The 57,671-nt window shown below is 51.9% G+C and carries 52 protein-coding genes and 1 tRNA gene (1 of these 53 running past the window's edge); 31 read left to right on the top strand and 22 right to left on the bottom strand.

The window, feature by feature from the left end:
- From recQ to cydD, 4 genes are all read right to left on the bottom strand, one after another.
- Window positions 1–1,326 carry the 5' portion of a DNA helicase RecQ gene (recQ, locus tag CPA56_RS03350; protein ID WP_407645646.1) on the bottom strand. 510 nt of this gene lie to the left of the window's left edge, so 1,326 of the gene's 1,836 nt are visible here — the first part of the coding sequence; the start codon lies at window positions 1,324–1,326; its stop codon lies beyond the left edge, outside the window.
- Window positions 1,327–1,379: 53 nt separating this feature from the next.
- Complete coding sequence (locus tag CPA56_RS03345) at window positions 1,380–1,796, bottom strand: OmpA family protein (protein ID WP_229707368.1); 417 nt, start codon at window positions 1,794–1,796, stop codon at window positions 1,380–1,382.
- 98 nt (window positions 1,797–1,894) lie between these two features.
- Window positions 1,895–3,532, bottom strand: coding sequence for a thiol reductant ABC exporter subunit CydC (cydC, locus tag CPA56_RS03340; protein WP_182040643.1), 1,638 nt, complete (start codon window positions 3,530–3,532; stop codon window positions 1,895–1,897).
- Window positions 3,529–5,208 carry a thiol reductant ABC exporter subunit CydD gene (gene cydD / locus CPA56_RS03335; RefSeq protein WP_229707365.1) on the bottom strand — a complete coding sequence of 560 codons (1,680 nt, stop codon included), beginning with the start codon at window positions 5,206–5,208 and terminating at the stop codon, window positions 3,529–3,531. The genes cydC and cydD overlap by 4 nt, the downstream gene beginning before the upstream one ends.
- A gap of 152 nt (window positions 5,209–5,360) precedes the next feature.
- On the opposite strand from cydD, the gene CPA56_RS03330 reads away from it, so the two are divergent.
- Window positions 5,361–7,178 carry an ABC-F family ATP-binding cassette domain-containing protein gene (locus CPA56_RS03330; RefSeq protein ID WP_182040641.1) on the top strand — a complete coding sequence of 606 codons (1,818 nt, stop codon included), beginning with the start codon at window positions 5,361–5,363 and terminating at the stop codon, window positions 7,176–7,178.
- A 45-nt stretch (window positions 7,179–7,223) separates the two neighbouring features.
- On the opposite strand, the gene CPA56_RS03325 is transcribed toward CPA56_RS03330, so the two are convergent.
- Both CPA56_RS03325 and CPA56_RS03320 read right to left on the bottom strand, forming a co-directional pair.
- Window positions 7,224–7,679, bottom strand: coding sequence for a superinfection immunity protein (locus tag CPA56_RS03325; protein ID WP_182040640.1), 456 nt, complete (start codon window positions 7,677–7,679; stop codon window positions 7,224–7,226).
- On the bottom strand, window positions 7,672–8,622 hold the full coding sequence (locus CPA56_RS03320; RefSeq protein ID WP_326831295.1) for a Gfo/Idh/MocA family protein: 951 nt from the start codon (window positions 8,620–8,622) through the stop codon (window positions 7,672–7,674). The genes CPA56_RS03325 and CPA56_RS03320 overlap by 8 nt, the downstream gene beginning before the upstream one ends.
- Window positions 8,623–8,808: 186 nt before the next feature.
- On the opposite strand from CPA56_RS03320, the gene secD reads away from it, so the two are divergent.
- Both secD and secF read left to right on the top strand, forming a co-directional pair.
- The gene (gene secD, locus CPA56_RS03315; protein ID WP_182040638.1) at window positions 8,809–10,347 is read left to right on the top strand and encodes a protein translocase subunit SecD; all 1,539 of its coding nucleotides are present in this window, start codon (window positions 8,809–8,811) and stop codon (window positions 10,345–10,347) included.
- Window positions 10,348–10,352: 5 nt separating this feature from the next.
- Window positions 10,353–11,282: a protein translocase subunit SecF gene (gene secF, locus CPA56_RS03310; RefSeq protein WP_182040637.1), complete on the top strand. Its 930-nt coding sequence runs from the start codon at window positions 10,353–10,355 to the stop codon at window positions 11,280–11,282.
- An 87-nt stretch (window positions 11,283–11,369) separates the two neighbouring features.
- On the opposite strand, the gene CPA56_RS03305 is transcribed toward secF, so the two are convergent.
- Both CPA56_RS03305 and mscL read right to left on the bottom strand, forming a co-directional pair.
- Window positions 11,370–11,687 (bottom strand): hypothetical protein, encoded by a 318-nt coding sequence (locus CPA56_RS03305; protein ID WP_182040636.1) that lies wholly within the window; start codon window positions 11,685–11,687, stop codon window positions 11,370–11,372.
- Window positions 11,684–12,136: a large conductance mechanosensitive channel protein MscL gene (gene mscL, locus CPA56_RS03300; protein WP_182040635.1), complete on the bottom strand. Its 453-nt coding sequence runs from the start codon at window positions 12,134–12,136 to the stop codon at window positions 11,684–11,686. The genes CPA56_RS03305 and mscL overlap by 4 nt, the downstream gene beginning before the upstream one ends.
- Before the next feature lie 231 nt (window positions 12,137–12,367).
- Between mscL and rpmE the strand changes: the two genes are divergently transcribed.
- The 4 genes from rpmE to CPA56_RS03280 all read left to right on the top strand — a co-directional run bounded on the left by rpmE (window position 12,368) and on the right by CPA56_RS03280 (window position 15,098).
- Window positions 12,368–12,595, top strand: a complete 228-nt coding sequence (rpmE, locus tag CPA56_RS03295; protein ID WP_077395507.1) for a 50S ribosomal protein L31 — start codon at window positions 12,368–12,370, stop codon at window positions 12,593–12,595.
- 243 nt (window positions 12,596–12,838) lie between these two features.
- Window positions 12,839–13,450: a DUF1013 domain-containing protein gene (locus CPA56_RS03290; RefSeq protein ID WP_182040634.1), complete on the top strand. Its 612-nt coding sequence runs from the start codon at window positions 12,839–12,841 to the stop codon at window positions 13,448–13,450.
- Window positions 13,451–13,470: 20 nt separating this feature from the next.
- A complete protein-coding gene (purE, locus tag CPA56_RS03285) occupies window positions 13,471–13,965 on the top strand; it encodes a 5-(carboxyamino)imidazole ribonucleotide mutase (RefSeq protein WP_182040633.1) in 495 nt (164 codons plus the stop codon).
- Window positions 13,962–15,098: a 5-(carboxyamino)imidazole ribonucleotide synthase gene (locus tag CPA56_RS03280; RefSeq protein WP_182040632.1), complete on the top strand. Its 1,137-nt coding sequence runs from the start codon at window positions 13,962–13,964 to the stop codon at window positions 15,096–15,098. Before purE ends, CPA56_RS03280 begins: the two co-directional genes overlap by 4 nt.
- Here CPA56_RS03280 and CPA56_RS03275 read toward each other — a convergent pair.
- Entirely contained in the window at window positions 15,077–15,730 is a 654-nt protein-coding gene (locus CPA56_RS03275) for a JAB domain-containing protein (RefSeq protein WP_326831287.1), read from the bottom strand. The two genes, CPA56_RS03280 and CPA56_RS03275, sit on opposite strands and share 22 nt — an antisense overlap.
- Before the next feature lie 4 nt (window positions 15,731–15,734).
- Window positions 15,735–16,358 carry a RadC family protein gene (locus CPA56_RS03270; RefSeq protein ID WP_182040630.1) on the bottom strand — a complete coding sequence of 208 codons (624 nt, stop codon included), beginning with the start codon at window positions 16,356–16,358 and terminating at the stop codon, window positions 15,735–15,737.
- A 99-nt stretch (window positions 16,359–16,457) separates the two neighbouring features.
- Between CPA56_RS03270 and CPA56_RS03265 the strand changes: the two genes are divergently transcribed.
- The 3 genes from CPA56_RS03265 to CPA56_RS03255 are packed head-to-tail and all read left to right on the top strand — an operon-like array spanning window position 16,458 to window position 21,400.
- Entirely contained in the window at window positions 16,458–18,671 is a 2,214-nt protein-coding gene (locus CPA56_RS03265; protein ID WP_182040629.1) for an ATP-dependent helicase, read from the top strand.
- Window positions 18,668–19,594, top strand: coding sequence for a 50S ribosomal protein L11 methyltransferase (locus CPA56_RS03260; protein WP_182040628.1), 927 nt, complete (start codon window positions 18,668–18,670; stop codon window positions 19,592–19,594). The genes CPA56_RS03265 and CPA56_RS03260 overlap by 4 nt, the downstream gene beginning before the upstream one ends.
- Window positions 19,595–19,633: 39 nt before the next feature.
- Entirely contained in the window at window positions 19,634–21,400 is a 1,767-nt protein-coding gene (locus CPA56_RS03255; protein WP_182040627.1) for an aminopeptidase P family protein, read from the top strand.
- 61 nt (window positions 21,401–21,461) lie between these two features.
- On the opposite strand, the gene CPA56_RS03250 is transcribed toward CPA56_RS03255, so the two are convergent.
- Entirely contained in the window at window positions 21,462–21,686 is a 225-nt protein-coding gene (locus tag CPA56_RS03250) for a DUF3126 family protein (RefSeq protein ID WP_182040626.1), read from the bottom strand.
- A gap of 139 nt (window positions 21,687–21,825) precedes the next feature.
- Here CPA56_RS03250 and CPA56_RS03245 point away from each other — a divergent pair, with 139 nt between their 5' ends.
- Window positions 21,826–22,533: a hypothetical protein gene (locus tag CPA56_RS03245; RefSeq protein WP_229707361.1), complete on the top strand. Its 708-nt coding sequence runs from the start codon at window positions 21,826–21,828 to the stop codon at window positions 22,531–22,533.
- A gap of 54 nt (window positions 22,534–22,587) precedes the next feature.
- Here the strand turns inward: CPA56_RS03245 and CPA56_RS03240 are convergent, their stop codons facing one another.
- Genes CPA56_RS03240 through CPA56_RS03225 form a run of 4 tightly spaced genes read right to left on the bottom strand, consistent with a single transcriptional unit; the run spans window position 22,588 to window position 28,966 of the window.
- Window positions 22,588–23,283, bottom strand: coding sequence for a pyridoxine 5'-phosphate synthase (locus CPA56_RS03240; protein ID WP_182040625.1), 696 nt, complete (start codon window positions 23,281–23,283; stop codon window positions 22,588–22,590).
- 19 nt (window positions 23,284–23,302) lie between these two features.
- Window positions 23,303–24,307 carry a 4-hydroxythreonine-4-phosphate dehydrogenase PdxA gene (pdxA, locus tag CPA56_RS03235; RefSeq protein ID WP_182040624.1) on the bottom strand — a complete coding sequence of 335 codons (1,005 nt, stop codon included), beginning with the start codon at window positions 24,305–24,307 and terminating at the stop codon, window positions 23,303–23,305.
- A 20-nt stretch (window positions 24,308–24,327) separates the two neighbouring features.
- Complete coding sequence (locus tag CPA56_RS03230) at window positions 24,328–25,743, bottom strand: M20/M25/M40 family metallo-hydrolase (protein ID WP_182040623.1); 1,416 nt, start codon at window positions 25,741–25,743, stop codon at window positions 24,328–24,330.
- Entirely contained in the window at window positions 25,736–28,966 is a 3,231-nt protein-coding gene (locus CPA56_RS03225; RefSeq protein ID WP_182040622.1) for a glycosyltransferase family protein, read from the bottom strand. Before CPA56_RS03225 ends, CPA56_RS03230 begins: the two co-directional genes overlap by 8 nt.
- Window positions 28,967–29,173: 207 nt before the next feature.
- Between CPA56_RS03225 and CPA56_RS03220 the strand changes: the two genes are divergently transcribed.
- The 4 genes from CPA56_RS03220 (at window position 29,174) to CPA56_RS03205 (ending at window position 31,001) form a co-directional block, all read left to right on the top strand.
- Entirely contained in the window at window positions 29,174–29,506 is a 333-nt protein-coding gene (locus CPA56_RS03220; RefSeq protein WP_182040621.1) for a LapA family protein, read from the top strand.
- A gap of 9 nt (window positions 29,507–29,515) precedes the next feature.
- Window positions 29,516–30,235: an orotidine-5'-phosphate decarboxylase gene (gene pyrF / locus CPA56_RS03215; RefSeq protein WP_182040620.1), complete on the top strand. Its 720-nt coding sequence runs from the start codon at window positions 29,516–29,518 to the stop codon at window positions 30,233–30,235.
- Window positions 30,232–30,885 carry a phosphoribosylanthranilate isomerase gene (locus CPA56_RS03210; RefSeq protein ID WP_182040619.1) on the top strand — a complete coding sequence of 218 codons (654 nt, stop codon included), beginning with the start codon at window positions 30,232–30,234 and terminating at the stop codon, window positions 30,883–30,885. The genes pyrF and CPA56_RS03210 overlap by 4 nt, the downstream gene beginning before the upstream one ends.
- A 25-nt stretch (window positions 30,886–30,910) precedes the next feature.
- Window positions 30,911–31,001, top strand: a tRNA-Ser gene (locus CPA56_RS03205).
- A gap of 100 nt (window positions 31,002–31,101) precedes the next feature.
- Here the strand turns inward: CPA56_RS03205 and nfsB are convergent.
- Entirely contained in the window at window positions 31,102–31,758 is a 657-nt protein-coding gene (nfsB, locus tag CPA56_RS03200; protein ID WP_182040618.1) for an oxygen-insensitive NAD(P)H nitroreductase, read from the bottom strand.
- Between the two features lie 322 nt (window positions 31,759–32,080).
- Here nfsB and bfr point away from each other — a divergent pair, with 322 nt between their 5' ends.
- The gene (bfr, locus tag CPA56_RS03195; protein ID WP_081563135.1) at window positions 32,081–32,575 is read left to right on the top strand and encodes a bacterioferritin; all 495 of its coding nucleotides are present in this window, start codon (window positions 32,081–32,083) and stop codon (window positions 32,573–32,575) included.
- 37 nt (window positions 32,576–32,612) lie between these two features.
- Here the strand turns inward: bfr and CPA56_RS03190 are convergent, their stop codons facing one another.
- Window positions 32,613–32,876: a (2Fe-2S)-binding protein gene (locus CPA56_RS03190; RefSeq protein ID WP_154981458.1), complete on the bottom strand. Its 264-nt coding sequence runs from the start codon at window positions 32,874–32,876 to the stop codon at window positions 32,613–32,615.
- A gap of 444 nt (window positions 32,877–33,320) precedes the next feature.
- On the opposite strand from CPA56_RS03190, the gene CPA56_RS03185 reads away from it, so the two are divergent.
- Entirely contained in the window at window positions 33,321–34,616 is a 1,296-nt protein-coding gene (locus tag CPA56_RS03185) for an MFS transporter (RefSeq protein WP_154981459.1), read from the top strand.
- A gap of 169 nt (window positions 34,617–34,785) precedes the next feature.
- Window positions 34,786–35,538, top strand: a complete 753-nt coding sequence (gene gpmA / locus CPA56_RS03180; RefSeq protein WP_154981460.1) for a 2,3-diphosphoglycerate-dependent phosphoglycerate mutase — start codon at window positions 34,786–34,788, stop codon at window positions 35,536–35,538.
- Window positions 35,539–35,605: 67 nt separating this feature from the next.
- On the opposite strand, the gene CPA56_RS03175 is transcribed toward gpmA, so the two are convergent.
- Window positions 35,606–36,976, bottom strand: coding sequence for an LTA synthase family protein (locus CPA56_RS03175; RefSeq protein ID WP_182040617.1), 1,371 nt, complete (start codon window positions 36,974–36,976; stop codon window positions 35,606–35,608).
- 328 nt (window positions 36,977–37,304) lie between these two features.
- Between CPA56_RS03175 and CPA56_RS03170 the strand changes: the two genes are divergently transcribed.
- The 3 genes from CPA56_RS03170 to CPA56_RS03160 are packed head-to-tail and all read left to right on the top strand — an operon-like array spanning window position 37,305 to window position 41,002.
- Entirely contained in the window at window positions 37,305–38,426 is a 1,122-nt protein-coding gene (locus tag CPA56_RS03170) for a capsular polysaccharide export protein, LipB/KpsS family (RefSeq protein WP_154981462.1), read from the top strand.
- Window positions 38,419–39,768 carry a capsule biosynthesis protein gene (locus CPA56_RS03165; protein WP_182040616.1) on the top strand — a complete coding sequence of 450 codons (1,350 nt, stop codon included), beginning with the start codon at window positions 38,419–38,421 and terminating at the stop codon, window positions 39,766–39,768. Before CPA56_RS03170 ends, CPA56_RS03165 begins: the two co-directional genes overlap by 8 nt.
- Before the next feature lie 4 nt (window positions 39,769–39,772).
- Window positions 39,773–41,002, top strand: coding sequence for a glycosyltransferase family 4 protein (locus CPA56_RS03160; RefSeq protein ID WP_182040615.1), 1,230 nt, complete (start codon window positions 39,773–39,775; stop codon window positions 41,000–41,002).
- On the opposite strand, the gene CPA56_RS03155 is transcribed toward CPA56_RS03160, so the two are convergent.
- The gene (locus CPA56_RS03155; RefSeq protein WP_182040614.1) at window positions 40,996–42,240 is read right to left on the bottom strand and encodes a glycosyltransferase family 4 protein; all 1,245 of its coding nucleotides are present in this window, start codon (window positions 42,238–42,240) and stop codon (window positions 40,996–40,998) included. The two genes, CPA56_RS03160 and CPA56_RS03155, sit on opposite strands and share 7 nt — an antisense overlap.
- A gap of 158 nt (window positions 42,241–42,398) precedes the next feature.
- On the opposite strand from CPA56_RS03155, the gene CPA56_RS03150 reads away from it, so the two are divergent.
- Genes CPA56_RS03150 through CPA56_RS03140 form a run of 3 tightly spaced genes read left to right on the top strand, consistent with a single transcriptional unit; the run spans window position 42,399 to window position 47,180 of the window.
- On the top strand, window positions 42,399–44,828 hold the full coding sequence (locus CPA56_RS03150) for a glycosyltransferase (RefSeq protein WP_182040613.1): 2,430 nt from the start codon (window positions 42,399–42,401) through the stop codon (window positions 44,826–44,828).
- 13 nt (window positions 44,829–44,841) lie between these two features.
- Window positions 44,842–45,834 (top strand): UDP-glucose 4-epimerase GalE, encoded by a 993-nt coding sequence (galE, locus tag CPA56_RS03145; RefSeq protein WP_154981466.1) that lies wholly within the window; start codon window positions 44,842–44,844, stop codon window positions 45,832–45,834.
- Window positions 45,835–45,839: 5 nt separating this feature from the next.
- On the top strand, window positions 45,840–47,180 hold the full coding sequence (locus CPA56_RS03140; protein ID WP_154981467.1) for a glycosyltransferase family 4 protein: 1,341 nt from the start codon (window positions 45,840–45,842) through the stop codon (window positions 47,178–47,180).
- Window positions 47,181–47,185: 5 nt separating this feature from the next.
- Here CPA56_RS03140 and CPA56_RS03135 read toward each other — a convergent pair whose 3' ends face one another.
- From CPA56_RS03135 to CPA56_RS03125, 3 genes are read right to left on the bottom strand one after another with little or no spacing between them, the layout of a single operon-like run.
- Window positions 47,186–47,839, bottom strand: a complete 654-nt coding sequence (locus tag CPA56_RS03135; RefSeq protein WP_154981468.1) for an ABC transporter ATP-binding protein — start codon at window positions 47,837–47,839, stop codon at window positions 47,186–47,188.
- Window positions 47,840–47,848: 9 nt separating this feature from the next.
- Window positions 47,849–48,694: an ABC transporter permease gene (locus CPA56_RS03130; RefSeq protein WP_227656546.1), complete on the bottom strand. Its 846-nt coding sequence runs from the start codon at window positions 48,692–48,694 to the stop codon at window positions 47,849–47,851.
- Window positions 48,681–49,934 (bottom strand): capsule biosynthesis protein, encoded by a 1,254-nt coding sequence (locus CPA56_RS03125; protein WP_182040612.1) that lies wholly within the window; start codon window positions 49,932–49,934, stop codon window positions 48,681–48,683. The genes CPA56_RS03130 and CPA56_RS03125 overlap by 14 nt, the downstream gene beginning before the upstream one ends.
- Before the next feature lie 305 nt (window positions 49,935–50,239).
- Between CPA56_RS03125 and CPA56_RS03120 the strand changes: the two genes are divergently transcribed.
- The 7 genes from CPA56_RS03120 to CPA56_RS03090 all read left to right on the top strand — a co-directional run.
- On the top strand, window positions 50,240–51,412 hold the full coding sequence (locus CPA56_RS03120) for a polysaccharide biosynthesis/export family protein (RefSeq protein ID WP_227656547.1): 1,173 nt from the start codon (window positions 50,240–50,242) through the stop codon (window positions 51,410–51,412).
- A gap of 151 nt (window positions 51,413–51,563) precedes the next feature.
- Window positions 51,564–52,253 (top strand): sterol desaturase family protein, encoded by a 690-nt coding sequence (locus tag CPA56_RS03115; protein ID WP_182040611.1) that lies wholly within the window; start codon window positions 51,564–51,566, stop codon window positions 52,251–52,253.
- Between the two features lie 1,038 nt (window positions 52,254–53,291).
- Complete coding sequence (locus CPA56_RS03110) at window positions 53,292–53,834, top strand: hypothetical protein (RefSeq protein ID WP_182040610.1); 543 nt, start codon at window positions 53,292–53,294, stop codon at window positions 53,832–53,834.
- A gap of 20 nt (window positions 53,835–53,854) precedes the next feature.
- The gene (locus CPA56_RS03105) at window positions 53,855–55,006 is read left to right on the top strand and encodes a major capsid family protein (protein ID WP_182040609.1); all 1,152 of its coding nucleotides are present in this window, start codon (window positions 53,855–53,857) and stop codon (window positions 55,004–55,006) included.
- 264 nt (window positions 55,007–55,270) lie between these two features.
- A complete protein-coding gene (locus CPA56_RS03100) occupies window positions 55,271–55,840 on the top strand; it encodes a hypothetical protein (protein WP_182040608.1) in 570 nt (189 codons plus the stop codon).
- A gap of 448 nt (window positions 55,841–56,288) precedes the next feature.
- Window positions 56,289–56,861 (top strand): hypothetical protein, encoded by a 573-nt coding sequence (locus CPA56_RS03095; protein ID WP_182040607.1) that lies wholly within the window; start codon window positions 56,289–56,291, stop codon window positions 56,859–56,861.
- Between the two features lie 116 nt (window positions 56,862–56,977).
- A partial coding sequence (locus tag CPA56_RS03090; protein ID WP_182040606.1) for a glycoside hydrolase family 19 protein occupies window positions 56,978–57,671 on the top strand: 694 nt, incomplete at its 3' end.

Here is a 57,671-nt window from a genome sequence, read left to right as displayed (position 1 = left end):
GCCTTTAAGGACGGCGATCAGCTGCATGGCACCAAAGCGTTCACCTGTCCTGTAAACAGTGGAAAGAACCTTCTGAGCCGCCTCGGTAGCATCAAAGGTAGATGGCGGATGCAGACAGTTGTCACAATGACCGCAGGGTTCATGAAGATTTTCCCCAAAACAGGCCAGAACGGCCTGCGTCCGGCAGCCCGTCGTTTCCGTCAACGAGATCATGCTTTCCAGACGCCCCTGCATCGCCCGTTTCTCACTCTCCGGCACCTGGGATTCTTCCAGCCAGTATCGTGCCCTGGCAACTCCTTCACCGCTATATAGCAGAAGTGTATGCGACCGTTCTCCGTCCCGGCCAGCACGGCCAATCTGCTGGTAATACCCTTCCGGTGAGGTCGGCATGTCAAGATGTATGACCGTCCGCACATCAGGCCGATCTATGCCCATGCCGAAAGCAATGGTGGCTGCAACGACCATTGGTTCACCAGACCGGAACCGCATCAGGACGTTCTTCTTGTCCGCCGGAGACATGCCGGCGTGAAATGGGAAGGCCGTATATCCCTTCTCCCTGAGCTGGCGAGCCATGCTCTCTGTCTTCTTGCGGCTGCCACAATAAATGATGGCCGCCCCCTGCCCCATGTGAAGACGCAGTGCATCCATGACCTGCCGCATTTCAGAAAGTTTCGGCTGAGCCTGAAGGAACAGGTTCTCCCTATGAAAACTGCCCATAAGGATGCGGGCCTGCGGCATATCCAGCGCAGACAGTATGTCCCGCCGTGTCCGAGGATCAGCCGTGGCCGTCAGAGCAATTCTGGGAACCTGAGGAAACAGTTTCTTCAGATTCGCCAACTCCCGGTACTCTGGCCGGAAATCGTGTCCCCATGCCGAAACACAGTGCGCCTCGTCGATGGCAATGAGTGACAGTGCGCACCGTCCCAGCAGACCAAGAATATAAGGGGTAAGCAGACGTTCGGGAGAAATATAGAGAAGATCAAGCTGATCACACGTCAGATCCTCACGAACCGTCAGTTGATCCTGATACTCCATCTCCGAGTGAAGAGCGGCCGCCCTCACACCCAGCTGCCGTAACCCGGCCACCTGATCCTCCATGAGGGCAATCAGGGGGGATACGACCAGCCCCACACCTTTACGACACAGGGCCGGAACCTGATAGCAGAGACTTTTTCCGCCTCCTGTAGGCATGAGAACGAGAACGTCCTCATGTTCCATGACAGCCTGAACAGCTTCCGCCTGTAATCCTCGAAACGCCGGGAAACCAAAGACACGATGAAGAACGGTCTCCGGAGTCTCTCCAACGTAACGGGGAAAACGGTCAATCGGGTTGCCTATCCCCTCATGGAACTCATCGTCAGGCTGTTCATGGTCAGGAATCAATGTGAACCCAGATGGACCGTGACACGACGGAGAGCCACGCGTGATTCTTCAACCGACGTCGGGACGAAGGCTTCCTTGCGGATGTCATCACGACCAATCCCATCCTTTACCAGCACATCGATCACATTCTCCGCACGGGCATCGGCCAGCTTCTTCAATACGTCAGGATCTTCATTTTTCCCGGCAGAACCGGAAACGGTGATCTGGGAGATATGACGCTTCTGTGCCGCACTGACAGCACTCGCCACAATCGCCTCACCGGTCGGGCTGAGTGTCACGGAATCCTTGTCAAAGAAGACAACATAATCATCCCGCGGCGGATGGGAGACACAGCCAGCCAGCAGCCCTGTTGCCATGAGGGAAACAGCTCCCAAGGAAGCATAACGACGCACAAAAGCAGAGACCCTCTTCATGGGGCATCCTTTCCATCAACCATAGAGAATACCTCCCCTAACTGCCCTTGCTTTGCCCCGTGGTCAATATGCTCCGAAGCAAAGCGGCAAAAACACACCTACAGGCTCCGGGAGGTCAAACTTCCATCCTGGATGGTCCAGAGATGATCAAGCTGTTCCACTCCTGTCAGACGATGCGTGATCAGGAGAATGGAACGGGAACGGTCCAGTCCGTTCAGGGTGGACAGGAAGGCTCTTTCGGTTTCCGCATCCAGCCCAGTTCCCGGCTCATCAAGTATCAGGACCGGAGCTTTCGACAGCAGAACTCGTGCCAGGGCGATGCGCCGCCCCTGCCCACCAGAAATATGTGAGCCATTCTCACCTATCCAGCTGTCCAGACCATCAGGAAGGGAACGAACAAAATCAGCAATCTGGGCCTGCTCCAGAGCAGCCCACATGGCATCATCAGAAATGTCATCCCTGCCAAGAAGCAGGTTGGACCGGATCGTATCATCGAACAGATGACTGGCCTGGGACAACCAGGCCACCTTTTCCCTCACCATCTCGGTTCTGACGTCTGCAATGTTCTCCCCGCCGAGCGTGATGCTACCCTGCCCGGGAGACATCACCTTGAGCAGCAGAGCAGCTAGGCTGGACTTCCCAGCTCCCGAAGGACCGATCAGGGCCGTGCGCTCCCCCTCTCTCAACCGAAGACTGACATTTTTCAGAACAGGCCTGTCCTCTGTCCAACCAAACGTGACATTCCGGACCTCAATCTCATGCCCGGCCGGTGCAGGAAGCGTCCCTTCATCCGGTGTCCCCTGTGGCATGGCAGTCGCTTCTGCCACACGCTCCGCTGCATGAAGCACCTGACCACAGAGAAGACCAGCCCGCGGTAGATCGACGATATTGTCCAGAGCTGTCATGACCACGAACAGGACGGTAATACCCATCACGGCCTGTTCCTTCGGGAATACCAGCCCGGCGCAGCCACAGAGGGCACAGACGACACCAAGACGTGTCAGCAGAAGAGCCAGAGCATGAACATGCGCCATGGCCCGATCCCGACGACGCTGCATCCTGTAGAAAGCCTCTTCAGCAGCCAGAAACCGCTCTGTGGCCACATCTTCCTGTCCGAAAATCCGAAGCTCTCTCATTCCTCCTACTAGATCGAGAGCCTGACTGTTCATGTCAGCCTGCGTCCGTTGGAGTTCTGGTCCCCAGCGATAGGAAAGCCTCGCCATGAGAGCAGGCAGCACGAAAGCGGTCAGACAGAACAGAAGACCGATACAGAGTGCCAACAGGAAGCTTCCTCTCAGGCAGATCAGAATGACGATGGGCAGGCTGAGCAGAGCCGCTGCCAGAGGCACCAGTATGCGCAGATAGAGACTGTCCAGGCTCTGCACGTCAGCCACCAGGCGGGAAAGCATATCGCCGGACCTGCGGAACCCGAGACCTGCGGCGGCACCACCGGCCAGCTGACGATAGAACCATAACCTGATGTCTGCCAGCACATGGAATGTAGCATCATGTGTGACCAGCCGTTCAAAATAGCGGAGGATTACACGCAAGCCCCCGGCAAAACGCAGAAGCCCGAAAGCAGCGGCTCCCCCCACAGCAATCAGCCCCAGCCTGGACCCTGTCTGCCCCATGAGGAGAAAAACGGAACAGACAGACAGTTCTGTCAGTATCAGCCCGACGAACAGACGAACCCAACGACCTTTCCATACATTCCACAGAGAGCGCAGCTGCGTCATGACAATGTCTCCTGTACCGTGACCTTTCCACGTTCAATGATGAGACGTTTTGTCTCACCAATGGTATGGAACTGGGAGGAATGGGTGGAAATCAGGGCCGTACGCCCCTTCAGGAGCCGCCGCAGGGATACGAGAATGTCCCGCTCCGTTGCCGGATCAAGATGGGCTGTCGGTTCATCCATGATGAGCAGAGGAGCATTTTTCAGAAAAGCCCTGGCAATGGCAACACGCTGTGCCTGTCCGCCAGAGAGTCCAAAACCTCCCTCTCCCAGTCTGGTGTCCAGCCCATCAGGCAGAAGTGGCAGGTAATCCCTGACGGACGACGCCTCAAGAGCATCCCTCAGCTGATCTTCGGAGGCCTCTGGAGCTGCGAACATGATGTTGTCACGCAGCGTACCGGCGAAGATGACGGGTTTCTGTCCAATCCAGCTTATCTGGCGTGTCACGTCGGACGGATGAAGAGTCTGAAGATCAGCACCGCCCAGCAGTATCTCTCCCTGAGAAGGGCGGATGAAGCCCAGAAGCATTTCTATCAGGGTCGACTTACCAGCACCGGAAGGACCGGTAAGCACGGCCACATCTCCAGCTTCAAGATGAAACGATACATCATCCAGAGCCAGAGGATGATCATTCACCCATCGGTAAGACACGCCCCGCACATCCAGTGCAATTCCATGACGGGTATGTTCCGGAACGGCCTGACCGGAAACCACCTGGTTCATACTTTCGGGCAAGGCAGGGAGCTTCTGTATGGCCTCACCACTGTTGGTGATCTGTGCCCTGTCCTGATAGGCAGCAGAAAGAGCACGGAATGGTGCAAAAGCTTCAGGCACCATGAGAACGGCAAAAAGAATGCCCGCCATCTGATGGACGGAACCCGCATGGAGAAGACCATGACGCTGATCAATCACGATCCAGACCAGAGCAACGATCATGGCAATATCAGTTGAGGCGGAGGTCAGGAACGCAACTCGCAGCACCTTCATGGTCCGGCGACGCAGCTCGTCCGCAGCCTGCCCAAGCCCCTGGGCATCCTTCTCCGCATTACCGGACAGTACGATGGTGGCAATACCACGGATACGATCCAGAAAACGTACCTGAAGACGGTTAAGTGCCAGAATCTGCCGACGGGAAGCGATAGCTGTAGCAATACCAAAAACGGCCTGGAAAACCGGAAGGACAAGACAGCATCCGCCAAGAATGAAACCCGCCCTATGATCCTGCCAGAACACCACCAGCACCACAGACCACTGGGCCACAACCCAGAGGGAAGAGGCAGGTAACCAACGGGCAAAATACCCTTCCAGAGCCTCGACACGATCCGTCAACATTGCAGCCAGGGACGCACTATGCTGGTGCCGGAGAAGCGCAGGTCCCTGCGCAAAGAAACGGGCGAGCAGCTCACGCCGCAGGCGTTTACGGGCTTTCTCACCACTGGCCGCAGCAAGAAGTTCCTGCACATATCCCAGAATGATGCGGGCAACAGATGCGAGAATGAACAGGAACAGATGGGACATCCCCACCTTCTGTCCACCAGCCAGCACCTCGGCAAGAATGATAGCCAGATTCCAGACCAGCACCATTCCGGCAAGGACATTGAACATCCCTACCAGAGCCAGCAACAGGGTAGCCGAGCGATTGGCGCGATTTTGCTGCCGCACCCAGCTTTTTAGCATTTTCTTGTCTGCCTTCATGCGGAGACATATACAGGCGAAGCAGACAAAAGAAAAACAGACAGAGTAAAAGTTTTCCATCGGAAAAATCTTTCTCCACTCTACTGCCTGTTTTGTATTGCAAATCCTGTCCGTCTTCCTCACATCAGGGGACCATGTCTGCACCAATTCTCAATCTACAGAACATTTCCTACACGCTTGGCGGTCGTCCCCTGCTGGATGGAGCCGACATCTCGGTATCAGCTGGTGAAAGGCTCTGTCTCGTCGGACGGAACGGTTCTGGCAAATCCACCCTTCTGCGCATTGCCGCAGGAGAGCTGGAACAGGACAATGGCGAGCGTTTTCTTCAGCCCGGCCTGAAGGTTCATTATCTTCCACAGGAACCGGACCTCTCCGCCTGGGAGACAGTCTTCGACTACGTGACGGCAGACCTGGATGAAACGACCCATTACCGTGCCCGGGCCATGCTGAGTGAACTGGGCATGGAGGGCACGGAAAGCTGTGCCAGTCTCTCAGGAGGAGAAGCCCGCCGCAGTGCACTGGCACGTGCCTTGGCCGTAGAGCCGGACCTTCTACTGCTGGATGAACCGACCAATCATCTGGATCTCCCCTGCATTGCCTGGCTGGAAAAAGAACTTCTGGCCTCCGGGGCCGGCATGATCATCATCAGCCATGACCGCCGCTTTCTTGAAACCCTGTGCAGGGCCGTCATCTGGCTCGAACAGGGCCGGACACAGAGGCTTGACGCCAGTTTCGTCCATTTCGAGGCCTGGCGGGATGAACAGATCGAACTGGCAGAACGGGCAGCTCATAAGCTGGACCGGCAGATTGCCCGTGAGGAAGACTGGATGCGCTATGGTGTCACCGCCCGGCGCAAACGGAACGTCCGACGTGTGGCGGAGCTTGCCAACCTGCGGGCTGAAAGACGTGACATAGCGTCCCGGCAGCGTGGCACCCTGAAGATGGAGGCCAGCGAAGCCGAGAACACCAGCAAGATTGTCGTCGCTGCAGACGGGATAGGCTGGGCCTATCCTGAACGGTCTCTCATAAACGGCCTGACACTCAAAATCACCAAGGGAGACCGGCTTGGCATCTGCGGAGCCAATGGTGCCGGGAAAACCACCCTTCTCCGCCTTCTGACAGGCGATCTTGAACCACAGAAAGGTGACATACGCCGCAGTCCATCCATCAGGATGGTCACACTCGATCAGCAGCGCAGTGCTCTGGACGGGAATCAGAGCGTTGCGGACTTCCTGACCGATGGACATGGTGAGCTGGTAGAGGTTGGCACGGAAAAGCGTCATGTCATCGGCTACATGAAAGACTTTCTGTTCCGTCCGGAGCAGGCCCGCACACCAGTCAGCCACCTTTCCGGCGGGGAGCGGGGAAGGCTGGCTCTTGCCTCCGCTCTGGCCCGTCCTTCAAATCTGCTGGTGCTGGACGAGCCTACCAACGATCTGGACCTGGAAACTCTGGACCTGTTGCAGGACATGCTGGGGGATTACACAGGTACGGTTCTGCTCGTCAGCCATGACCGTGACTTTCTGGACAGGCTGGCAACCTCCACCCTTGTGGCTGAAGGTGACGGCAGCTGGATAGAATATGCTGGCGGTTATTCCGACATGCTGGCCCAGCGCAGAGGCCGCACTCCTGCCGAACGTCAGCAGAAAGAAGCCAATCCTTTTTCCCCCGAGAATGGACAGAAGCCATCTTCCCGCCCAATGAACAGGAGCTCGACCAAACTGAGCTACAAGGAACAGAGGGAACTGGACCAGCTGCCTGAGCTTCTTGAAAAGCTGGAAAAGGACGCAGCTCTATGCCGGAACGCACTGGCTGATCCTGAACTCTATAACCGTGATCCTGCCCGGTTTGAAAAAATCACGGCTGCCTTGAGCAAAACGGAAGAAAAACTCAGCCAGGCAGAAGAACGCTGGGTAGAGCTGGAAAGCAAACGGGAAGAACTGGAAAACTGACATGTCCTTCCCGGCCTGTCCCACAGACCGGGAGGACAACAGACATCAGAGCCGGTTGATGATACGTTCCTTGGCCTTGACAAATTCTGCCTCTGTCAAAGTTCCACGCTCTTTCATCTGATGCAGCTGTTCAAGAGTATATTCAGGGCGAACAAATGTCTCACCGAGGGACTGTGACCGGTCATGGGCCTGATAGGGCCCCCAGTTCTGACTTCCATCAGAAGAAACCAGTTTCTCCCTTGGCCACAAGGACCAGATGAGCAGGCCAATCCAGAACAGCCCGGTCCATCCTGCAAGGATATTGAGGGCAACAAGCAGCCATTTCTGCGGGTGCTGCCGCATGATGGCAATGATGCTGGGCAGGCAGTACATGGCCAGCATGGAAAGCATCAGAATGGCAAAAATAAGCAGACTCAGATACGGATTGATCGCATTGACCTGCTGTGTGTACTCCGTCACGTTCATGACGATATTCCTTATGATCGTGGTCTGGTCAGTCAATCAGGCCTGAACGCCGGATCATCTCCTGCGCAGCCTTTATTTTTCTCCCCACCAGTAGGGCGGCTTCAAGTGCTCTCAATCCGGCCCGTCCGTCAACAACAATTCGTTTACCATCGAGACATGAGGCTACAAAGGCATCATGCTCGGCTGCCAGATTGTCATGCTCTTTCCAGTGAACACTCTCCCGCCGAAAGCCGTTGGCCTCTGGTAGAGTAAGGCCTGTCTCACGGTTGATGAAAACCAGCTTACGCCCTACAAAATCTGCCGAAAGATATCCTTCCTGTGCAAAAAGACGCATCTTCCGTTCCGTCTTGAAGGAAATACGACTGGCCGTGATGGAGGCAACACATCCATTCTCAAAACGCACGCGGGCATTCGCAATATCTTCACTGGGACTGGAAACAGTAGCCCCCATCGCATCGATATCCAGAATGGGACTGTCCACGAGTGACAAGATGAAATCGAGATCATGTATCATGAGATCAAGAACGACCGATACATCCGTCCCACGTGTCTTGTATGGAGCAATCCTTGTTGCTTCGATGTAGAGCGGGTGCTTTATGCGGCTCCTGATGGCGGCATGTTCTGCTGAATAACGCAGCAGGTGCCCCACCTGGAGAACACGTCTCTGCCTACTCGCGCAACGGACCAGTTCCTCCCCTTCTTCCTCCGTGGACGCCAAAGGTTTTTCAACCAGAACATGACACCCGGCCTCAAGAGCCTGCCGTGCCAGACGATGATGCGTCTCGGCCGGGGAAGCTATGATGACCGCCTTGCAGCGTTCCAGAAGACTTTCATATGTCCTGAAGACGGCCGCACCGACCTCTTGGGCAACCGTCAGGGCACGTATCTGGTCCGGGTCATAAAGCCCGACCAACTGTTCCCTTTCATGCCGGGCAGCCTGAAGGGCATGAAAACGACCAAAATATCCCGCCCCTACAATGGCTACATCAAGGACCTGTCTGTTCTTCATGGCTCTGAGCATAGCACCGACACGAAGCGGTGCAAGGCACCAGCCAACCCGGCATAATGGTTGCAATAAAACCCTTAAAAGGGCATGGTCAGCACCCAATTGTGAGATTGGTCCTGACCTCTCCATTTCCACATTTTTGAGGTTCTCTAACCCCCTATGTTGTATTACAGCCGCCTCAGGATGTTAGGCGTGGTGGGCATCTGCCTGATAAGTGTCCTGCTCTGCCTGCCTAATTTCATTAAAGCCCCTTCACAATCCCTACCCTGGCATCAGGTGCATCTTGGCCTTGACCTGCGGGGAGGCTCCTATCTCCTGTTGCAGCTGGATACCAAGACACTCCAGCACGATCGGCTACAGTCCCTTGAAGGTGAAATCAGACAGGGGCTGCTCAGTGCCCATCTGGGATATCGTGATATCCAAAGGGATGATGCGGCTGCCGCCGTACTGGTCACCCCACGCTCCGACAGTGAAAAAGAAAATGACCGGAAGGTCCTGAACGACCTGACACCCTCCATTCCCGGAGAGCTGGCGGTCGATGAGAAAGACGGGCATTTCATCGTCAGCCTGACAAAAGAGGCTGTCCGCGCCCGGGCCCGGGAAGCCGTTTCCCGCTCCATCGAGATCGTCCGCCGCCGCATCGACAGCACCGGTGCCATCGACCCGAGCATCGCCCGTGAGGGGGAAGACCGTATCGTCCTGGAACTGCCAGGCATCAGTGACCCACAGCGCATCAAGACCCTGCTGGGTACGACCGCCCGCATGACGTTCCACCTCGTGTCCCCGGATCCGACTCATGCAGGACCGGGCACGACCATGCTCCCCCTGCCCAACGGGCGCGGAGAGATTGCCGTCGAGGATCGGATCGATGTTGATGGGGCCAACCTGACCGACGCCGCCGCCACTATGAGCGAAGGACAGTGGGTCGTCGAGCTGAAATTCGACAACAAGGGAGCGGATGACTTCGCCCGCATCACGACACAGAACGTAGGGAAGCCTTTCGCCATCGTACTGGACGGTCATATCCTGACAAGTCCGGTCATCAATGGCCCCATCACGGCCGGCCGTGGCATCATCACCGGCAGCTTCACCGCCCAGTCTGCCTCTGACCTTGCCGTATTGCTGCGGGCTGGTGCCCTGCCCGCCCCGCTGACCGTCGTCGAACAGCGGAGCATCGGGCCCAGCCTCGGCGTGGCCTCCATTCATGCAGGCGTCATCAGTCTGGCCGTTGGCTTCGTGCTGGTCGTCCTGTTCATGCTGCTTTTCTATGGCCGTTTCGGCCTGTATGCGGACATCGCCCTTTTTGCCAACCTCGTCATGATACTGGCCATCCTGTCACTCTTTGAGGCAACCCTGACTCTTCCGGGCATGGCAGGCATCCTGCTGACCCTCGGCATGGCCGTGGATGCCAACATCCTCATCAACGAGCGCATCCGGGAAGAAGTCCGGCAGGGGCGCAAACCACTTCAGGCTCTCCAGGCTGGCTTCCAGCGGGCAACAGGCACGATCATCGACAGCAATGCGACGGCCTTTCTTGCCCATGTCATGCTCTTCGTTTTCGGTACGGGAGCTGTCCGAAACTTCGCCCTGACCATCACCATCGGCATTGCCACCACGCTCTTCACGACGCTGGTCCTCTCCCGGATGCTGATTGTCCGCTGGTATGCCCATAAACGCCCACAGGAACTGCCGGTCTGATCGCCATGTTTTCTCGTCCTCTTCTCCGTTTCGTACGTGATGACCGACAGATACGCTTCATGCGTGGGCGTCATGCCGGTCTGATCATTTCCGCCCTTCTTTCCATCGCCTCGGTGGTGCTGTTCTTCACACCAGGCCTCAATCTGGGCCTGGATTTCCGTGGTGGCGTCATCGTGGAGACCCACTCCCCCACTGCTGAAGACCCGGCGCACATGCGGGAAATCCTCAAGGCCGGACATGTCAATGCCGCTTCCGTGCAGACCTTCGGATCTCCACAGGACATGCGCATCGCCATCAACCTTCCCCGAGGTGGTGAGGATGAACACGTCACCCAGCAGCTGGTGGATCATGTCCGCACCATAATCGTTCAGGCCATCCCGGGCGTACAGATACAGCGGGCCGATGCTGTTGGAGGCTCCGTGTCTTCCGAACTGTTCCGGGATGGCGTGCTGGCCCTCCTGTTCAGCCTCGGGATGATCCTCATCTACATCTGGTTCCGCTTTGAACGTGAATTTGCCCTGAGTGCCGTCATCACGCTGGTTCTGGACCTGACCAAAACCATCGGCTTTCTGGTGGTCACCCGCTTCGAGTTTGACCTCGTCATGGTAGCAGCACTGCTCACCATCTTGGGTTATTCCACGAACGACAAGGTCGTCGTCTATGACCGTGTCCGTGAGAACCTGCGCAAATACCGTACCATGCCACTGCGGGAACTGCTGGACCTTTCCATCAATGAAACCCTGAACAGGACATTGGGAACCTCCATGACCGTCTTCCTTGCAGCCCTCCCCTTGGCCCTGTTTGGTGGCAGCACCCTGACTGGCTTTGCCACCGTCATGCTGTTCGGCATCGTGGTGGGAACGTCTTCTTCCATCTTCATCGCAGCCCCGCTGCTGCTTCTGATGGGCCAGAAAAGACTGCGTCGGGGAAGCTGAGCTTCCAGAGTTCTGACCACCATGAAAAAGGGGGGACACCTGAGTGTCCCCCCTTTTTCATGCAGATGAAATGTAGGCTTATGGAAGCTATTTCTGTATCAGACCAAGATAACGGGTCAGTATCTGATCCGCCCGAAAGTCGGATCGTATGGTCTGGGAGTCCAGATTGTGTACAACCGCCTTCCGGGTTGCCTCATCCATCTGAATGAGCACGGGCATGTCCTTCTGATGGAGCTTCCCCATCAGGAAAGCTCCCCGGGCCATCCCGTTTATGATGAAATAGGAATACAGATGCGCATTCGGTGACAGAGGCACACCAAAGGCAGCATCATCCGCCCTCACATGTCCACCCCACAGGCCGACTGACAAGGCAACACCAGATAGGCTGACCAGAAAACGTTTCATTTCTCTACGGAATGTGAAGCCAGGATGTCACGAATTTCCGTCAGAAGCACCTCTTCCTTGGAAGGTTCCGGCGGAGCAACTGGCTTGGCCTCTTCCTGACGATGCAGCTTGCTGATCAGCCTCATCGCCCAGAAGATGAAGAAAGCAATGATCAGAAACTGGATGACGGCATTCAGGAACAGACCAACATTGATGGTCACGGCTCCGGCTTTCTGCGCCTCTGCCAGAGTGGCCTTGACCGGTCCCTTCAGGGTGATGAAGACATTGGAAAAATCAACGCCCCCCGTCAAGCAGCCAAGAACCGGTGTCAGAAGATCCTTCACGGCACTGTTGACGATGGAGCTGAAAGCAGCACCGACCACCACACCGATTGCCAGATCCACAACATTTCCACGCATGATGAACTTGTGAAAGTCCGTCAGCCAACCGGGTGATTTGACACGACTCATTATGAACCCTCTCCCTAGGGTGAAGAACAGATGCAATGACAGGCTGCTGTCATGAACATAAACCGCACCTTATCATACAGGACAATATGGCAAAACTGTATGACATTCTTAACCTTCGACAGACCGGAAAAAGAAGACACCCAGCCTTTATTTTTCAGGAAAAATCTTATATGAGGACACCGTCTGCTCCGGTCGGTATCGGAGCTCTCTCTTACAGATTCAGGAAATGTTATGAAATCCGGCATCCACCCCGACTACCATGAAATCACGGTCGTGATGGCTGATGGCAGCGAGTACAAGACCCGCTCCTGCTACGGCGAACCTGGCGCAAAGCTGCGTCTGGACGTTGATCCCAAGACTCATCCGGCCTGGACGGGCGTCCAGCGTATTCTGGATACCGGGGGGCAGGTTGCCAAGTTCAACAAGCGTTTCTCCGGCATCGGGAACATCAAGAAGTAAGACGGACGGTTCTTCCCGAACGCCTGAAAACCCTCCTTCTCCTGCCCGGAGACAGGAGGGTTTCTTTTTTCAGCAGTCAGACATCCTGTCTTGACCTCTCTTACACTCTGGAGCATTCTGCCCGCAATGTCGTGCATTGTGCAGGCACCGCCCCTCACGAGGGTGGCGGGTGATTCTTTTCCAGAGTGGCCCGGGCCCTGCCAGATGCCGGACCATTTTACCGCTCTGCAAAGGACTGCGTACATGACCCTGCCGCTAATGCCCAAAGCGACCGCCGTCTGGCTGATTGAAAAAACTGGCCTCACCTTTGACCAGATAGCCGTTTTCTGTGGGATGCACCCGCTGGAAATTCAGGCCATCGCAGATGGTGAGGTTGGCGGTGGGATCAACGGCTACGATCCCGTCAAGAATAACCAGCTGACCGAGGCTGAAATCAAACGTTGTGAGGCCAACCCCTCTGCCCGCCTCAAGCTGATTGCCAGCCCCAATCCTGTCGCCCGCCGGGCCAAGGGGGCCCGCTACACCCCCGTGGCAAAGCGTCATGACCGTCCTGATGCCATCGCCTTCATACTGAGGCAGTTCCCGCAGCTGAACGATACGCAGATTGTCCGTCTTCTGGGCACGACCAAAGACACGATTGCCAAGATCCGCAACCGTGAGCACTGGAACAGCACCAACATCAAACCCCGCGACCCGGTCATTCTCGGTCTCTGCACGCAGACGGACCTGAATGCTGCCGTACAGGCGGCCAATGACCGTCTTGTCAGGGAAGGCAAACCCCTTCAGGAAGGACACGAGAACCTCGATCCGAACAGTCTCTTCCCTTCCCATGACGAAACGGGCAGCAGCTTCTAAAACCGGTGGAGAACGACACCATGAATGCCTCATCAACGCCTTCTGTAGGTGTGATCATGGGCAGCCAGTCCGACTGGGACACCATGCAGCATGGTTGTGAGCAGCTGGACAGGCTGGGCATCGCTTATGAGGTCCGCATCGTTTCTGCCCACAGGACTCCTGACCGCCTTGCCGATTATGCCCGTACGGCCCGCGACCGGGGCCTGAAGGTCATCATTGCCGGTGCCGGTGGAGCCGCCCATCTCCCGGGCATGTGTGCAGCCTGGACATCCCTGCCAGTTCTGGGTGTTCCTGTAGAAAGCCGGACTCTTAAAGGGCAGGACAGTCTGCTCTCCATAGTGCAGATGCCGGCGGGTATTCCGGTCGGTACGCTTGCCATCGGAAAAGCCGGAGCTGTCAATGCGGCTCTTCTTGCGGCTTCGATCCTTTCCATCTCAGATGGGAAAGTGACAGAAGCCTTGGAGACCTTTCGCTCCGAACAGACAGCCTCAGTTGCCGAGGTACCTGCCAGATGACTGCGTCTCCTTTGGCCCCAAGGGCCAGAATCGGCATTATCGGCGGCGGTCAGCTGGGGCGTATGTCTGCTGTGGCGGCGGCTCGGCTGGGTTATGAAGTTCATATCCTTTCAGACAGCGAGGCCAGCCCCGCTTCCGAAACGGCTGCGAGGCTTACGGTCGGGTCATATGATGATCCGACCTCTCTGGAAGAATTCGCCCGCTCCTGTGATGTCATCACCTTCGAGTTTGAAAACATCAGTGCTGCCGGCCTGAAACATCTGGCCAGTTTCTGTCCTGTCCGTCCGTCTGGGCATATTCTGGAAATCAGTCAGGATCGCATTGCGGAAAAGAAGATGCTGGGGACGCATGGTCTGCCCGTAGCTCCCTGGAAAGAGGTCGCTTCTCCCGATGACCTGAAGGCCCTCCCGTCTTTCGGTTTCCCCTGTATCCTGAAAACTACCCGTTTTGGATATGACGGGAAAGGACAGTTCCGTCTTCCTGATGAAGCGGCTTTCCAAGACCTTCTACAGAGAGCCGACAGCCTCCCCTATCCACTCGTCGCTGAGCAGCATATTGATTTCGCCCGTGAGATCAGCGTGATGGTCGTCCGTGGTCTGGACGGAACCGTCCGCTGCTTTGATGTCGCAGAAAACCACCATCGTCAGGGTATCCTGCGGGTTTCTGTAGCACCCGCTCCAATCATGCCAGAACTGGCTCAGAAAGCACAGGCTCTGGCGGCCACGCTGGCCGAAAAACTGGATCTTGTTGGCATCATGGGTGTTGAGCTGTTCGAAGGCACGGATGGCAGTCTTCTCGTAAATGAGATTGCTCCCCGCCCTCACAATTCAGGGCACTGGACCATGAATGCCTGTCTGGTGGATCAGTTCGAAATGCACATCCGTGCCGTGGCAGGCCTTTCCCTACCCCCGGCCCGGCGTCACTCCGATGCCTACATGCATAATCTCATTGGCCCGGACGACATGGCTCTCCTTCCCGAGATTCTGAGGGAAGAAAATGCATCCATCCACCTTTATGGCAAGGAAGAGGCCCGTCCCGGTCGCAAGATGGGGCATGTGAACCGTATTTTCCCCCGTGGCGGCCTGCCCGGCGACATGGTACTGTCACACTATCAGCCAGAACTGGACAGCTGATCGGCTTCCAAAACTGAGGAAAGGAGCCCAAGCTGGCGCAAGCTGGTTTGGGCTTTTTTCGTAATGATGAAATGATCGATCAGCTTCACGTTTATGACCTGCAGGGCCATCTCGATATTCTGGGTCATGATGATGTCCCCCCGGGATGGATTGGGCTGTCCAGCCGGGTGATTGTGGACCATGATGATGCCTGCGGCATCCAGCTCCAGACAACGCTTGGCAATTTCCCTTGGGTAAACTGAAACATGGTTGATCGTCCCACGGCCTTGTATCTCATCCCGGATAAGATGATTTTTTACATCCAAAAACAGAAGACGGAACTGTTCAACCCGCTCTCTGGCCATATGGACCATAAGATAATCCCGCAGCAGTTCAGGCTGCTGGAGCAGATCTCCTTCAGGGAGCAGGGACCGCCCGTAACGATGCGCCAGTTCTTTCAGAACGGCGCAGAACACGACCAATGAAACATTATCTTTCGATACATGATCTCGGTCTGAAGGATGTGAAAAAATGAGCTGGGACAGCGATGAATGATGTCTGAGAAGCTCCTTCGTCAATTCCTCTCTCGCCTCCTCCCCGGAGACAATGAATGAAGCAATTCTGTGAAATGTCTCTCGTGTCGTTGCCGTCACGGTATCACAGAAGCCCCGCTTCACTCATGCTGACATACCACCCCTCCCCTATCAGTACACTTTCATGAATAGTAATGCCCAAACTCTGCAAGGCCTGCTTCAGGCCTCGCACCTCGGGAGCCAAGGCCGTTGCCGGACTCCGTGGATGATAATAGGCGATGATCCCGGCTGTCGCATGACAGGAAAGAAGGAGGCAGGCAATCGGGCGATGAAGAGCATGAAGATTGCTGCCTGCCGGAAATGTTTTCTCAGTGATGAGACCGTTATTACTGTCCAGACAGATCACCCCGATGGTCGGGCCATCCATCCTGTGCAGGGTACCTTGCAGGTATTTCATCAAAGCCCCTGCATCGCTCAGCTGAAGAGGAACATCATCATCATTTTCCATCAGGGAGCGCGCTGCCAGAACAGGAAGTTCCAGAAGGGAGATGAGCCGTCTGCTCAGCCCATGCTTCTCTAGGGTATTAGCAGAAGACTGCAGAAGCTTTCCGAGCGTTCCGAACGTTGACAGCAATGCCTTGGCCTGCGGGTTCGTATCCCGCCTTGGAATGGCATAGAAAAGCAGAACCTCCAACAATTCATAATCAGCAAGGGTTTCGGCACCATGAACGAGAATACGTTCCCTCATGCGGGCCCTATGTCCCTGTTTGGATGAAACCGCTTTCTTCACAATCGGAGGTTATGTCCTAGCCATTGAATGTGTTGCACATTATACCAGATAATCGTGATGGATGATCTCTTTTCCCCCCGTTTTTCGTCTTCTGTTCCCGACCACCTAGTCGACCTGAATGAAGAGCAGCGTCTGGCCGTGGAGACAACGCAGGGCCCCCTGCTGATTCTCGCCGGAGCCGGCACAGGCAAGACACGTGTCCTGACAACACGTTTTGCTCACATCATTCTGGAAAAACTGGCATGGCCGGAGCAGATTCTGGGCGTCACATTCACTAACAAGGCCGCCCGGGAAATGAGAGAACGCATCAGCGTCATCCTCGACCGGCCTGTGGAAGGACTCTGGGTGGGAACGTTCCATTCCCTCTGTACCCGCATGTTGCGACAGCATGCCGTGCTTGTCGGGCTGGAGCGCAACTTCACCATCCTTGACATGGATGACCAGATACGCCTGCTGAAACAGGTCATTGAGCCGTGGAATCTGGATATCAAACGCTGGCCCCCTGCCCAGATCATGCACCAGATACAGCTCTGGAAAGATCAGGCCCTCTTGCCGGAGGCCATTACATCAGCCCAGGTGACGGAGTTTGCCAATGGTCAGACAAGGGCCATCTATGCCTCTTATCAGACACGTCTGAAAGAACTCAACGCCTGTGACTTTGGCGACCTGATGCTCCATATGGTCACTATTTTCCGTCAGCATACTGAAGTTCTGGAACAGTATCAGAATCGTTTCCGCTATCTACTTGTGGATGAATATCAGGATACCAATACCATCCAGTATCTGTGGCTGCGTCTTCTGGCCCGGCGTCAAGATGGAACGCCTGCCAACATTGCCTGCGTCGGTGATGACGACCAGTCCATCTATTCCTGGCGGGGTGCAGACATCACCAACATCCTGCGTTTTGAAAAGGATTTTCCCGGCGCCAAGACGGTCCGTCTTGAGAAGAACTATCGTTCAACACCTCGCATACTGGATGTAGCCTCACGGATCATCGCTCACAATGAAGGACGGCTTGGTAAGGTCCTTCAACCCGGCCTTGATGCGGATGATGGAGAGCTCATAGAAGTCATCAATGCACCGGATTCAGACGATGAAGCTAGGATTGTTGGCAAGCGTATTCAGGACCTGCATAAGCAGGATCACGATTATGGCTCCATGGCAATCCTGATGCGTGCCGGCTTTCAGACACGTCCTTTCGAGGATGCCCTGATGAAAATGGGTATTCCTTATCAGATCATCGGTGGCCTGCGCTTCTATGAACGGGCTGAGATCAGGGATGCCATCGCTTACATGCGGGCTGTCCTCTATCCAATGGATGATCTGGCCTTTGAAAGAATAGTCAATCTTCCCAGACGGGGCTTTGGTAACGTGGCCCTGTCCAGACTGCGGGTAACTGCAAAAGAAATGGGGCTTTCTCTTCAGCAGACACTCCAGCATCAGCTGGAACGGGGACTACTGAAGGGGAAGACGGCTGCCACGCTTGCTGATTTCATGGCCGTTCTGTCGCAGGCACGAGAAATGGTCACGCAAGAAGGTCATGTCATGGCGACAGACATGGTTCTGGAAGAAAGTGGCTACCTTACCATGTGGCGTGATGATCCCAAGACGGTGGAAGCTTCGGGGAGGCTTGAGAACATTCGTGAACTTCTCCGGGCCATTGGTGAGTTTCCCACGATGGAAGCTTTTCTGGAGCATATTGCTCTCATCATGGATACGGATACCCGGGATGATGGACAGGACAGGGTCAGTCTGATGACCCTGCATGCGGCCAAGGGTCTGGAGTTTCCGACTGTTTTTCTTCCAGGGTGGGAGGAAGGTCTCTTCCCTTCCCAACGCTCTTTGGATGAAGGTGGGAATCAAGCTCTGGAAGAAGAGCGACGACTGGCTTACGTTGGTCTTACTCGTGCCCGTGAGCGGGTGGTCATATTGCATGCCAATAGTCGAAAACTTTATGCCAACTGGCAGGATTCCATTCCCAGCCGCTTCCTTGATGAACTGCCTGACAACCAGATCACCCGAACACGTCCATCGCCTGATCGAAAGCAACAGTCAGGATCCTTCTTCAGCCGTCCGCCACGCCCAACCACGCAGCGACGTCAGCCCCTCCCTTCTGCCACAGGGCCAACGGTTCCCATCGGAGCAATGGTACGACATAATCGCTATGGGGAAGGTGTTGTCATAGCTGTGGAAGATGACCGTCTGTCCATCAATTTTGAAAATATCGGTCTGAAACGGATCATGGCCGGTTTTGTAGAGGTTATATCATGAAGACAAAGCAGAACCTCATTGCTCCGTCTCATATCGGCTCCCGCCATGCCCGTACTCTGGAAACGCTCTCGATCGTCGTCGAGGAAGCACATGTTCCGCTTTTCGAACAGGCCCTGCTGGGCGTCTGTGACACCGTAGGCATGTTTGAAGAAGATGACGAACAGCGTTACTGGCGGTTGGAAGCCGTCAAGGAAAAAGGGAGGAACGAGGAAGAGCTGGACAATGCCCTGGCCCTTGTCCGTGCCATGACAGGTGTAGAAACACCCCTACACCGGCAGCACACGGAAGCGGAAGGCTGGCTTGCCCGTACACAGGAAGCCTTCCCGCCACAGCATGTAGGCCGCCGCTTCTGCATCCGCGGCACACACCTGAAAGACACCCCCTCATCCAATCGGCTGAACATCACGCTGGATGCCGGCATTGCCTTCGGGTCTGGTGAACACGGATCAACCCGCGGATGCCTGCGGGCACTCGAGCTGATCGCCCATCGCAGACCTCACCACGTTCTGGACATGGGATGCGGCTCCGGCATTCTCGCCATGGCGGCTGCCCGCCTGCTTCATCGCCCTGTTCTGGCCGTGGATATCGAACCATGGTCGGTCCGTGTCGCAGCCTCCAACGCCCGCCTGAATGGCCTTGGCCCCCTACTTGACTGCCGCTTCGGCAATGGCTGGCATACAGAGGCTGTCAGGCAGAAAGCTCCCTACGACCTCGTCTTTGCCAACATTCTGGCTCGCCCCCTCTGCCGCATGGCCAGAGACCTTGCCAGAAACCTTCAGTCGGGCGGAACGGCCATTCTGGCCGGCCTGCTCAGTACGCAGGCCCGCATGGTACTGGTCGCCCATCAGAGACAGGGACTGGTGCTTGAAAAACAGCTCAAGGAAGGTCCGTGGAGTACACTCATCCTGCGGAAACCGGCCTGATCACCTTCACTCACAAATTTCCTCCAGAATGGTATACCCGTGCTTCTGTCATCTGTTCCACTAGAAGAACGCCCCGCTCTCGTCCGTCAGCATTTCAGCAGACTGGGCATTTCTGGTTTCATCATCACACGGGGGGATGAATATCTGGGAGAATATGTCGCTCCCCATTCTGAAAGACTGGCCTGGCTGACAGGGTTTACCGGCAGCGCAGGGCTAGCCATCCTGCTGGAAGAAAGCGGCGGTGTTTTTTCAGATGGCCGTTACACCGTCCAGATGGCCGAGCAGGCCCCTGGTTCTCTATGGACAACCCACCACAGTGGCCAGGTGTCCCCCCGGGAATGGCTAGCGCAGAAAGCACAGGGGAAAAGCATTGGCTATGATCCCCGGCTGACAAGCCAGCGAGATCTTTCCTCATGGCAGGCTGACGGGGTAACGCTCATCCCTCTGGAAGAGAACCCGATTGATCTCGCCTGGCCTGACCAGCCAGCATCTCCCGCCGGGCCAATCCACCACCAGCCACTGGATTTCACTGGAGAAACCAGCAGGAACAAACGTGACCGGCTGGCCCGACAGTTGCGGGATGCTGGACAGACCGCCATGATCCTGTCCGACTGCACATCGCTTGCATGGCTGCTGAACATAAGAGGCGATGATATCGCCATGACCCCAGTGGCACATGCGTATGGGATACTGCACGCCGACAGCACGGCCGACATCTTTGCCGAGGCCTCTCGCTTTCAGGATGATCCTGAAGATGCGGACATCCGGATACGCCCGGCGGCCAGCCTCATCCAGACGCTGAAAAGTTTCTCCAGACAGACCATCCGTCTGGATCCTGCAACGACGCCCATCTGGTTCAGAATGGTGCTGGAAGAAGCCGGAGCCATGATAGCTGATGAGCCAGACCTCTGCACCCTGCCCAAATCCATCAAGACTAGGGTGGAGCAGGATGGCAACCGTCAGGCCCACATGCTGGACAGCATCGCACTGGCACGCTTCCTCCACTGGCTGGAGGAGCATGGCACAGGACAACACGAAACTGAGCTGGCAGCCCGACTGGAGGCTTTCCGTGCCATGTCCCCTGATTATAAGGGACCCAGTTTCGAAACGATTTCAGCAGCCGGCCCCAATGGGGCTTACCCTCACTATCGGGCCGAAAAGGGCAAGGACAGTGTCCTCCACCCCAATACCGTCTATCTTGTAGACAGTGGCGCACAATATCCTTTTGGAACCACGGACATAACCCGTACCATCTGGAACGGACCGGATGAGCCTCCCCACGCCATCAGACAGGCATTCACAGCCGTCCTGAAAGGCAACATCACCCTCAGCCGTCAACGCTTTCCCGTAGGACTGCCGGGATACAGACTGGATACCCTTGCCCGTGCCTCCCTCTGGAATCTGGGGCTGGATTTCGATCACGGGACAGGACACGGAATAGGAAGCTATCTCTCCGTACATGAAGGCCCTCAGTCCATCTCGGTCGCCCCACGCCCTACCGGACTGGTGCCGGGCATGATCCTCTCCAATGAACCTGGCTATTATGAGGTCGGGGCATATGGCATCCGCATCGAAAACCTGCTTCTGGTACGGGAGAGTACCTTGGATGCACCCAGTACCGGTCTGGAGTTCGAGGTCCTGACCCATACCCCCATTGACCGCAGGCTGATCAACATAGACCAGCTGACAGATGAGGAGCGGCAGTGGCTGGACGAATACCATGCCACGGTTCGCAGGAAACTCCTGCCCCTGCTTGAGGAAGAGCTGCACCCATGGCTGGAACGCAGCTGCGCTCCTCTTTGTTAAGATACAGACGGACAGCGTGTTTTCCCATCAAAAGATAAAGACGCTGCCCGTTCGGCTCCTCTCAGGCCGGAGGCAGGTCTTCCTCCAGCACGGTCATGTTGACGGCGTAAGAGACTTCGCCCTCATCCTCATCCCTGTACACGGTCCCGACAACCTCACCAGCCACTGCAATTTCCACGCTCATTCCCTTGCGGGGCGGAACTTCCACCGTCAGCTCAGGAGAACCGAGAAGACGCCGCAATGCCTTCTGCAAACGGTGAACTTCAGCAGCTGAAATATCGGCCATAGAGCAAACTCCTAAAAGGGAAAATCTTTCTCCTCTCTAACTCATTGGCCTTGAGACTAAAACCCATCTTTCTGATAGAAAGAAAAACATGGTAGAGCATCCCGGCACAGCCTCCTTTCTACCCTCTAATGGAGAGAGAATGACGTTTCGGAAAATCCTGTACCGGCTTACCTGCCTGCTACCCGTAGGCCTGTCCGCCTGCGGATACTGGGATGCCCTGGAGGCGCACCGGGCACAGTATGAAATGGTGGGCATGACGACCTATGACCTGCAGGCCTGTGCAGGAGCCCCCAACTCGACCAAGACACTGAGCAGCGACGTAGCCATATGGGAATATGACATCAGCCGCTCGGTCGCCACGATCAGCAGCACACAGGGTACATCCCTTTTCCCCATCAATATCCCCGATATCATCAACGGATATCAGCAGCTCTTTGGCAAACCCGGGTCAGCCTGCCGCATGCTCGTACGGATTGACCATGACCGCATCTCCGAGGTCCATTACGCTGGAGATGATGATGAATATATCGGTGAGGATGGCATCTGCTCCATGATCACCCGTGGCTGTGCACGGCAGCCTGAAGGAACAATGCGGGATGCTCCGGGCATCTGGCCGATGGGGCCTATCTCCGCCTTCCACTCCATGCCAACGGAAGAGCAACGGACGGATGCGACCTACTCCGACAAGTCTGGCAAGTTCGTTCCCAACTACGATCACAAGCGGGGGGAACCACTCATCCAGCCCGCTCCCAAGGATGGCTCCATCCCCAAGGTCCGCCGCAACAATGGGCTGATCAATCTCTATCAGGGCGACAACGGCCTCCCGATCATAAGCACATATCACTGAAAGACAGGCCGTCCCCTACGGGACGGCCTTCTTCCCATCCGCTTTCCTGACCGATCAGACCAGAAGGTCTTTCATCCTCCGGACTGAAGCTCCAAGCCCGACAAAAACGGCTTCGCCAATCAGGAAATGCCCTATGTTCAGTTCCTTCAGACCGGGCAATGCGGTAATGGGTGGTACGTTCTCATAGGTAAGGCCATGCCCTGCATGCAGCTCCAGCCCACACTCCGCCGCAACGTGCGCCGCTTCCTGAAGCCGTTCCAGCTCCCCCTGTCTGCCCAAGGCATAAGCCCCCGTGTGCAGTTCAATGACCGGCACTCCCAGAGACGCCGCCGCACGGATCGCTTCCGGCTCAGGGTCAATGAAGAGTGAAACCCGGATGCCTGCCTCAAGCAGACGGACCACCGGTGCCCTGAGGCTATCCTTCAGCCCCACCACATCCAGACCGCCTTCGGTTGTCAGTTCCTCCCGTCGCTCAGGCACGAGACAGCAGGCATGAGGCCTGAGTTCACAGGCCATACCCACCATTTCATCCGTTACGGCCATTTCGAAATTGAGAGGAGCCGACAGGGTGCGAAGCCGCCTGATATCATCATCCCGGATGTGACGTCGATCTTCACGCAGGTGCGCCGTGATTCCGTCCGCCCCGTGAGCCAGCGCAAGCTCGGCCGCCCTGACGGGATCAGGGTAACGCTCTCCTCGCGCATTCCGTAACGTCGCAACATGGTCAACATTGATACCAAGACGGATCATGGACCGTTCCTTTCCCTCTTCACGCAGTCTGCGCATCATGAGCGGCACGCCGACAGGCCATATCATGAGCCATGCCCAGCGCAGATAAAAGACTTGAAATATCAGCCTTTCCCTGCTCGCCCGGCCCAACCGCAATATCGAACGCCGTACCGTGGTCAGGTGACGTGCGAATGATGGGCAGACCAAGCGTAATATTGACGCCTCCCGCCATGTCCAGCGTCTTCACGGGGATCAGACCCTGATCATGATACAGACATACTGCCGCATCATAGCGGGGTCGGGCCGCCGCACTGAACATGGTATCCGGCGGCATGGGGCCAATGACTTCCAGCCCCTCCCTTTGCAGGATCTCGACAGCAGGACGGATGACCCGTATTTCCTCGTCCCCCATAATGCCATTCTCGCCTGCATGAGGATTGAGACCGGCGACCACCAGTCTGGGCTGGCTGATGCCAAAATCACGCCGCAGGGCAGCCGCCGTCAGACGGCTTACCGCCAGAATACGCTCGATCGACAGGCTTTCCACAGCCTGACGCAGGGACACATGGATGCTTGTCAGCGTCACCCTGAGTTCCGGGCAGGCCAACATCATGACTTCCTGCCCCACCGTACCACACAGGGCGGCCAGAAACTCCGTATGGCCCGGATACGGAAAACCGGCCTCCGCCAGAACATGCTTGGCGATGGGGTTCGTCACGACCGCTCCAGCATCCCCGGCCAGAACATGCCGCACGGCCTTTTCTATGCTGCCGACCACGGCTGACGCATTATGCAGCGATGGCCGACCGGGGTACACGGCCTCCGGACAGGACTGCACCTGCACGGGCAGGGATTCCGCAAAACAGGCTGCCGCTTCCGACGGATGCCGTATCACCCGATACGGAACATCTGGCCCCAGAAGAGCAGGATCACCTATCCAGAAAAAAGCACGACCACTCTCCCTGAGATGCTTCCAGACCCTCCACGTCAGCTCAGGTCCGATGCCAGCGGGATCGCCCATGGTCAGAGCGACAGGCAAGCTCATGTCACGATCCTGCATGATTCCTACCGGGCCAGAGCAGCCAGTATGCGCACCCAGGAACGTATTCCATGATGAAACGAATCAAGGCCATACTGCTCATTGGGAGAATGTATCCGGTCATCAGCCTGGGCAAACCCGATCATGAGAGCGTCCATTCCCAGAGCCTCACGCACTTCCTCAGCAACCGGAATGGAGCCACCGCACCCTGTCATCACGGCCTGCCGCCCCCACTCCTCACTCAGCGCAGACAGTGCGGCTGGCAGGCATTCACTATCTCGACTGACAGAGAAACCAGCCGACGCCCCATGAGACGTAAACGTCACATCAACATCTTCCGGCAGTGCTCTGCGAACATGAGCACGAAAAGTCTCCCGAATCTTCACCGGGTCCTGCCCCGGTACCAGCCGGAAGGACAGTTTGGCCGAAGCCCGTGACGGAATGACCGTCTTGAAACCGTCATCCTGATAGCCCCCCTTGAAACCGTTGACCTCAAAACTCGGCCGGCACCATGTCTGCTCGATGGCACTGAACCCCTGCTCCCCAGCGGCACGGGACAGACCAACCTCTCCCAGAAGGGCCGAATCATCGGGGTACAGCTCCCGCCACTGCTGCCGTGTCTGCTCATCTGGCAGACTCACACCATTATAAAATCCCGGCAGCGTGATGCGTCCTTTCTCATCTCTCAGGCTGCTTATGAGCTGGCAGAGCAGAAAGGCCGGATTGGCGGCCGCATTGCCGTACATGCCAGAATGCAGGTCCTGACTGGCCGCCACAAGCTCCACTTCCTCAGCCACCGTCCCACGCAGGGACGTCGTGATGGCCGGTGTCTTCCGGTCTGGCATCGCCGTATCACAGATCAGGGCAACATCAGCCCGCATTTCGTCCCTGTTCGCCTTGAGGAACGGCAGAAGATTCTCACCACCGGATTCCTCCTCACCCTCCAGGAGAAAACTAACGGCAACTGGGAGATCCCCATGGACCGCCTTCCAGGCACGGCAGGCCTCAATGAAGGTCATCACCTGTCCTTTATCATCGCTGGCCCCACGGGCCACGATGACCTTCCGTCCTGCCTCATCTTCCCGGATACAGGGCTCAAACGGATCAGTCTTCCAGAGCGCATCGGGGTCTGTCGGCTGAACATCATAATGACCATAGAAGAGGACGTGCCTCTGCCCGGACTTCACTTTGCCGACATTCCGCTCATCATGCCCCACCACCATGGGGTGCCCCGGCTCAGCCCATGACACCTCCCTCAGACCTGCCGAAAAACCCAGCTCCTGAAGCTCCCTGACCAGCCATCCGGCCGCCCTGCGACAGTCATCCCTGTGGCTCTTCTGCGTGGAAATACTGGGAATACGGAGCAGTGCCATGAGACGCTCCAAGGCCGCCTCCCGATTCCCGTCCACATACTGAAGAACCGCTTCCATCTTTTCAGTCATGTCTGGCCTCATCCTTCTGGTCCTGATTCTCCTGCGGAAGCATCACGCCAAGATGGGTCGGCAATGGCATGAACTCTTCCTCCGCCTCATCCCCTACTGACTCTCCCGTATCCGTCACTGGCTCCGACACTGCCTTCAGTGCAATTTTCAGAGGGGCTGGAGCAAAAACCCTACGGCGGCAGGCAACGTCTTCCTCCACGAAAGGACGCTCAACCCGATCCACGCCATCAAACAGTGACTCGATGAAACCGCCAAAAGCCGCATGGAGATGGCTGTCATCATGTGTCTGACACACGGCCGCATACGCATTATCCCTCAGTGTCATCCATAGGTCCCGGTCCTCATACAGACGGATCAGCTGCCCGGCGAACCTCTTGGGATCATTGAAACCACCATCCAGTGCCTCCCTGCCATCCTTCCAGCCCAGACGCTCGAGCTGGGGGCTGCTCAGTACGGCCGGAATCCCCTCTCCGGCGGCCTCAAGAATCTCGGTCGCCTGACGGGATGGAACCCGTGACGGCTCAGCAAGAACACGGCACTGCCGGAACATGACGGGCCATGTCTTCTTCCCGACCAGACCATCCAGAGTGGCGAGACGCTCATAGAAGCCAAGATCAACCACCGGATGATGATACCCCCCGATACCGACAGGTATGTCTTCACCAAAATGGCGTCTCATGTCCGGCATGACGGAAAGGCAGAGCCAGTCGAAACCATCATGCCCGGCGTCACCAGCCTGATGAATGGACAGAGGGAACAGAACACCCCTGCGACGTTCGAAATCATCCTCCGGAAGGAACGGCCTGGGCAGCACGGCATAAGGAAGGTGCCTGACATTGTCATACCCCAGACGGCGCAGAAGGTCCGTCTCCCTGGCATCTCCCGTGACGATACCCTGACAGAGCCATGCGTGTTCCAGCTCCTTCCGGGCATCCCTCATCAGGATTTCCGGCCTGTCCACCACGCCGACCAGCCGCCGCATATGTTCTTCGACAGCCCTGAGGCCCATGCCCTTCTGACTGACCGTATCCAGAACGATGGCTGCCTTCCGCAGGGTAAACTCTCCAGATGCCAGACACGGACCAATACGGGACAGGATCTCCGTTCCACCCAGCCAGAGTATCTTCAGCCCAGCCTGTCTCTCCCGCAGGAAAGCCGGAAAATCCCTGACGTCCCGTCGGCATTCAACATCCGCCGGATAATCATGAGGCACGACGAGCCTGTCCTCGCCCCCCCGATCCAGACCAACAACCAGAACACGCCATCCCAGCCAGCGGAACGCCTCGATCTGCTGCATGATCCTCCTGGTCGGACCACCCTCCTCAAGACGTGGCAGATGAGAAAAGACCATCATGACACCGGGACGTTCCTCAGCCACAACGGTATGACCACTTGGTACAATGGCCTGCTCCGAAAGAGACACGGGGAACAGACGTCGCATGGCCTCTTTTGCTCCATGTCCGCCCGCATAGGTCTCGACCGTGGCATGCAGCATTCTGGCCTGTACTGCAGGCCAGTAAGACAGAGTCTCACCCTGCACCCGCAACGCCATGGAAAAACAGGTGAAGAAAGGTTCTGCCACATGCCCGTCCAGATAAGCCAGAGCTTCCACCATGCCCTTGCGATGACAGAACAGCAGCCCACCCTGAACGGCATCCACGCTGCGCTGGAAACTGAGCGACTGCGAACGGGCCACATCTCCCTGCCCGCAGGACGTCACGCTGCCATCCCGCCAGACAGCACTCCCGGCTTCCAGAACCTTGTTCGTACTTGTCAGGATCCTGCCGGTGCCACCCGTCCTGTCTTTCATCATGGCCTGTATGGCCGAAGACAGGGCCATGGGCAGAAGCTGCATTCCCGCCTCGAGCAGAAGGACACGCTCTCCCAGCAGCATCGGAACAATCCTCTGCAACTGCTGGACGGGAGACAGAAGCTCATCACAGGTAAAATAACGCAGGCCCTCTACCGCCTGTTCAAGACGCTGCCGTGCCAAAGCGTTACCCGTGCTGGACACGATGACCTGCAGACCCGACAGACCCTGCGCCCGTAGTGAGGTCAGCGTCGCAATATCAAGCAGATAATTGCCCCGAGAAAACAGGACAACACTCAGCTGCACTGAAGCCCGTGATACGGGAGCAAACCGCAGAGGCTGGCGGAACAGTGAAGGAAGCCCCGCCTCAACTTTCCTCAGGGCCAGGGTATTGGCTGCCGTGACCGAGGACACGGACGCCTCATCCACCACCCTTCCTTCCTGCTGGAGAACCCAGAGCAGGAACGGATTATCCACATGAGCCTGATTCAGCACGTCAGGCAGATCCAGCGTGGAGATGAAGGCCTTCATGTCCAGAGCAGCGGACGGATTGCGCTGTTCCCCGATACCCGCCCGGACAAAATGGATGTACCCGTTGCGGAACAGCCCCTTGGCAACCGCATCTGCCACATCCGGATACTGCGTCAGGTAATAATCTTCATCAAAGTAAGGACTGGGACTGTAACGGGTCGGCTCCTCACAGGCCAGATAATGATGCAGGGGACCGATGAACTGGCCCGTTTCCAGAAGTTCCGCCACTTCAGGATACTTCTCAAGATACCAAGCAGGATCAAAATACCATGACGTCCTGACCGTCCCCATGGCAGGGTTTTCAAGAGACAGGTACTGAGAAAAGGCTCCCCGAGACGGATCGAACGGTATGTCCCGCCCCAGACACTCAAGGGTGAACAGCTCCGCATCAAAAAACACATGCGGAGACCTGAAGTCATGATCCCCGACACACAGGAAATGATCGTAGGCATTGACATAACCTGCATTCCGTATGGCTCTCAGACCATAATCGGCATTCTCCCTGAGATAATGCTCGGCAGAAAAAAGCCAGTGCCCTGCACAGCTCTGACAGCCCACATCCACATAATGCTGAAAGCCGCTCCGGAAGATGCCCTTGTCCTGCACGCTCCGCCGAACGTCAGGATAACTCTTCAGATACCATTCTTCATCAAAATACCGGTTGGGCGATGTGCCGTCGCTTCCCTCATCAGCCTGCCAGCCGGCAGTCAGGCTGGCATCATCCGGCACTGCTCCTGCCTCCTCCAGCTGCCGGGCATAGCGGCGACGGTACCAAGCAGCGTCAAACCCATACCAGAGAGGAGTCTTCGCCCGGTCATTGGCAATCGCCCCGAAAAAAGTCCCGTCCGTGCCCATACCGTTTCCACCAGCCCCTTCAACCATCAGGAAGACATATAAACATTTAATATCAGAGATCAGCCCTCTTAGGGAACGCACCGCTGCACTATATTCATCTGCTTCACATTAAAGCAGGGAACCTCGAGATGACAGGGCAGAGCAGTTCTTCTAAAATCCACCGGCACCGGGCGGCAGCCCCGTGTCTCTTCGTCCATCTTGTCCCCTGCTACGAGGCAGGATAGGTATAGCCCCATGATACGACTTCTGATTATTGTCCTTTTTCTGGCTTTTGCCGCCATTTTTGCCATGAGCAACCTGGATGACACGACCATCTGGCTGGCTTCATTTGGCTTCTCCATCAAGATGGGCAAGTTCATCGCCCTTCTTTCCGTACCTTCCCTCATACTGGGGCTGCTGCTCGGCCTGACGGGTGAGCTCCGCCAGCGGAGGCGTGCACGCAAGGCAGAATCACAACTTCGTGCATCCCAGAAGCAGCTGATCGACTTGCACCAGCGTCTGGACCAGCTCAAGGCCGACAACACGCCCCTCACACCGGAAGCAGCTCCGGCTGCTCCCCAGAAGTAAGACATCCCGATGTCTCTTCACCGTACCCGCCTCATCGCTGCGCTGGACACACCATCCTACGATCAGGCCTCGCACTGGGCCTCCGAACTGGAAGGCCGGGTGGATGCCATCAAGCTGGGTCTCGAGTTCACCTATGCCTGCGGTCTCGATGCCGTAAAAAAGCTCTCTGCGCGGCAGGAGCTTTTCCTGGACCTGAAGCTGCATGACATTCCCAATACGGTCGCTTCCGGCCTGAAGGCTCTCACCCCCATCCACCCGGCCCTGATGACCATTCATGCCCTCGGAGGGCCTGAAATGATCAGCCGTTCCCGGGCCGTGCTGGAGGAATCCTTCAGGGAGCAGGCAAAACGTCCTCGTCTTCTGGCCGTCACCGTGCTGACCAGCATGAGTGAAAAGTGCCTTGCTGAGGTTGGCATCAACGCCACGCCTCTGGAAGAAGTGGTGCGTCTGGGACGCATGGCCATCCGTGCTGGTGCGGATGGTCTGGTCTGCTCCGCACATGAGCTTGTCGCCCTGCGTGAGGCTCTGGGCGACGGGCCGGAGCTGATCGTTCCTGGCATCCGTCCTGCTGGCAGCAGCACGGATGACCAGAAACGCATCATGACCCCCTCCCAGGCAGCGCAGGCTGGGGCCGACTGGATCGTGGTGGGCCGGCCCATCACCCGTGCCGAGAACCCCGCCGCTGCCGCACAGGCCATTCAGGACGAACTGCGGGCCGTTACAGCGTGACGGTTTCAGTCAAGATATGCGGCCTGACCCGTACGGAAGACATGCAGACATGTGCTGCACTGGGCGTCCGCTGGGTCGGGCTGGTCTTTCATCCCGCTTCTCCCCGCTTTGTTGACACCACGCAAGCTGCAGCACTCCATGCCTCCATTCCATCCCCTACGAATGGAGGACCGCTCCGGGTCGGCCTGTTTGTCCGGCCCGACCATGAGCAGGTTGCTGCAACACTGGAGAGGGTACCACTCGACATACTTCAGCTCTACACGGATGAAGCCACGGCTCTTGCCCTGAAGGCCCAGACAGGACTGAAAGTCTGGCTGGCCCGTGGCATCTCACAGGAAGTGGATCTTCCCACCTCTGGGGCTCTGGATGGTTATGTCATTGAAGCCCCAGCCCGCAAGGGAGATACCCGCCCTGGTGGACTGGGGCGGACCTTTGACTGGACCCTGACAGGAAAATGGCAGGCTCCTTCCCCGTGGCTTCTGGCCGGCGGACTGACACCTGACAATGTGGCTAGTGCCATACAGACCAGCTGCGCCCCTGCCGTGGATGTCTCATCCGGTGTCGAAGAGCAACCCGGGATCAAGTCTGCCCTTCTCCTTGAAAAATTTGTGAAAAATTCTCAGAAAGGGTCTTGCGTTCATCAGAAATGATGATATTGTTCCCTCACTGCTCGACGGAGAGATGGCCGAGCGGCTTAAGGCGCACGCTTGGAAAGCGTGTGTACGTTAATAGCGTACCGAGGGTTCGAATCCCTCTCTCTCCGCCACTTTCCCGAAAAATTCTGAAGTAGTAGCTTCTGAAAGCTATGTCTCCTAGTGTTTCTTTCCTTACTGGAGAGGCAGACCCTCTCCAGTAAACGGAATCATTTACGCTTTCGAGAACAGCACTTCCGGTGCAAGGCGGGACTTCGGTGCCTTGGCATTCGCATCCCTATCAGAATGATAGCCCAGCGATACGAGCACCAGTGGCGTCAGCCCCTTCTCTTTCAGCCCGAACTCTTCAGAAAACGCCTCTGGCAGAAAACCTTCGATCGGTGTGGCGTCCACGCCAAGCAGCCCAGCAGAAAGAAGCAGAAAACCCTGCGCCAGATAAACCTGTTTCTGATTCCAGTGTGCCACGTCACCTGCATCGACATGCTGCTGGACATAACCAGCCCGGGCAGCAGCAAACCCTTCACGGGCTGCCTGGTCCGCATACCGACCGTCCTGCTCTTCCCTGTTCAGCACTTCCTCCAGATAGGAAGCCGGCAGCCCGTCACGGGCACAGAGAGCCACGACATGCGAGGCCTGCAGAATCTTGGACCGATTGTAGGCCAGAGAGCCACTATCCGGTGTCGCCTTGGCCATGCGTTGCTTGCCAGCCTCGTCATCCGCCACGATGAAATGCCAAGGCTGTGCATTCACGGAAGACGGACTGCAACGGAGGGCCTCCAGAAGCTGCTTGACCGTTTCCTCGGGGATGCGCCGTGCAGCGTCATACGCCTTGGTTGCATACCGTGTTCTCAGAGCCTGAAGAAGATCCATGACTTTCATTCCTTTTCAGTGAATCTATGTTCTATGGGTATCAAACAAAGAAACTCCGGTAAAGCGTCCCCGTCACGCAACCTCCAAAGAAAAATCTATCTCCATCAAAAGATGTGTAAATATTAAATAGAAAGCACAGGAATAGCCTACAGAATCATATCTTGAATTTGATAATCCTTTTCAACAACACATAATGATAATGATTATCAAATACGAATACATGGAAAGCATATTTTTTTATTGCATTCATATTCTTTGATCACTATACCCGGCTCCGTCGGATACAGTCCTACAGTTCAAAATTCATGAGATGGAGGCCAGAATGGCTGCTAAAGACCCGAAGGTCATCGAATATCTTAACGCTCAGCTGGCCAACGAGCTGACAGCAATCAACCAGTACTTCCTGCACTCCCGCACCCTGAACCACTGGGGCGTCACCAAGCTGGGCAAGAAAGAATACGAAGAATCCATCGAAGAAATGCGCCATGCCGACTGGCTGATCGAGCGCATCCTCTTCCTGGGTGGGCTGCCGAACCTCCAGCATCTGAACCCGCTCCACATTGGCGAGAACGTCAAGGAAATCCTGGAGTGCGACCTGAAAGTAGAGGCTCTGGCTCTGGAGAAGATCCGCGAAGGCATCGCCTACTGCGAGAGCGTGCGTGACTTCGTCTCCCGCGACCTGCTCTTCCGCATCCTTGCTGACGAGGAAGCCCATGAGGACTTCATCGACACCCAGCTGGACCTCATCAAGCAGATCGGTCTGGAACGTTACATCACTCTGAACTCAGAGAGTGCAGACCAGAACAGCGGTCACTGATAGCCATAAAGAGCTGTCTCTATGAGAGGAAGCCTCCCTACAGGGAGGCTTCTTTTTTTTGCATCATGTCATCATGACTGACAACCGGAACGGCCAGACTCTCCTCAATAGCCGTCGTGCCGGGACAGGGGCAGCTCTTCTGTCTGGCCTCCTTCAGAAGGCAGGCCACACCCTTCACGCAGTTCCCACATTTCACCCGACACTGACGTGCTGAATAAATCTCGGAGATCTTCACCACGCCCGCCTGGATGGCTGCATGTACGTCCCTGTCGGACAGTCCGTTGCACGAGCATATAATCATCAGGGTCCCGCCTCCACTATGACCTCGCTCAGACGCTAATGATAATGACATTCTTTCGCAACTAAAAAATTCCAGCGTCCTGCGCCGTCCCATCGCACATGTCATACTCATTCCGTAATGAATCTGAAAAATGGAAACATTCATCGGAGATAAAATAATCCATGAAAAGAAAGAAGAATTTCACTCCCAAAAATGGAACTGAAACCTTCAGGAACACCTCAAGAAGCGTAAAATTGAAAAAAAACCATTCTCATGATAGAAAGCATCTTCTTTCTCGTATGGGGCTTCATACAACCTGCCTTCTTCGTGGCATATAATAATACCCCCTGTACGAACGATCATTTAAAGGCCCGAGCACTCTCGTAGGGCCAACAATCATCTGCGAAGGCATGAAGGAACCTGAAAGCGTTTCTCCTCCTTCCAACCGCAAACGGAGAGATTCTCATGGCGAATGCGCCAGACACGAAACGCAGTCTTGTTGAAAAAATAGGCATACCGGGTGCCCTCTTCTGGGCCTTTGTCGGTCAGCTCCTCTTCATGGTCGGTGATGGCGTGGAGGCCGGCTATCTTGACACGTTCATGCTCCATACCGGTCATCCACAAAGCTTCGTCAACGAACTTTTCACGTTCTATGGAATCACCGTGATGATTGCCGCCTGGTTTGCCGGGCCGCTTTCAGACCTCATGGGCCCCAAGAAAGTCATGTGGATGGGACTGGTCCTCTGGGCGGTTCTGGAGGTTGGCTTCCTCATTTTCGGACTGACCCCCAACAACAGCACCTGGATACTGACCTTCTACGCTCTGCGTGGATTCGCCTACCCACTCTTCGCCTATGGCTTTCTGGTCTGGATCGCCGCTGCCACACCAACCTCCATGCTGGGAGCGGCCGCAGGCTGGTTCTGGTTCTCCTTCTCCGCCGGCCTGCCAACCCTTGGCTCCCAGTTTGCCCGTTTCGCCATCCCGGCCATCGGTGAGATCAATACCTTCTGGTGCGCTCTGGGCCTGGTCATCATCGGGGGGCTGATTGCCCTTCTCTTCACAAATGAGCCAACAGGGAACAGACGCCTGCTTCCCGCTGACGTGCCAGCCAGCCAGATTTTTCTGGGCTCCATCAGCATCATCTGGCGTGAACCGAAGACCCTCATCGCCGGTATCGTGCGGACAATCGACACGTCATCAGAATATGCCTTTCTGGCCATCATGCCTGGTTTCTTCGTCGATCATCTCGGCTTCACCCTAGGACAGTGGCTCAATCTGCTGTCGCTCATTTTCCTGAGCAACATCATCGTTAACCTGATCTCCGGCATGATTGCTGACAGGATCGGTTACCGCTTCGTCGTTGCGGCCTTTGGCGGCGTCGGGGGCTTCATCACCATTCCGCTCTTCTACTACGTTCCCCTCTGGTACCCGGGCAATTTTGCAGCCGCCGCCGTGGTGGGCATCCTCTACGGGGCATCCGTTGCCGCCTTCGTCCCTCTCTCCGGCCTCATGCCCCAGATATGCCCACGGGAAAAGGCAGCCGCCCTGTCCATCCTGGGCCTTGGTGCCGGGGCTTCCACATGGGTTGGTCCCGCCATCGTGTCACTCTGTGGCATGATCTTCGGCGTTGGAATGGCCTATGTCATCTGGGCCTTTGCCATCATCTATCTGCTCTCTGCCGGTCTGACGATGATGCTGACGGTCTCTCCGGAGGCCCGCCGCCACACGGAAGAACAGGAGAAACGCTCCGCCGTTTCATGAAGCTTCCCTGAAGCGACACAATCTACGGGCCGTTCCATTCAGGAACGGCCTTTTTCATAACGGCCATGCTCTCATGGAGGACATGAACCGGGAGAGGCCCCTTGCAGTTCAGGCTATAGTGGCGCAATCTCCCGATGTTACCAAAAGCTTATGTACTAAGGAGTTCATCATGGCCGTCACAAAGCTTGTTCTGGTCCGTCACGGCGAGAGCCAGTGGAATCAGGAAAACCGCTTCACCGGCTGGTACGACGTGGACCTGTCCGAAAAAGGACGCAGCGAAGCCAAGGCTGCCGGCCAGCTGCTGCACAAGGAGGGCTACTCCTTCGACTACGCCTATACCTCCGTCCTGAAGCGTGCCATCCACACGCTCTGGAACATCCTGGACGGTGTGGATCAGGCCTGGCTGCCTGTCGAGAAAAACTGGCGTCTGAACGAGCGTCATTATGGTGCTCTCCAGGGCCTCAACAAGGCCGAGACAGCCAAGAAATACGGTGACGAACAGGTCAAGCAGTGGCGTCGCGGCTTTGCCGTCACCCCCCCTGCTCTGGAACGCTCTGACGAACGCTTCCCTGGTCACGACCCCCGCTATTCTGCACTGACTGCTGACGAACTTCCTGTCACGGAAAGTCTCGCCCTTACCATTGAACGTGTGATCCCCTACTGGGAAAAGACCATCCTGCCCCGCATCAAGAAGGGTGAGAAAGTCATCATTGCCGCTCACGGCAATTCCCTGCGTGCTCTGGTGAAATATCTGGACAACATGACAGAGGATGAAATCCTGAACCTGAACATCCCGACAGGCGTGCCGCTGGTCTATGAGTTCGACGAGAACTTCAAACCGGTCAAGCACTACTATCTGGGAGATGCAGAAGAAATCGCCGCCAAGGCCGCTGCCGTCGCAAACCAGGGCAAAGCCAAGTAACGCCCTCCTTCTGCATGTGACAGAAAAAAGCACCTCCTCGTGAGGTGCTTTTTTCATGCCGCATATGTCAGGAACTGACGTGCCGCAGAATACTTCGATGAAGTTCAGCCGGTGTCACATCGACAGGTTCAGACGACACGTCCCTCCCTCTGGGGTCATTGGGGCGTAGCATGACATAGGGGGTACTTCTCTCCAAGCCCTCAATAGGTGGCAGGGCTTTCAAGGCTGGCCGGTGATCTCCGAAGAACACGAGAAGAACGTCTCGGCCACTTTCCCTGATACCTGTCACAAGTTTATCCAGCATGGCATCACTGTGCCGGACATGTTCATACCAAGCCTCTTCACCACTGACCCTGCCCAGCCGCCCTTTTTTCCACGGGCCATGATTTTCAATAGTGACACAATAGGCCAGAGACCGTTCATTCTCCGTCAGATGTTTCAGAAGGCAATCTGCCACGGCATCATCACTCACATATGGCCCAACTCTGTCATCATCGGAGAAGCTCTCCCGGCTGACAATATCGGTAAACCCCCATAGGGGCATCATCCGGTCCCGCCCGTAAAAACGGATGTCATAGGGATGCAGGAATAGAGCCTTCTCATAGAACTGCTTCAGCCGGTGTGGCAGGGCATGAGACGGTGACTGGTCTGCTGTCAGGAACGGATCAAACAGGCGATAGGACAGACACTCTTCATCATCTCCACAGAGAACGCCATATTCGCTGCGCATCGTGTAAGCGCCCAACCCACTAGGCAGGAGCTTCCCCCACTGTATCGCTTCATTCTGATAGTGCGTCAGAGCAGGCAGGCTGTTCCAGACAGCATTCAATTCAGCAGGATCAGCAAATGACTCACACTGGACGATGATGACGGCGTCCGGCGCTCCCTGTGCCCGTGGCAAGGGCAGTCGTGGCGACAATGCTGGCAGGCTGCGGCACCGCACCGCATATGACATCAAAACAGGCAGCAGGCCGTGGTTATGGACATCATCCCACAGTGCAGGCGGTTCATCATTAATACGCCCCTCCCTAGTAACAAGCACCCACAATAAGATCGCAAAAATCACTGTACCAGCCAACCCTGCATAACGTGGAAGCATCGCTGCTGACGAAGCCCGTATCAGGAGATACACGAGAAATGCTCCTCCCGTGAGGGCAACAACCCTTAGAAATACTGGTATACCCTGAAGATAAAAACGTGGATGTCTTACAAAAGCACCCAGAAGAGAAAAGTCAGTAAAAACAAGAGGCTCATTCAAAAGCCTCAACTTGAGGTTTGAAGCTGTCACCAGAATCCCAAGAAGAACAGCACTGATCAGAAGAGAAATTGGAGTGGATCCTGTCAGAACAAGAAAGAAGCTACTTGAAAACAGGACAGGAATACTTCGTAAGAAGAAAAGCGAACGCCTCCGCAAAAAACGGACAGGACAAACGAACATGTCCATTCCTTCGCCTATTACGAAACCCACTCCAATCACTATCAATATGGACATTATACAAGTGAACATTACAGTTTCCAAAACTCCTCCACGAGATCAAGACAATATAGACAAAAAAAATATTGAGACCAGTTCTGTTTTCAAAAACATTAATATGAAAATTGTAAACATATCAAAGTAAATAATAATATAAATTTTTTGTTAAAATATTGCATATGAAATTAATGTATATTTTCCGACAATCTCTTTCCCAATATGCTTCTGCCTGATAATAGGTTCCTAAACTTTTCAACTCTACAAGCTGACAGAAAAAGGCCTCAATTCTACCATGCCATCTTCCTTTTCCTCTTCCGGAATCAGGACAACAAAGAAAATTGTAGCCTGTAGCGGGATAGCATGGTGGAAACGGCGTCGCATCCGCTCCTTTCTAGATATCCACTCTTCCATCCGGTTCTTCTGTTTACCCCGGCGTGCCCTTCTTCATGCCAGAAAAAAAAATGGAGGGTTGGCTGTCTGGGCAAATCGGGTGACACCAGCCCTGAAGGCCAGAGCCGATGCCATGAATGTGCCCCTATATCTTATGGAAGATGGTTTCATCCGATCCATGGGTCTGGGAAGTGGCTTCCTCCCTCCCTGCTCCATAATCCTCGACAGCCAGGGGGCCTACGTTGATCCGTCCCACCCCAGTGACTTGGAGGATATGTTACAGAACGCCGAAATTACCCCGGCCCTCCGTCAACGAGCTGCCATACTTGTAGATCGCCTGCAGCAGCTGCACATTTCCAAATATGCCGCCACGACCTCTCAAGCACCCGTCATGAACCTGCCTGCTGACCGTCGTATCATTCTCGTTCCCGGACAGGTGGCAGGTGACCTCTCCGTCATACGAGGTGGCGGAAGAATTACGGACAACCTTTCCCTTCTAAAGGAAGTGCGCCGTCACAATTCTAAAGCTTGGATCATCTACCGCCCCCATCCCGACGTGGAAGCTGGTCATCGTGCTGGCCATTTGTCCGATCCCGTCATCCTATCATATGCCGACATGATCCACCGGGAAGGCAGCATGAGCCAGCTGCTTGAGAATATTGATGAAGTTCATACCCTGACGTCACTGACAGGCTTTGAAGCTCTGATCCGCCGTAAGAATGTAACAACTTACGGTGCCCCCTTTTATGCTGGCTGGGGACTGACGACACATCGAGGACCTTCTCTTCCCCGCCGAGAGCGGAAACTGGATATCACAGAGCTTGCAGCGGTAACTCTTATTCTGTATCCGATCTACGTCAGCCCGGAGACGGAACAACGCTGCGAGGTGGAAGAATTGATCGACTGTTTCGGTAATGCGTCTCTCTGGCAGCCTACATGCGCCATGAAGTTGCGGCAGAAACAAGGCCAGCTGCGCCGTTATTTCACACATCTAATTTCTTTACACCGGACGCCACATGCCTGACCACATTAAAACAACCCCAACCTGGAAAAACTTTTCATCCAAAGGCGACGCTCATCTTTTCGAAGACCCAGCCCTGACAGAAGCCGGAACACTGGTCCCTGCTTCTCTCGAACAGCCACCAAAAACAAAAAGGCACTTTCTCCTTCTCCAAGGCCTCATGGGTCCCTTTTTCCAGCGGATTGGTCACGCTCTAAAACAACGCGGTCACAAAGTATGGAAAATCAACTTCAACGGTGGTGACGAACTGTTCTGGCGCCTTAGCGGCGGCATAGCCTTCCGGAATAACTACGGCACTTGGCCTACCTTTTTTGGCAACGTACTCCAAAAGCACGCCATTACGGATGTTCTGCTATTTGGTGACTGCCGGGAACTCCATCGTCAGGCCATTCTCATCTGCCGTGAAATAGGCATCGCTGTTCATGTATTCGAGGAAGGTTATATTCGTCCGGACTGGGTGACGCTGGAACTGGGGGGTGTCAATGGCAACTCCAACCTCCCCAAGGACCCCGACTGGTATTACCGGAAGGCCAGCAAACTTCCTCCCATTGCACCTCACGAATCCGTTCCATCATCCTTTCAGCGGCGTGCGCTGGAAGGAATTGCCTATAATGCCGCAACCATCCTGATGAAATGGCGTTTCCCTCACTGGACGGATTATCGTCCTTGGCCACCGCTCGTTGAAGGTGTGGGCTGGCTGCGGCGTCTGACCAAGCGCAGAAAGGCACGGGAGCGTAGTCAAGCTCTCATCCAGTGGCTGATAGAGGGCCCCAAACCATACATGCTTTTACCTCTTCAGCTGGATGCGGATGCTCAGTTACGCCTTCATTCGTCTTATTCCGGTGTTGCAGAGGTCATCACGGAGGTTCTCGTTTCTTTTGCGCAACATGCTCCTCTTGGAATGCGCCTTGTAATAAAGGAACACCCCCTCGATAACGGCGTCCAGGATTGGAAGAAACTGGTGAAACGTCTTGCTGCTTCGCATGGTGTCAGTAACAGGGTAGATTACGTCGAACTCGGCGATATTGCCCTACTTGTACAGCATGCCCGTGGCGTGGTGACTGTCAACAGTACCACGGGCACACTGGCCCTCGCATGTAATGTTCCAGTACTGACATTAGGGCAGGCCATCTACGATATGCCCGGCCTGACATATCAATCATCCTTGGAAAATTTTTGGCTTTCCCCTCAACAACCAGACCCAGTCATTTTTGCAGCCTTCCGACGTGTTTTGATTGATCAATGCTTAATTCCTGGTGGCTTCTTCTCTGAAGAAGGTTTGGAAAAACTGACACGCAGCACTATCTTCAGATTGGAGAAATATGTGGGTACCGCAGAGAGTTAGAAAAATGAAAAAAGAATATTGCTTCATCCTTGATATCTCCCGTTTACTTTCACGGGCAGGCCAGTCCGTACCAACAGGGATTGATCGCGTTGAACTGGCTTATGCAGAACATCTACTAACCCATTACGAGAAACAAACTCATTTTGTTAGCGCTACTTTTTATGGTCGAATCAATTTTTTACCACGCAAAAAAACAATATTCTTCATTCAACTCTTATTATCGGGCTGGAACTTTGGCAGTCATGCCAGTATTTCCAAATCGAAAAGATTATCAGTATATCTAAAAATTATATCTTCTATCAATTTTATATGTCCAAAAATTGAAAAAGTATCTTTTTATTTTTTACTATCGCATCATCACCTTACAAGAAGAGATAGTATACAAAAATTCATCCGTAATAGTAGTGCATATTTTATTCCTATGGTTCATGATATTATACCTATTGAGTACCCAGAATACTCACGCCCACGTGAAAAATTACGTCACAGAAAACGTATTGATACTGTTCTAGAACTTGCTAATGCCGTCATTGTACCCACCAATTATGTAAAAAAATCATTATCTTCTCTTCTTGACAAAGAAAGCAAACATAACGTCCCTATATGGAGTATTCCACATGGAGTTTATGAAAGAAAAACTCCTATCCCACACGAAGAAAATATAAGCATTAAAATTCATAAACCATATTTTGTTTACCTAAGCACAATTGAACCTCGAAAGAACCATCTTCTTTTACTGCATATATGGCGTAAGATGATTGAAGATCACGGGAAAGAATCTACCCCTCACCTTGTACTTGTTGGAAAACGTGGCTGGGAAAATGAAAATATTCTTGACCTCCTAGAACGATCACCAGCGCTCCAAGGTATAGTACATGAAAAGAGTCACTTATCAGACAGGGATGTTGTAACCCTTTTAAAACAATCTAACGGTCTTCTCTTCCCTAGCTTTAGTGAGGGCTACGGCCTTCCCCTCGCTGAAGCCATAAGTTTGTCGGTTCCATGTATTTGCTCTGATATTCCTGCATTACGAGAAGTTGGTAAAGATCTTCCATTTTATCTAGATCCCCTTGATGCCCTTAAATGGCGAGAAGTGATCTCTGATTTCGCTAGGAAAGGCCCTCTTTGGAAAAAACAAAAAGAAAGTTTAAAAAATTGGCAGCCTTTCCCTTGGAGCGATAGTATAGAAACCGCCATTTTTCTGTGCATCACATCAAATGAAAAATTTCAATGATCAAACTCGTTGACAATAGTCATAACAGCATCATTCCAATTTCTTTCAGGCTTCGATATAACTATTTTGCCCTCTTCTATATCTTTCAACCATATCGAAATACTTTCCGTTATTACAGTTTTATCAGTAACATTTTCAAAAAAAACAACTCCATTTTTGGCATGCGGTCTAAATACTGGTATATTCCGAGCCAGAACCGGCTTACCATAACTTAAAGCCTCTACAATCGGCAAACCATACCCTTCATCATACGAGGCCATGATCAACCCCCTACATTTCCTATAGAAATAATCGAGCTCTCCATCCTTCACATCAGAGAACCAGAATATTTTTTTATTATAAAGTTCATTCTTTTCCAAACAAGATATAACATTATCAACTTTCCATCCCTTTTTCCCTATAAGAACAAGATTAAAATCATTCCCCCTCTTAAAATCTCTCATATAAGAAGAATATGCCTCTATAATATCCAAGTGCCCTTTCCTAGGTTCAATAGTCCCCACCATGATTATGTAATTTTCATCAAATGAAAAATTAACTCTCTCTCTTGGAACTAAGATGCTTTCATCCTTTTTAAAAGAGAACCCCATATCTATCACAGAATAACGAAATCGATCACATAAGCCATATCTATCTTCAATAAGATTTCTCAATTCACTCTTGGTGTATTCCGAATTGCAAAAGAACCCCTCAGATAAAGAAACAATAACATCTAGCCATATCTTATAACGAACTACCATTCTCCTAGAAAACCATTTCGGAAAACGAATAGGTAATATGTCATGAATTAAAAACCAAAGTCTTCCTCCAGATTGACGAAATTCTTCAAGCTGCTTTCTATGTCGCCTTACTGTATCGAGAGAATAATCGAGACCTAAAAAAATATCCCCTCCCTTAGATTCAAATGGTGGTAACACAATACGCTCCTCAGATCCAATCCAATCAACACAGCGATATGGATTTTTACCAAAAGCACAAACAAAATAAACGCTCCATTGCGAGTTATCCATCAATTTCAGCAAATTAGCAATTTCTTTTACCACCCTTTGTATACCTGTTCCCGCATCATCCCTAATAATAACACTCACATCGACAAATATCCTTTTCTTTCCCTGCAAATATTTATTTTTTGAAATACTTTGTGACAAGGCCTTATCAACAACCCTACGAACACGTCTCTTTTTTGAATATAAAACATCATAAAGAATTAACCCAAGCACACGAACTGATATTGCCATGTGAAACCCTCCAACCTTAAAAGACATCCTAATAAAAAAAAAATTTACATACTTCAACAAAAAAACTTTCTGAAAGGTAGATTTTTCGATTGAAGTTATTTTATAGCTAAACTATATCACCAGTCACCTTCCTTGATATTCATGCTCGAGGTACCAATATGAGCTACACCGATTTTGATTTTTCCCGCAACGAGCAGTTGCCTATCCACAAAAATAAAAAATGCCACTGGGATATTGCAATTTCATGTTACGAGCCCCTTGATCTCGTTACGGGAGGGATAGGGACATATACGCGCATGCTGCTGGAATTGTTTAGCAGCTCACCGGCTACAAAAAACAAAAAAATTGCTTTTTTTTGCAGATTCATGTCTCATGAAATAAAAAGACAGTTAGCCTCTAACATTAAAGTATTTGAAATAGGTGATGACTGGCAGATATATCACAAGCGCGCAGAACGGGTTGGCAATGAACACGATTGGTATAGTTGGAATCTTTCTCATTATCTTTTAAGCTTGTCTCTTCAAGGACATAGTTTCGGTTTATTTGAATTTTCTGATTATGCTGTTGAGGCTTACTACCCTCTAAAGATGCATCGCGCTGGCTTGGTGAAAATCGATACAGTAGCCGTCAGATTGCACTCCCCTGAACTCATGTTATTCCGGGACAATTGCCTTCCTGGGCGTCATTATGATTTAAACCGTTTCACGCGCATGTCTCGTGAACTATTTTGCTACGAACATGCAGATATTGTCCTTTATGGCGCACCAGCCATGCTTGATCGAGTGCAACTCGAATGTAATCGCTTCGGCGTTGATATCCGCTCAAAATCCCGTCATATTGAGCATCCTTACCCCATATCTAAAATAGAAGCTGCCTCAAAAACGACTGTTAGCAACAATCGGACTGAAAAACACATACGGATAGCCTATGTTGGTAGAATGGAAATAAGAAAGGGTATTTTATTTTTCTTAGAAAAGATTTCACAATCTCCTCAACTTCTATCAATCATCGAAGACCTTGATATAGTATTTGAATTATTTGGAGCAGATTGTACAGATCAATACTATAATTCCGTTCAAAAACAGATACTTCGATTGCAACAGAATGATTCCCTTAGAGGGCGTATTGTCATTCATGGTTACATGTCACAGCAAGAACTTCATGAAGCAACCAAGAACGTAAATGGCTTTATTTTTCCTTCCATTTTTGAAAACTATCCTAACGCCCTACTAGAAATCCTGCACACTCCAAACCCAGTCCTTATAAGTTCAGCCGGAGGAATGCCTTACATTTCCCGTGATCTTCCCGGGATACACGTGTTCAATTATCAGAAAAATTTTGAGCATGATGTGAAAAAATTCTTTTGTTCAATCCGCCAATGTAACGACAGGCCTCGTCTCTATGACACGATGGCACAATATAATAACAAGAATCTCGTTAGTGAATATGTTTCTCTTTCTTCTAAGAAACGCATAAATAACTCCATCTTGCAAAAATTGAATGTTGATTTTGTAATTCCTTACTACAACGATTCAGAATATCTTTTCGAATGCCTTTCTAATATAAAAAAAATACTACAGCAAGGTGATAAAATATTTATCGTAGATGATGCCTCACGTAAGGAAGAGACACAAGCACTCCATAAAATAGTCGAAAATGTTTTCCCAGAAAAAATGAGGTCATGTGTCACTGTTAAGACCTTACAAAAAAATTCAGGCCCTTCTGTCGCTCGGAATACTGGGAGTCAACTGGGAAAAAATCCTCTCATACAATTTATTGATTCTGATGATGCATTGAACAGAACCGGTTTCTTAGTATCTAAAATTTACTTGGAGCGTAACCTTTGCGTTGATTTTACATATGGAATTCAAGACAACTACGGCTACCGGAATCATATATGGATGCCGCGCGATTCCAGCATCATGACTGCGCTAGATGAAAATTACACACATAGTGCCATTCTGATCAGAAGAAGTACTTTTGAAGAGGCAGGTGGATTCGATGATGAGCTGCGTTTACATTTTGAAGATTGGCAGTTTAACTGCAAACTAGCAATCGAAGGCTATAGAGGGGAAACTATCCCCTTCGTGACGCAACATTATCGAGTTCGCAATACATCCAGAACATATCTTAACCTAGGGTCTGAAAATTTCTCCCGTGAACAGGTTATTGATCGGACTTGTATAAATAGATCTGCAAAATCTACTCTTCTCGAAGGTGAGTTAATAGAGCTACTGGGTAAATACGCAAATATGATACATGGTCGCTGGAACGGAAAAGAAGAATCATTAAATACAGATCCATTTCAGCCTCTAAAAGAAAATTTAAGATTTTGCGATCTTTTAAATTTGGAAGGAAATGAATTTGTTCAAGGCGCATATGGCACCCTGTTAGGTCGCAGACCCGATGAGGAAGGCCTCAATTTTTATGCAAAAAAATTGAGAAGTGATCGTGATAAGTATGTAATAATCTCTGATATTATGCATTCGCAAGAATTTAAGAATAAAAATAAGCACCTTCCAAAGGAGTATTACAAAGCCATACGTTTCATAGGCTTGAAACGTAAAATTTTTTCCCAATGGCATTGAGAGAGTTACTAGTATGCGTTGTTTAGTTACTGGTGGTGCTGGGTATATTGGCAGTCACGTGGCCCAAGCATTGATTGATTCGGGCCATAAAGTTACCGTGCTAGATAATCTAAGCACAGGTCACATTGAGGCTATCCCGAAGGGAGCCTCTTTCGAGAGGCTCGATCTGATAGAACGAGATCGACTCAACAATTTTCTGACTCGGGGAAAATGGGATGTCGCACTTCATTTCGCTGCTTTATCTCTAGTAGGCGAGTCAGTCACTCACCCCTATTACTACCTAAAACAAAACTTGATAACTTCGATTAATTTGATTGAAGCATGCGTTGCGAACAATATAAAGAAAATTATCTTTTCATCTACGGCTGCTCTTTTTGATAATACACATCCTTCTCCTTCTCCCATAAAAAGTGATTCTCCCATCAATCCAGCTTCTCCATATGGGGAAAGTAAATTCTTTGTTGAAAAAACTTTAAAATGGGCAGAAAAAATACACAACCTTCGGTATGCATCTCTCCGTTATTTCAATGCTGCAGGGGCCGATCCTCTGGGACGGTTAGGAGAGGATCACCAACCGGAAACTCATCTTTTACCCATAGCTATTGATGCTGCTTTGGGACGGCGACCTCCTTTACGGCTTTTTGGAACAGATTATCCTACCCCAGACGGTAGTTGTATAAGAGATTACATTCATGTTAGTGATCTGGCCGATGCCCATCTTCGTGCTATCTCTCAGATTAATAACAGATCTGTCACCTACAACCTAGGAAATGGGAGGGGCTTCAGTAACCTAGAAATTATAAAAAGTGTTGAGCGTGTTTCTGGTAGAAAAGTCCCTTGGATTCCCGCTGAACGACGTCTTGGCGATCCACCCATTTTGATAGCAGATTCCACAGAAATAAAAAAAGAAACAGGTTGGACGCCACGTTTTTCTGATATAGATGAGATTGTTCGCACAGCTTTCACATGGCGTGAGAAACATCCTGATGGTTACAGGTCCCCCTAACGAGAATGCGTATCTTAATCTGTTCTAATGCATATCCTCCTAATTTTATTGGAGGAGCTGAGCTTGTTGCGCATGAACAAGCAAAAATATTTTTAGCTTTAGGTCATAAAGTGCGCGTATTTACAGGAGAAATTCTTCCGAATCAGAATGATCGATATAAAATGAGACACTTCAAACACGAAGGAATAGATATTTTTTCAATAGGTCTCCATGCAAAAGATTTTAGCCCAGAATATATAAATTTTTTTCATGATCCCGTTGATTTATTTTTCAATCATATCTTAGATGATTTCTCTCCAGATATTGTGCATTTCCATAACATAATGGGTCTATCGCTCAAATTACCGATTATTGCCAAAGAAAAAAATATCAAAACTATATGTACCCTTCATGATTTTTGGGGATTCTGCCTGAGAAATACTGCAATATATATAGATAATAATATCTGTGTTAATAGAAATAAGTGCTTGACATGCCTTAAACATGAATATGGGGACAACAAAAAATATAGACATAACAAGTTTAGAAATGATTTTATTAAATTTTCTTTTCTCCACATAGATCATTTCATATCTCCAAGCTCCTTTCTTAAAAAAGAATATATAAAAAATGGTCTTCCTGAAAATAAAATCTCCCATCTCCAAAATGGAGTCAACCCTCTATTTATCAGTAATACTCTCAAAGGAAGTAAGAAAACTATCATTAGCTTTGTTGGGTATCTAGGATATCATAAAGGAGCGATTATACTCCTAAAAGCTCTACAAAATATCAAGACAAACAAGCCTATAATAGTATTTATAATAGGAGAAGGACCCCAGAAAGAGGAGTTAGAAAAATACTGCCAAATAAATAATATAAATGCACAAATAAATTTCTTAGGTAGAGTCCCTTCGCATCAGATGCCTTATTTCTATAGAAAAACACATATACTTGTCCTACCTTCCTTATGGGCTGAAAACCAACCTGTTTCCATTATGGAAGCTATGGCTTCCTCCTGTGCCGTCATTGCTTCCAATATAGGTGGAATTCCAGAACTTCTAAAAGAAAATAGAGGCGTGACGTTTACTCCTGGCTCTTACCAAGAACTTACTTCTAAATTAGAAAAACTTCTCCATGATCCGTCGCACCGAGCAGAAATATCAAAAAATGCTCATGAAGCTGTTCAAAAAATCACATATGAACGCCAGAGTCAGACTTTACTGTGCATTTATGATGATCTTCTTTCAAAAAGAAGAAAAATATCCTACCATGTGAATAGGTTATTTTTTCCAAAACAGAAGAGAGTAAATGAATTTAATATTCCATTCACTTGGTTAAAATATGTTGATTTGAAATTCAAAAAATAGGATGGCTATAATGAATAGTACCTATCAATTCCTTCATCTAAAGAATTACATCTATGTATTTTCTTGTCATGAATTAATACTGCTTCATCACAGAAATTCCTTAAAAAATCCATGTTGTGTGAAACAACAATCAGTGTCCTGTCACCCCTTTTATTAAATAACTCATCTTCACACCTCTGAATAAATCGAGCGTCCCCAACCATAATCACTTCATCTATTAAATAACAATCAAATTCTATAGCTAAAGAAAGCGCAAAAGCCAAACGTGCATGCATTCCAGAAGAATAAGTTTTCACTGGATCATAGAATTGTCTTCCCAACTGGGCAAAATCTTCTACATATGTCAATGTATCCTTATAATCTAGATCGTAGATGCGACATACAAATTTTAAGTTATCATGCCCCGACAGACTTCCCTGAAAGGCCCCTCCAAAAGCTAGTGGCCACGAAACTGTTACATTCTTTTTAATAACTCCAGCAGTAGGATATTCCACACCACCCAACATCTTGATGAGAGTTGACTTACCGGCTCCATTCCTTCCCAAAATAGCTAACTTTTTCCCCATCTCCACTTGTAAATCTACCTCATCTAAAACAACACGCCTCGTCTTACCTACGTGATAAACTTTGCTCAGCTTCTTACATTCCAACGCCAACATATTTAATCCTCAAGACAATTTGATATATGGCCTTATTCTTTTCGTCATGTACAAACCTATTATTAATAAAAGCATACACGAAACAAAAAGAAAAAAAATAGAGTAATGCGGAACTACATCCAAACCAAATACGCCAGCTCTTATCATCTCGATAGAATTAGCCATAGGAGAAGTATCCTCTAATATCCAGCGATAATGTGCAGGCATCCAATCAATCATAAAAAAAGTACCCGTCCAAGGTATAGATAGATAAGATATAATCCCCATAGCCTTTTCCAACAGGTCAGACAATTCTGTAAGTGCTGCAATCACAAGAGAGAAGCCAACACAGAAAAAAGTAATAAAGCCCATCCCTCCATAGACAAGCCCCCAATCAGCCGGTGCTTTCATATAGCCAAAACCTACTGCACCACCTAGAACAATAGCACCCGCCAAAATCGTCCCAACAACTTCCAAAATAGTTCGAGCCAAAATAATATCCAATGGCGTCACAAGCTGATGAAAAAGCAGACTAGAATTAACCTCATAAGCTTTCACCGCACGTCCCATCGTATGCCTCCACATGGTCAAAGGAACATACCCCGTTACAACCATTGCGGTCATCTGAACACCATGTTCATAAGAAGGTCTAATAGCAGTCCACACAATAGCAACGCCTGCACAAAACAGAATCGGCTCGCCTATCACCCACAAAAAACCAATATTTTCTCTTCCATACCGTGTATGTATTTCTCTCATTATCAGAGCAAAAATTACACGCCCTTGCGCGAGAAAAGCTTGCCACAAAGAAGGAAATTGATGTCGAGCAGCACTTCTACGATTCATTATCAAACCAGAAGAATCATTGTAACGCATGTTCACGTGCCCCAGATACAAGCAGTTTTCCCGTTATATAGATGCCCAATGCTGTAAAGAATGTTATTAAAAGAAAAACAATATTTCTGGGATAAACAGGGTAATCAGGCAGGTTTGGTTGAGCAACTACTGTTACATATAACATTTGTCGATCAGCTTGTGCCTTGGCCATTTCTAAAGCATTTGTTTCTGCAACAATTTTCTTTTCAATAATAGATTTCCTGATCGTTAACTCATCATATCCTAATAGCTTAGGGATCAAAGAAGGCGTTCCCATCCCCTTCCCCGTTATATGAGACTGAGTTTTTTGCATCTGCGCTTTGATTGAAGCAATACGCTGCTCATAAACTTTCCGCAAAGGACTGCTAGGCGTCGTAATATCAAGCTGCTTCTTTTCAGCTTCTATCATCGAAAGAGTCGTCTCCAATGATAGCTCAGTTCCCATCAAAGGAATTGCCTGCTTCATGGGGTCAATAATTTCATTCGTATATCTGTATGAAGCCAGCTTCATTTCCGTATCATGAAGCTCCTTTAACGTATCAATCAACTCTATCTGTGCAGCATGCAGCGTATTATAACGCTGCCTGTCATTCATTTCATTGACAAGCCTTTCACCAGCAGAAAGCAGTGCCTGAGCAATATGCTGAGAGTCTTCCGCTGAGAAGCTCCGTACCGTCAAATGAGATATACCGGTCTCTGCGTCAAGCTGTGCCTTTATGTGATTTTGATAGAAATTGTAAAAACTCTCAAAATCGTTTCTTGTAAAAAAAGAAGGAAATTTGGCATAAAAATCCGCGTACGGCCTATTGAATATGGCTTTTATATTAACTTGCTGAACAAGCATCCTCAAAGCATCACGAGATATCATATAATCCTGTACAGCATATGTATCTTGTGAGCCGCCATGACCACCCTCCAACAAACTACTCATGCCACCTAACGCAGAACTATTCATCGATTTTCCACGCACCAAAAAATGCGTTTCAGAAACATATTGAGGAGCCGCAATAAATAATAAATAAAAGGCCATAATAAGAGTAGGAAGAACTACAACTGTAAAAAATACCCATCCCCTAGAAAAGCACCTCACCCCTACCAATATATTCTCCTTCAATACGGTGCCAGAAGGCAAATATGCCCTGTACCGTTCCACCTTAGAAGGAACTTTATCTCGAACATTATCATCACACACGGACACAGCAGAAGCATCATCCTCATGTTTCGAAGTCAACTCGTTCACTATTAATCTTCCTTTGCTCCATATCGTCGACTTAAGATATCTGCTATCTGTCCTGCGTGAAGTTCTTACCAATGGCATCATTTGCTCGTCAAGCATCCCACATAGGTTACCTCCCAACTTACTGAATCATCAGCTTCTTACCCCTTGGACTTGCTTTACCAGCAGAAAGTGGATAATGACACAGGAATTGCCTCCAGATAGTCGCTTCATCAATTGGGACGAAAATGCTTTCCTTCTCCTCGCACAAAAGATCGTTCTCCTTCAAATTTAAAACCTCCACGAATCTCCTTAAGGGAATAGCCGGGATGACAGCCCTTCTACTTGCGAGCTGCAGTTGGGTGCCTCGTTCCAGTCCCACACAAAAGCAAGTTCATAAATACACAAAATCACCAGCTAACAAAGTAGCACTGGATTATAAGCTGTTTCAAATGACACCAGAAATCGCTGACATTCTAGCATCGGAAATTCGCCCTTTAATATCAACGCTTGATAAAAGCAATCTCAGAACTTCTTTAAATGACCATATCGGTGCTGGTGATGTTCTTGGGATAACAATATTTGAATTGGGGAATGGTCTTTTTTCTTCTTCAGATAGAAGTCTGGGGGGAACCAGTGTCAGTGGCGAAAGCGCAATGGCAGGGGCACCACGCATCTCTGCACAAAACCTTCCTCCAACACAGGTTGAAGGTGATGGAACAATTATGGTTCCTTATGTTGGACGCATGAATGTATTGGGCAAGACCCCTACTCAAGTGGCAACCATCATTCAGAATCATTTGAAAGACAAATCTCAAGATCCACAAGTAATGGTTCGAATTCAAAATGATATAGGAAATACAGTAATTGTTTCAGGAGAAGTCTTACATCCTGGGCGTGTAGTCTTGTCTCTTGCAAATGAACATTTATCGGATGTAGTTGCCATTGCTGGAGGAGCAAAATATCCACCAAAAGATTCTCAAATCGAATTAGTTCGTAATGGCGAAATTGGAGAAACTGATCTTGCAACGCTAGAGAACCATCCCGAAGAAGATATTCGCGCCGATCCCGGTGATCGTATCAGGGTTATCTACCAACCACGTACATTTACGGCTTTTGGTGCTGTGGGACAAACACAACAGCGTAATGAAATCCAATTCGGAACAGCCAATCTCAGCTTAGCAGGTGCTATCGCCCGCATTGGGGGGCCCGCAGACAATAGAGCTGACGGCAATGCTGTTTACCTCATTCGCTATGAAGATGAGACTGTCTGCAAGCGCCTAGGAATTCCAGTTAAGGAAGGTTTTAAATCAGCACCGGTTGTTTATGAAATAGATATGCTAAATCCAACACAGTATTTCTTAGCACAAAAAATTCCTATGAAAGATCATGATACTATTCTAATTGCCGATGCCGCAACTGATGCCATTTACAAGATCGATATGCTTGTAGGTACTTTCTTAGGCCAAGCCGCTACTTTAGGACTTTATGGAGTTCGATAAATAATTTCTATGATAGCAACCAAAATGAATTTGTGGGGACGTAACATTGGAGGCATTCCTTCCTATGAAAAGCCCTGATAAACTCTCTAAAATTCTGAGGTGAGCTATCAAGGCTCCTTTTAAAATGCTTAGTTTCAGGAATAGTGCACATATGTCCGAATCTCTTCCTAAGCCTCTTAACATCTCTGACCGCACTTCTTCCGATAGGACGAAACGCAAAGTTTCAAAGAAAGCGGCACCCGTCCGTATTTTCCAAAAAGATTGGATGGAGGCATTTACGTTAATTTCATTTAGAACTTTTTTGATATTCTGCATATTTTCTGAGGTAATATCTTTAATAATCACGTTTAATTATGAACCAAATTTCTGCGTAGGTGTCGTACTTTTTTTAGCAGGCATTTTTCTGTGGATTATTACAGAATATTTCTTGCATAGATTTTTGTTCCATTTATCAAGTGAAAACAAATCAATAAAAAGATTAGTTTATATTTTCCACGGCAACCACCATATTCAGCCCAATCATCCATATCGTACCTTGATGCCCATTATTGTTACCCTTCCTGCTGGTTTAATTATTTGGGCCATTTTCTCCTACTCGCTAGGTACTGGAATGGGCAGTGCCTTATTTAGCGGCTTTTTCATTGGGTACACCCTATATGATTGCATACATTTCTCTACCCATAATTTCAAAATGACAAAATTTCCATTTTCTTTGTGGAAACGTCATCACTTACTTCATCATTATAAAGATGAAAGTCACAATTACTCAATTAGCTTTCCTTGGCTTGATTCTATTTTTAAGACTCGTTTTGTTTCGGGTACTACCAAAAAGAAGAGATAATATCAAAAATTTAAATGGTTAATTCTATTAGATAGTATATGATCCTTCTAAACCAATAAAAATCCCAATCAATTAAAAGAAACGACACACACATCGAAAGAACACTGTTCATACGTGACACGGTCATCCTTTAAGTGAAAGTGGAGTAAATACCGGATATGATATACCTTTAGTCAAAAAACTTATTTTCTATTCTTTATCAAAGAAAATCGTATAATAAAAAATACCATGAATTTTCTATCTGGGTATTAGATAAATAAAGGAACTCTATGAAAATTTATTTTGATAAGGAAAATTTAGTTGATTTTATAACAAAAATACTAAACTATTACAACAAGAGTGCTATCATGGAGCTACAAATTCATCTTGTATTTGAAGCATGATTCTTTTTTCAACAATATTACCTCTCTGAGAAAACGGAATACAGATCTGTGCCACGAATCTCCCCTTAATGAACGGCTGCGGTCGGCCCAAAATACTTCGGCATTACCCAACTGAAATGAAACATAAGGCGCTACGTCTCCATACTGGCCGGGAAAGAGCCACAGAATGCGGGTGATGTCCGCTATGGCGCAGGGCAACCGTGCGGGGACTTTCGGTGATTTCCTCTTTGCCAGCAGAACCGGATCAGAGACAGCAGCCTTAAAAACACTGCTGGGCCTGACCATTTTCGACATCAACTGGCCGGGATATTCACCGCCACCCGTGATGAACTGGTCGGCAGCCCCGACACCGAAAAGGCCCGCACCTATCTGGCCGATCTCATCCGTTTTACCTCCAGGCAGATACCGTTCGACAACATCCTTGGCATCAGTGCCGCCCTAAAATATGGCGTGATCGACCACCTGCAGGACATGATAAATCCCGGATACACGGCCCGCTATGAAAAGCTCGTCCAGCGCAGTCAGGGGCAGGGCTTCCTCGTATCGCCGACATGGAGCCCCTATGGGCGATAAGGCCGACTTACAGTCCCAGATCACTTAACCCCGGATTTCCGGCCTGTTCAACAGCTCCACGACCGGGGCCTTCCAGGGCCTCATGGTGGCCGACCCGGCAGCCCGCTACCGCCTCTCCATCGGCTATGTCGATCAGAAAGAAACCCTGCCCATGTGGGGCGGCGTCGCCGTCTCCGAGCGTATCGGGCGCATCCCGGGAATGGGGGCCAGCGTCAACAGCGGCACATCCCCCAACAATGGCCGCATGGGGTCCGCCCTCAAGCGGGCCACCTCCACAACGGACATCACCGGCTTTGCGCTGTACGACCATGCCAACCACATGGTCATCACGCCCTCCAGCCGTGCCCCGCAGGCCTATCCCGGCAACTCCATCGGCTTCGCCCGCTTCGGCTCCAACGTGCGGGTGCCCGTCCCGGCTGATCCGGCCCTGCTCAATCAGGTCGGGCAGCTGACCAACGGCTCCTTCGGCTGGGACTTCCAGAACCAGCGTCTGGTGGCAGGCGGCGGCAGCTCCACCATCCCGGTGCGCCTGCTGGTGAACTACGACCAGACGGAAGGCACCCTCAACTGGCTGCGCTCGGACGACCCGAAGGCCAGCTCCGTTCTCGTCCTCATCCAGCTCTGACCCTCTGAAAGGATACGCTCATGGCACTGATTGCCCCTGCCCGGATGACGGTCAATCCGTCATTCACCTCTCCCCGTTTCCTGCTCAATAATGCCGTCCGCTCCGGCTTCATGCGGCTCTTTCCCGGTGACGGGCCGGACGTGAAGCTGACCGAGGGCGCAAAGGCCGTCTATGTCCCGGTGCTGGACCTCCGCACCCTCGCAAAGGGTAGCCAGACAGGCTACAACGAGCTGCCCAGCGTCAGCATCAAGGCCGACTACATCACCACCCCGGCTTACGAGCAGAAGGTGCGTGTCGCCTATTCCCGTGAAGACCTCAACGCCGCCTCGAACTGGAACATCTCCCTGGCGAGTGCCTACACCATGGCCATGCGTCAGGCCCATTTCCAGCTCCTGCGTGATGCCGCCCTGTTCGGCTTCAACCCGCAGAATGGCGAGGGCCTCATCAACAGTGCCTCCGGTACGGTGCGGGAGCGGCTGCAGGCCGACAGCAACGGCAAGACCACGCTGGATGACTACGATCCCGGTCAGGCATTGCAGTCCTTCCTGCGGGCCATCACAGGCCGCCTGAACGCCTGCAACCTGCTGGGCATCTCCGCCCAGTATAATGCGGGCGGACCACCGGTACGGGTCGTCTTCCTTGCGCCGCAGCGTGTGCTGGGCCTTCTGGCCTCCCGCATCGTGGGGCTGACATCCTACCAGCGTCCCGGTGCCGGTTCGGCGTCCATCATCCAGTCCATCATCGACGTCATGAAGGCCTCCAACGTGGACGTGCAGTTTGCGCCGGATGACACGCTGCGGGGCCGTGGTGAAAACGGCACGGATGCGGTCATCCTGACCAGCCCGGAGCTGCCCGACATGGGCGCACAGGGACAGTTTGACACCAACGTGTTTGGCGACGAGTTCCAGCCTGACGAGCGGGCCTGCAACGCCCTGTTCGTGGACCGTGAGGTGCCCGCCGAGATCTCCGGGCCTATCGGGGCCGAGGGGACGGACACGGTGAGCTTCATGACGGTCACCTCTGGCTGGTCCCTGCGTGGTGAGGCCACGGCCATCCTCTCCATCCCCGTGGCGGATGGCAACGAGTTCTCCCTGAACACCGCCCAGGCAGCGCAGGCAACACAGACCGCCAGCACGGCCAGCAGCGGCACGGCAGCCAAGACAGGCTCGTAAGAGCCATAACGAGGCGGAGGGGCCTTGCTGTCATGCCCCCCGCCCGTGTTTGGAATGACCCTTGACCACAGGCCATTTCACGGGTCACATGTTCCCTCCAGAAGGCCGCACGCCCCGATACCGGGGCGGTTTTCTGGCCGGGAGGTTTCTCCACGTTGAGCCACACGCAGATCATTGCCATCTGGGGCACCATCCGGGTCCTGTCTCCCCATGACGGGCCGACAGAAGAACCACAAACGAGACTTTTGGGAATGGGAGTTTAGCATGAACAGCCGTTTTTTTGACATGCTCCGCCGTGCCTTACCCGTCGTGCCGCTGGCTCTCTGTATGTCTGGTCAGGCCAAGGCTGCACCGTCACCCTCTCTGTGTGCTCCAGACGAACAGGTCGCCTTCAGCTGTCCCATCGCCAGAAGCCACAAGATCGTTTCGCTCTGCCTGGCCCCAGGCAAGGCCACCCCTCCCGCTGCACGCTATGTTTTTGGAACCCCCTCGCACCCAGAATTGATCTACCCATCCAGTGAAAAATACACAGCCAATTTCCAATCGTCACATCTAATGTATATGGGCCCCACATCAGGAGAGGCATATTCTTTCATAAACACCGATACGAAATATATTTTGTACGAGATAGATGGTACAGGTTTCATGAATGCCGGTATTCTTGTTCAGCCTGTAGGACATTTACATGCCAGTGCCGAATTACACTGTGTTCCTGTTTCAAAAGAAACAGCAAACGCTGGAGGTGTGTATTTAAATTTAGATGAGATTGATCGTACCAAGAACTGGCAGACAGATTCTGATCTGGAAAATCACGGACTGCCCTCAACGAAGTAAATGAGATACATATGTCGCATCAAGTAAAGGCCACGCCAAACGAAAATGCGGATTGCGTGATGCAGGTGGCAATGAATTTGATGGAAGACCATACTTCAGACACCTTGCCCATAGAGGACAGAGGATCAGGCAGACTGACATGCAGAGTCAGGGAGCCACTCAAACACCAGGACAGACCGAACAACTGGCATATGCGCCAGTATGTATCCTCACACATTCCCGGCCCGAAACTGTTTGCTCAGAGAGACTCACATAACCATCTCACAGGTCACATATTCTCTCCAGAAGGCCGCACGCCCCGATACCGGGGCGGTTTCCTAGCCGGGAGGTTCCTCCATGTTAAGCCACACGCAGATCATTGCCATCTGAGGCACCATCCGGGTCCTGTCTCCCCATGACGGGCCGACAGAAGAACCACAAACGAGACTTTTGGGAATGGGAGTTTAGCATGAACAGCCGTTTTTTTGACATGCTCCGCCGTGCCTTGCCCGTCGTGCCGCTGGCTCTCTGCGTGTCCGGTCAGGCCGAGGCTGCACCGTCACCCTCTCTGTGTGCTCCAGACGAACAGGTCGCCTTCAGCTGCCCCATCGCCAGAAGCCACAAGATCGTTTCGCTCTGCCTGGCTCCGGGCAAGGCCACCCCTCCCGCTGCACGCTATGTTTTTGGAACCCCCTCGCATCCAGAATTGATCTATCCAGCCGAAGGGCGGGCACGTGCCAATTTTCGGACATCTCGTCTCTCATATGCTGCCGGTACAGGCGGCAACGCTTATTCCTTTGTAAAAGACAACACGAAATATATCCTGTTCAATATTTCGGGTACCGGTTTAGAAAATTCTGGAATGATAGTAAAACCTGTCAACAAGCTAGATGCTTCTGCTGAATTGGACTGCAAACCCAGCACAGCATTCGATGCATTGAATGGACGCCTCCTCTTGGATATCACAAGAAGTTGGGGACCTGACCCAGAGCTAGATGGAAACGTACTTCCTCAAACAAAAGTACCTCCCAAAATAAAATAAGGTAATAAAAATAGATCCATTTCAAATACGAAGATACCTGTGCTTTCCATAGCCACCCTGGGTCTTGCGTCTTGAGGTTCAGGGGGGCTGTGATCTTGCGAGATTGGGGGGAAGAAATGTCGAAAGAAAATGCCGATCTTGTCCTGAAAGCGGCCATGGATTCAGGCATCACCAGTCGTAAGGAACTTGCCAATTTCATGGGCCAAGTGCAGGTCGAATCTAGCAATTTCCAGCATCTTGAAGAGAACCTGCACTATTCTCCAGAGAGGCTTCTGGAACTATTTTCTGACAGAGGAGTGAAAACCCTGGACCAGGCTCGTTCAATCGTCGCAGGCGGTCCTGAGTCTATAGGCAATGCTGTCTATGGTGGCGAGTGGGGACAACTAAAGGGGGGCAACCCTGAGCCAGGAGACGGCTATAAATATCGTGGCCGCGGGTTCATTCAGTTAACTGGACATGAAAATTATCGAGAGGCAGGCCAGCGTCTAAATATGGATCTGGTCAATCACCCGGACGACGCCGCCAAACCAGAAATCGCCGCCAGAGTCGCAGTCGATTTTTGGAGGGTCTGCGTAGTTTCCAAAGGGCAGCAGGAAGACATCACTAGAGCAACGTACGGTATTAACGGCGGACGCAACGGTCTGTCAGAACGCATGAAGGCGGTGCATGAGTGGGAGACACGTCTGGAGATGGGCTACAAGCCCGGGATGGCGGACCCGCTGGCCCCCACGCCAACATTGCGGCAGGGCTCTCATGGCAGCCAGGTCTCGCAGGTCCAGAACGAACTCAGGGACCTTGGTTACAGGGACA

The organism is Bombella mellum (genome assembly GCF_014048465.1).
Taxonomy (GTDB): Bacteria; Pseudomonadota; Alphaproteobacteria; order Acetobacterales; family Acetobacteraceae; genus Bombella; species Bombella mellum.
Note: the sequence above shows the minus strand (reverse complement) of the source record. Positions and strands in the feature narration are given on the sequence as shown.

Coding starts and splice junctions, on each gene's coding strand:
- CPA56_RS03240 (WP_182040625.1), bottom strand. CDS start 23,283: ATGATCCGTCTTGGTATCAATGTTGACCATGTTGCGACGTTACGGAAT.
- CPA56_RS03290 (WP_182040634.1), top strand. CDS start 12,839: ATGACCCTGCCGCTAATGCCCAAAGCGACCGCCGTCTGGCTGATTGAA.
- bfr (WP_081563135.1), top strand. CDS start 32,081: ATGGCTGCTAAAGACCCGAAGGTCATCGAATATCTTAACGCTCAGCTG.
- gpmA (WP_154981460.1), top strand. CDS start 34,786: ATGGCCGTCACAAAGCTTGTTCTGGTCCGTCACGGCGAGAGCCAGTGG.
- galE (WP_154981466.1), top strand. CDS start 44,842: ATGCGTTGTTTAGTTACTGGTGGTGCTGGGTATATTGGCAGTCACGTG.
- CPA56_RS03110 (WP_182040610.1), top strand. CDS start 53,292: ATGGTGGCCGACCCGGCAGCCCGCTACCGCCTCTCCATCGGCTATGTC.
- CPA56_RS03160 (WP_182040615.1), top strand. CDS start 39,773: ATGAAAAAAGAATATTGCTTCATCCTTGATATCTCCCGTTTACTTTCA.
- rpmE (WP_077395507.1), top strand. CDS start 12,368: ATGAAATCCGGCATCCACCCCGACTACCATGAAATCACGGTCGTGATG.
- CPA56_RS03305 (WP_182040636.1), bottom strand. CDS start 11,687: ATGAAACGTTTTCTGGTCAGCCTATCTGGTGTTGCCTTGTCAGTCGGC.
- CPA56_RS03115 (WP_182040611.1), top strand. CDS start 51,564: ATGTCCGAATCTCTTCCTAAGCCTCTTAACATCTCTGACCGCACTTCT.
- CPA56_RS03105 (WP_182040609.1), top strand. CDS start 53,855: ATGGCACTGATTGCCCCTGCCCGGATGACGGTCAATCCGTCATTCACC.
- CPA56_RS03100 (WP_182040608.1), top strand. CDS start 55,271: ATGAACAGCCGTTTTTTTGACATGCTCCGCCGTGCCTTACCCGTCGTG.
- CPA56_RS03230 (WP_182040623.1), bottom strand. CDS start 25,743: ATGACTGAAAAGATGGAAGCGGTTCTTCAGTATGTGGACGGGAATCGG.
- CPA56_RS03165 (WP_182040616.1), top strand. CDS start 38,419: ATGCCTGACCACATTAAAACAACCCCAACCTGGAAAAACTTTTCATCC.
- CPA56_RS03185 (WP_154981459.1), top strand. CDS start 33,321: ATGGCGAATGCGCCAGACACGAAACGCAGTCTTGTTGAAAAAATAGGC.
- CPA56_RS03265 (WP_182040629.1), top strand. CDS start 16,458: ATGGATGATCTCTTTTCCCCCCGTTTTTCGTCTTCTGTTCCCGACCAC.
- pdxA (WP_182040624.1), bottom strand. CDS start 24,307: ATGAGCTTGCCTGTCGCTCTGACCATGGGCGATCCCGCTGGCATCGGA.
- CPA56_RS03170 (WP_154981462.1), top strand. CDS start 37,305: ATGCCATCTTCCTTTTCCTCTTCCGGAATCAGGACAACAAAGAAAATT.
- purE (WP_182040633.1), top strand. CDS start 13,471: ATGAATGCCTCATCAACGCCTTCTGTAGGTGTGATCATGGGCAGCCAG.
- CPA56_RS03120 (WP_227656547.1), top strand. CDS start 50,240: ATGACAGCCCTTCTACTTGCGAGCTGCAGTTGGGTGCCTCGTTCCAGT.
- CPA56_RS03260 (WP_182040628.1), top strand. CDS start 18,668: ATGAAGACAAAGCAGAACCTCATTGCTCCGTCTCATATCGGCTCCCGC.
- cydC (WP_182040643.1), bottom strand. CDS start 3,532: ATGACGCAGCTGCGCTCTCTGTGGAATGTATGGAAAGGTCGTTGGGTT.
- CPA56_RS03140 (WP_154981467.1), top strand. CDS start 45,840: ATGCGTATCTTAATCTGTTCTAATGCATATCCTCCTAATTTTATTGGA.
- CPA56_RS03190 (WP_154981458.1), bottom strand. CDS start 32,876: ATGATTATATGCTCGTGCAACGGACTGTCCGACAGGGACGTACATGCA.
- CPA56_RS03280 (WP_182040632.1), top strand. CDS start 13,962: ATGACTGCGTCTCCTTTGGCCCCAAGGGCCAGAATCGGCATTATCGGC.
- CPA56_RS03135 (WP_154981468.1), bottom strand. CDS start 47,839: ATGTTGGCGTTGGAATGTAAGAAGCTGAGCAAAGTTTATCACGTAGGT.
- CPA56_RS03095 (WP_182040607.1), top strand. CDS start 56,289: ATGAACAGCCGTTTTTTTGACATGCTCCGCCGTGCCTTGCCCGTCGTG.
- CPA56_RS03175 (WP_182040617.1), bottom strand. CDS start 36,976: ATGTTCGTTTGTCCTGTCCGTTTTTTGCGGAGGCGTTCGCTTTTCTTC.
- CPA56_RS03225 (WP_182040622.1), bottom strand. CDS start 28,966: ATGGTTGAAGGGGCTGGTGGAAACGGTATGGGCACGGACGGGACTTTT.
- secF (WP_182040637.1), top strand. CDS start 10,353: ATGTTTTCTCGTCCTCTTCTCCGTTTCGTACGTGATGACCGACAGATA.
- CPA56_RS03245 (WP_229707361.1), top strand. CDS start 21,826: ATGACGTTTCGGAAAATCCTGTACCGGCTTACCTGCCTGCTACCCGTA.
- CPA56_RS03330 (WP_182040641.1), top strand. CDS start 5,361: ATGTCTGCACCAATTCTCAATCTACAGAACATTTCCTACACGCTTGGC.
- pyrF (WP_182040620.1), top strand. CDS start 29,516: ATGTCTCTTCACCGTACCCGCCTCATCGCTGCGCTGGACACACCATCC.
- mscL (WP_182040635.1), bottom strand. CDS start 12,136: ATGAGTCGTGTCAAATCACCCGGTTGGCTGACGGACTTTCACAAGTTC.
- CPA56_RS03155 (WP_182040614.1), bottom strand. CDS start 42,240: ATGGCAATATCAGTTCGTGTGCTTGGGTTAATTCTTTATGATGTTTTA.
- CPA56_RS03130 (WP_227656546.1), bottom strand. CDS start 48,694: ATGCGTTACAATGATTCTTCTGGTTTGATAATGAATCGTAGAAGTGCT.
- CPA56_RS03150 (WP_182040613.1), top strand. CDS start 42,399: ATGAGCTACACCGATTTTGATTTTTCCCGCAACGAGCAGTTGCCTATC.
- secD (WP_182040638.1), top strand. CDS start 8,809: ATGTTGTATTACAGCCGCCTCAGGATGTTAGGCGTGGTGGGCATCTGC.
- CPA56_RS03270 (WP_182040630.1), bottom strand. CDS start 16,358: ATGAGGGAACGTATTCTCGTTCATGGTGCCGAAACCCTTGCTGATTAT.
- CPA56_RS03250 (WP_182040626.1), bottom strand. CDS start 21,686: ATGGCCGATATTTCAGCTGCTGAAGTTCACCGTTTGCAGAAGGCATTG.
- cydD (WP_229707365.1), bottom strand. CDS start 5,208: ATGCTAAAAAGCTGGGTGCGGCAGCAAAATCGCGCCAATCGCTCGGCT.
- CPA56_RS03345 (WP_229707368.1), bottom strand. CDS start 1,796: ATGAAGAGGGTCTCTGCTTTTGTGCGTCGTTATGCTTCCTTGGGAGCT.
- nfsB (WP_182040618.1), bottom strand. CDS start 31,758: ATGGATCTTCTTCAGGCTCTGAGAACACGGTATGCAACCAAGGCGTAT.
- CPA56_RS03220 (WP_182040621.1), top strand. CDS start 29,174: ATGATACGACTTCTGATTATTGTCCTTTTTCTGGCTTTTGCCGCCATT.